59 protein-coding genes (1 of these 59 running past the window's edge) are annotated in these 57,113 nt (G+C 46.0%); 24 read left to right on the top strand and 35 right to left on the bottom strand.

What is annotated here, in order from left to right:
- The first annotated feature begins 328 nt into the window (after positions 1-328).
- Positions 329-874, top strand: a complete 546-nt coding sequence (locus AB4249_RS14775) for a gamma carbonic anhydrase family protein (protein ID WP_017058763.1) — start codon at positions 329-331, stop codon at positions 872-874.
- On the opposite strand, the gene AB4249_RS14780 is transcribed toward AB4249_RS14775, so the two are convergent.
- From AB4249_RS14780 to AB4249_RS14795, 4 genes are all read right to left on the bottom strand, one after another.
- Positions 871-1,140, bottom strand: coding sequence for a DUF1488 domain-containing protein (locus tag AB4249_RS14780; RefSeq protein ID WP_017058764.1), 270 nt, complete (start codon positions 1,138-1,140; stop codon positions 871-873). The genes AB4249_RS14775 and AB4249_RS14780 overlap by 4 nt on opposite strands.
- Positions 1,141-1,157: 17 nt before the next feature.
- A complete protein-coding gene (gene aroE / locus AB4249_RS14785) occupies positions 1,158-1,988 on the bottom strand; it encodes a shikimate dehydrogenase (RefSeq protein WP_102429018.1) in 831 nt (276 codons plus the stop codon).
- Positions 1,989-2,063: 75 nt separating this feature from the next.
- Positions 2,064-2,981: an oxygen-dependent coproporphyrinogen oxidase gene (gene hemF, locus AB4249_RS14790; RefSeq protein ID WP_372103761.1), complete on the bottom strand. Its 918-nt coding sequence runs from the start codon at positions 2,979-2,981 to the stop codon at positions 2,064-2,066.
- A gap of 19 nt (positions 2,982-3,000) precedes the next feature.
- Complete coding sequence (locus AB4249_RS14795; RefSeq protein ID WP_065584144.1) at positions 3,001-3,558, bottom strand: L-threonylcarbamoyladenylate synthase; 558 nt, start codon at positions 3,556-3,558, stop codon at positions 3,001-3,003.
- 195 nt (positions 3,559-3,753) lie between these two features.
- On the opposite strand from AB4249_RS14795, the gene purE reads away from it, so the two are divergent.
- Positions 3,754-4,239, top strand: a complete 486-nt coding sequence (purE, locus tag AB4249_RS14800) for a 5-(carboxyamino)imidazole ribonucleotide mutase (protein WP_004735777.1) — start codon at positions 3,754-3,756, stop codon at positions 4,237-4,239.
- Positions 4,240-4,244: 5 nt separating this feature from the next.
- Entirely contained in the window at positions 4,245-5,375 is a 1,131-nt protein-coding gene (locus tag AB4249_RS14805; protein WP_065584145.1) for a 5-(carboxyamino)imidazole ribonucleotide synthase, read from the top strand.
- A gap of 88 nt (positions 5,376-5,463) precedes the next feature.
- Here the strand turns inward: AB4249_RS14805 and AB4249_RS14810 are convergent, their stop codons facing one another.
- The 4 genes from AB4249_RS14810 to AB4249_RS14825 are packed head-to-tail and all read right to left on the bottom strand — an operon-like array spanning position 5,464 to position 8,726.
- Positions 5,464-6,033 carry a type I DNA topoisomerase gene (locus AB4249_RS14810; protein WP_017069578.1) on the bottom strand — a complete coding sequence of 190 codons (570 nt, stop codon included), beginning with the start codon at positions 6,031-6,033 and terminating at the stop codon, positions 5,464-5,466.
- A 12-nt stretch (positions 6,034-6,045) separates the two neighbouring features.
- Positions 6,046-6,522, bottom strand: a complete 477-nt coding sequence (locus AB4249_RS14815) for a DUF494 family protein (protein ID WP_029235095.1) — start codon at positions 6,520-6,522, stop codon at positions 6,046-6,048.
- 3 nt (positions 6,523-6,525) lie between these two features.
- The gene (gene dprA / locus AB4249_RS14820; RefSeq protein ID WP_065584147.1) at positions 6,526-7,638 is read right to left on the bottom strand and encodes a DNA-processing protein DprA; all 1,113 of its coding nucleotides are present in this window, start codon (positions 7,636-7,638) and stop codon (positions 6,526-6,528) included.
- Positions 7,635-8,726 (bottom strand): LysM peptidoglycan-binding domain-containing protein, encoded by a 1,092-nt coding sequence (locus tag AB4249_RS14825; RefSeq protein ID WP_065584148.1) that lies wholly within the window; start codon positions 8,724-8,726, stop codon positions 7,635-7,637. Before AB4249_RS14825 ends, dprA begins: the two co-directional genes overlap by 4 nt.
- Positions 8,727-8,866: 140 nt before the next feature.
- Between AB4249_RS14825 and def the strand changes: the two genes are divergently transcribed.
- The 6 genes from def (at position 8,867) to AB4249_RS14855 (ending at position 15,396) form a co-directional block, all read left to right on the top strand.
- Positions 8,867-9,379 (top strand): peptide deformylase, encoded by a 513-nt coding sequence (def, locus tag AB4249_RS14830; RefSeq protein ID WP_017058772.1) that lies wholly within the window; start codon positions 8,867-8,869, stop codon positions 9,377-9,379.
- Positions 9,380-9,416: 37 nt separating this feature from the next.
- On the top strand, positions 9,417-10,364 hold the full coding sequence (fmt, locus tag AB4249_RS14835; RefSeq protein WP_372103765.1) for a methionyl-tRNA formyltransferase: 948 nt from the start codon (positions 9,417-9,419) through the stop codon (positions 10,362-10,364).
- Between the two features lie 92 nt (positions 10,365-10,456).
- Positions 10,457-11,737 (top strand): 16S rRNA (cytosine(967)-C(5))-methyltransferase RsmB, encoded by a 1,281-nt coding sequence (gene rsmB / locus AB4249_RS14840; protein ID WP_017058774.1) that lies wholly within the window; start codon positions 10,457-10,459, stop codon positions 11,735-11,737.
- Between the two features lie 109 nt (positions 11,738-11,846).
- Positions 11,847-13,223, top strand: coding sequence for a Trk system potassium transporter TrkA (trkA, locus tag AB4249_RS14845; protein WP_004735766.1), 1,377 nt, complete (start codon positions 11,847-11,849; stop codon positions 13,221-13,223).
- Between the two features lie 95 nt (positions 13,224-13,318).
- Positions 13,319-14,764: a TrkH family potassium uptake protein gene (locus AB4249_RS14850; RefSeq protein WP_372100678.1), complete on the top strand. Its 1,446-nt coding sequence runs from the start codon at positions 13,319-13,321 to the stop codon at positions 14,762-14,764.
- A gap of 26 nt (positions 14,765-14,790) precedes the next feature.
- Positions 14,791-15,396, top strand: a complete 606-nt coding sequence (locus AB4249_RS14855; RefSeq protein WP_371721171.1) for a DUF3157 family protein — start codon at positions 14,791-14,793, stop codon at positions 15,394-15,396.
- On the opposite strand, the gene AB4249_RS14860 is transcribed toward AB4249_RS14855, so the two are convergent.
- Both AB4249_RS14860 and AB4249_RS14865 read right to left on the bottom strand, forming a co-directional pair.
- Positions 15,393-16,046, bottom strand: coding sequence for a hemolysin III family protein (locus tag AB4249_RS14860; RefSeq protein WP_372100677.1), 654 nt, complete (start codon positions 16,044-16,046; stop codon positions 15,393-15,395). The two genes, AB4249_RS14855 and AB4249_RS14860, sit on opposite strands and share 4 nt — an antisense overlap.
- 156 nt (positions 16,047-16,202) lie before the next feature.
- Positions 16,203-16,994 carry a sporulation protein gene (locus AB4249_RS14865; RefSeq protein ID WP_017058778.1) on the bottom strand — a complete coding sequence of 264 codons (792 nt, stop codon included), beginning with the start codon at positions 16,992-16,994 and terminating at the stop codon, positions 16,203-16,205.
- 283 nt (positions 16,995-17,277) lie between these two features.
- On the opposite strand from AB4249_RS14865, the gene AB4249_RS14870 reads away from it, so the two are divergent.
- The 6 genes from AB4249_RS14870 (at position 17,278) to AB4249_RS14895 (ending at position 22,397) form a co-directional block, all read left to right on the top strand.
- Positions 17,278-17,445 (top strand): hypothetical protein, encoded by a 168-nt coding sequence (locus AB4249_RS14870; protein ID WP_004739323.1) that lies wholly within the window; start codon positions 17,278-17,280, stop codon positions 17,443-17,445.
- A 131-nt stretch (positions 17,446-17,576) separates the two neighbouring features.
- A complete protein-coding gene (locus AB4249_RS14875; RefSeq protein ID WP_009848104.1) occupies positions 17,577-17,840 on the top strand; it encodes a YihD family protein in 264 nt (87 codons plus the stop codon).
- A gap of 326 nt (positions 17,841-18,166) precedes the next feature.
- Positions 18,167-19,585 (top strand): cytochrome c oxidase accessory protein CcoG, encoded by a 1,419-nt coding sequence (gene ccoG / locus AB4249_RS14880; RefSeq protein ID WP_372103768.1) that lies wholly within the window; start codon positions 18,167-18,169, stop codon positions 19,583-19,585.
- Between the two features lie 73 nt (positions 19,586-19,658).
- Positions 19,659-20,645, top strand: a complete 987-nt coding sequence (locus AB4249_RS14885) for a serine/threonine protein kinase (RefSeq protein ID WP_017058781.1) — start codon at positions 19,659-19,661, stop codon at positions 20,643-20,645.
- A gap of 55 nt (positions 20,646-20,700) precedes the next feature.
- Positions 20,701-21,300, top strand: coding sequence for a thiol:disulfide interchange protein DsbA/DsbL (locus tag AB4249_RS14890; protein ID WP_017063015.1), 600 nt, complete (start codon positions 20,701-20,703; stop codon positions 21,298-21,300).
- A gap of 140 nt (positions 21,301-21,440) precedes the next feature.
- On the top strand, positions 21,441-22,397 hold the full coding sequence (locus AB4249_RS14895) for a DUF2860 domain-containing protein (protein ID WP_017066751.1): 957 nt from the start codon (positions 21,441-21,443) through the stop codon (positions 22,395-22,397).
- Positions 22,398-22,459: 62 nt separating this feature from the next.
- Here the strand turns inward: AB4249_RS14895 and AB4249_RS14900 are convergent, their stop codons facing one another.
- Entirely contained in the window at positions 22,460-23,983 is a 1,524-nt protein-coding gene (locus tag AB4249_RS14900) for a YifB family Mg chelatase-like AAA ATPase (protein ID WP_017058783.1), read from the bottom strand.
- Between the two features lie 472 nt (positions 23,984-24,455).
- Here AB4249_RS14900 and ilvG point away from each other — a divergent pair, with 472 nt between their 5' ends.
- Genes ilvG through ilvA form a run of 5 tightly spaced genes read left to right on the top strand, consistent with a single transcriptional unit; the run spans position 24,456 to position 30,792 of the window.
- Positions 24,456-26,102, top strand: a complete 1,647-nt coding sequence (gene ilvG, locus AB4249_RS14905; RefSeq protein ID WP_102321080.1) for an acetolactate synthase 2 catalytic subunit — start codon at positions 24,456-24,458, stop codon at positions 26,100-26,102.
- A 1-nt stretch (position 26,103) separates the two neighbouring features.
- Positions 26,104-26,388 carry an acetolactate synthase 2 small subunit gene (gene ilvM / locus AB4249_RS14910; RefSeq protein WP_017055442.1) on the top strand — a complete coding sequence of 95 codons (285 nt, stop codon included), beginning with the start codon at positions 26,104-26,106 and terminating at the stop codon, positions 26,386-26,388.
- 12 nt (positions 26,389-26,400) lie between these two features.
- Positions 26,401-27,369: a branched-chain amino acid transaminase gene (locus tag AB4249_RS14915; protein ID WP_017063017.1), complete on the top strand. Its 969-nt coding sequence runs from the start codon at positions 26,401-26,403 to the stop codon at positions 27,367-27,369.
- 33 nt (positions 27,370-27,402) lie between these two features.
- Positions 27,403-29,244 carry a dihydroxy-acid dehydratase gene (ilvD, locus tag AB4249_RS14920; protein ID WP_065584155.1) on the top strand — a complete coding sequence of 614 codons (1,842 nt, stop codon included), beginning with the start codon at positions 27,403-27,405 and terminating at the stop codon, positions 29,242-29,244.
- Positions 29,245-29,247: 3 nt separating this feature from the next.
- Positions 29,248-30,792 (top strand): threonine ammonia-lyase, biosynthetic, encoded by a 1,545-nt coding sequence (gene ilvA / locus AB4249_RS14925; protein ID WP_102429012.1) that lies wholly within the window; start codon positions 29,248-29,250, stop codon positions 30,790-30,792.
- Positions 30,793-30,892: 100 nt separating this feature from the next.
- On the opposite strand, the gene punR is transcribed toward ilvA, so the two are convergent.
- Positions 30,893-31,807 (bottom strand): DNA-binding transcriptional activator PunR, encoded by a 915-nt coding sequence (punR, locus tag AB4249_RS14930; RefSeq protein WP_372103771.1) that lies wholly within the window; start codon positions 31,805-31,807, stop codon positions 30,893-30,895.
- A gap of 163 nt (positions 31,808-31,970) precedes the next feature.
- Between punR and punC the strand changes: the two genes are divergently transcribed.
- A complete protein-coding gene (punC, locus tag AB4249_RS14935) occupies positions 31,971-33,182 on the top strand; it encodes a purine nucleoside transporter PunC (RefSeq protein ID WP_017063021.1) in 1,212 nt (403 codons plus the stop codon).
- Between the two features lie 124 nt (positions 33,183-33,306).
- On the opposite strand, the gene glmU is transcribed toward punC, so the two are convergent.
- From glmU to AB4249_RS15050, 23 genes are all read right to left on the bottom strand, one after another.
- Entirely contained in the window at positions 33,307-34,668 is a 1,362-nt protein-coding gene (gene glmU / locus AB4249_RS14940; RefSeq protein WP_017063022.1) for a bifunctional UDP-N-acetylglucosamine diphosphorylase/glucosamine-1-phosphate N-acetyltransferase GlmU, read from the bottom strand.
- Positions 34,669-34,850: 182 nt separating this feature from the next.
- Complete coding sequence (locus AB4249_RS14945) at positions 34,851-35,273, bottom strand: F0F1 ATP synthase subunit epsilon (protein ID WP_017058791.1); 423 nt, start codon at positions 35,271-35,273, stop codon at positions 34,851-34,853.
- Between the two features lie 18 nt (positions 35,274-35,291).
- The gene (gene atpD / locus AB4249_RS14950; protein WP_017058792.1) at positions 35,292-36,695 is read right to left on the bottom strand and encodes a F0F1 ATP synthase subunit beta; all 1,404 of its coding nucleotides are present in this window, start codon (positions 36,693-36,695) and stop codon (positions 35,292-35,294) included.
- A 34-nt stretch (positions 36,696-36,729) separates the two neighbouring features.
- Entirely contained in the window at positions 36,730-37,596 is an 867-nt protein-coding gene (atpG, locus tag AB4249_RS14955) for a F0F1 ATP synthase subunit gamma (RefSeq protein WP_017058793.1), read from the bottom strand.
- A gap of 48 nt (positions 37,597-37,644) precedes the next feature.
- Positions 37,645-39,186 carry a F0F1 ATP synthase subunit alpha gene (atpA, locus tag AB4249_RS14960; protein ID WP_017063023.1) on the bottom strand — a complete coding sequence of 514 codons (1,542 nt, stop codon included), beginning with the start codon at positions 39,184-39,186 and terminating at the stop codon, positions 37,645-37,647.
- Positions 39,187-39,199: 13 nt separating this feature from the next.
- Positions 39,200-39,733, bottom strand: coding sequence for a F0F1 ATP synthase subunit delta (atpH, locus tag AB4249_RS14965; RefSeq protein WP_010433233.1), 534 nt, complete (start codon positions 39,731-39,733; stop codon positions 39,200-39,202).
- 15 nt (positions 39,734-39,748) lie between these two features.
- Positions 39,749-40,219 (bottom strand): F0F1 ATP synthase subunit B, encoded by a 471-nt coding sequence (gene atpF / locus AB4249_RS14970; RefSeq protein WP_372058960.1) that lies wholly within the window; start codon positions 40,217-40,219, stop codon positions 39,749-39,751.
- 59 nt (positions 40,220-40,278) lie between these two features.
- Positions 40,279-40,536 (bottom strand): F0F1 ATP synthase subunit C, encoded by a 258-nt coding sequence (gene atpE / locus AB4249_RS14975; RefSeq protein WP_004411110.1) that lies wholly within the window; start codon positions 40,534-40,536, stop codon positions 40,279-40,281.
- A 49-nt stretch (positions 40,537-40,585) separates the two neighbouring features.
- Positions 40,586-41,383, bottom strand: a complete 798-nt coding sequence (gene atpB, locus AB4249_RS14980; RefSeq protein ID WP_009848124.1) for a F0F1 ATP synthase subunit A — start codon at positions 41,381-41,383, stop codon at positions 40,586-40,588.
- A gap of 8 nt (positions 41,384-41,391) precedes the next feature.
- Positions 41,392-41,781 (bottom strand): F0F1 ATP synthase subunit I, encoded by a 390-nt coding sequence (locus AB4249_RS14985; RefSeq protein ID WP_010433210.1) that lies wholly within the window; start codon positions 41,779-41,781, stop codon positions 41,392-41,394.
- A gap of 191 nt (positions 41,782-41,972) precedes the next feature.
- Complete coding sequence (locus AB4249_RS14990) at positions 41,973-42,854, bottom strand: ParB/RepB/Spo0J family partition protein (RefSeq protein ID WP_017063024.1); 882 nt, start codon at positions 42,852-42,854, stop codon at positions 41,973-41,975.
- 23 nt (positions 42,855-42,877) lie between these two features.
- On the bottom strand, positions 42,878-43,651 hold the full coding sequence (locus tag AB4249_RS14995) for a ParA family protein (RefSeq protein WP_029235097.1): 774 nt from the start codon (positions 43,649-43,651) through the stop codon (positions 42,878-42,880).
- A 14-nt stretch (positions 43,652-43,665) separates the two neighbouring features.
- The gene (gene rsmG, locus AB4249_RS15000) at positions 43,666-44,298 is read right to left on the bottom strand and encodes a 16S rRNA (guanine(527)-N(7))-methyltransferase RsmG (protein WP_017058801.1); all 633 of its coding nucleotides are present in this window, start codon (positions 44,296-44,298) and stop codon (positions 43,666-43,668) included.
- Positions 44,298-46,193: a tRNA uridine-5-carboxymethylaminomethyl(34) synthesis enzyme MnmG gene (gene mnmG, locus AB4249_RS15005; RefSeq protein ID WP_017058802.1), complete on the bottom strand. Its 1,896-nt coding sequence runs from the start codon at positions 46,191-46,193 to the stop codon at positions 44,298-44,300. Before mnmG ends, rsmG begins: the two co-directional genes overlap by 1 nt.
- Positions 46,194-46,675: 482 nt before the next feature.
- Positions 46,676-47,110, bottom strand: coding sequence for an FMN-binding protein MioC (gene mioC, locus AB4249_RS15010; RefSeq protein WP_017058804.1), 435 nt, complete (start codon positions 47,108-47,110; stop codon positions 46,676-46,678).
- Positions 47,111-47,160: 50 nt separating this feature from the next.
- Positions 47,161-48,522 (bottom strand): tRNA uridine-5-carboxymethylaminomethyl(34) synthesis GTPase MnmE, encoded by a 1,362-nt coding sequence (mnmE, locus tag AB4249_RS15015; protein WP_029235098.1) that lies wholly within the window; start codon positions 48,520-48,522, stop codon positions 47,161-47,163.
- 130 nt (positions 48,523-48,652) lie between these two features.
- Positions 48,653-50,275, bottom strand: a complete 1,623-nt coding sequence (gene yidC, locus AB4249_RS15020) for a membrane protein insertase YidC (RefSeq protein ID WP_017058806.1) — start codon at positions 50,273-50,275, stop codon at positions 48,653-48,655.
- A gap of 2 nt (positions 50,276-50,277) precedes the next feature.
- Positions 50,278-50,535, bottom strand: coding sequence for a membrane protein insertion efficiency factor YidD (yidD, locus tag AB4249_RS15025; protein ID WP_004735802.1), 258 nt, complete (start codon positions 50,533-50,535; stop codon positions 50,278-50,280).
- Positions 50,502-50,825 (bottom strand): ribonuclease P protein component, encoded by a 324-nt coding sequence (rnpA, locus tag AB4249_RS15030; protein WP_017055478.1) that lies wholly within the window; start codon positions 50,823-50,825, stop codon positions 50,502-50,504. The genes yidD and rnpA overlap by 34 nt, the downstream gene beginning before the upstream one ends.
- Before the next feature lie 45 nt (positions 50,826-50,870).
- Entirely contained in the window at positions 50,871-51,005 is a 135-nt protein-coding gene (gene rpmH / locus AB4249_RS15035) for a 50S ribosomal protein L34 (protein WP_004735800.1), read from the bottom strand.
- A gap of 206 nt (positions 51,006-51,211) precedes the next feature.
- The gene (locus AB4249_RS15040; protein WP_017058807.1) at positions 51,212-51,949 is read right to left on the bottom strand and encodes an amino acid ABC transporter ATP-binding protein; all 738 of its coding nucleotides are present in this window, start codon (positions 51,947-51,949) and stop codon (positions 51,212-51,214) included.
- Complete coding sequence (locus tag AB4249_RS15045) at positions 51,946-52,617, bottom strand: amino acid ABC transporter permease (protein ID WP_009848134.1); 672 nt, start codon at positions 52,615-52,617, stop codon at positions 51,946-51,948. The genes AB4249_RS15040 and AB4249_RS15045 overlap by 4 nt, the downstream gene beginning before the upstream one ends.
- 135 nt (positions 52,618-52,752) lie before the next feature.
- A complete protein-coding gene (locus AB4249_RS15050; protein WP_009848135.1) occupies positions 52,753-53,502 on the bottom strand; it encodes an amino acid ABC transporter substrate-binding protein in 750 nt (249 codons plus the stop codon).
- A 311-nt stretch (positions 53,503-53,813) separates the two neighbouring features.
- Between AB4249_RS15050 and dnaA the strand changes: the two genes are divergently transcribed.
- From dnaA to recF, 3 genes are all read left to right on the top strand, one after another.
- On the top strand, positions 53,814-55,235 hold the full coding sequence (gene dnaA / locus AB4249_RS15055; protein ID WP_017058808.1) for a chromosomal replication initiator protein DnaA: 1,422 nt from the start codon (positions 53,814-53,816) through the stop codon (positions 55,233-55,235).
- Positions 55,236-55,316: 81 nt separating this feature from the next.
- Positions 55,317-56,417, top strand: a complete 1,101-nt coding sequence (dnaN, locus tag AB4249_RS15060; protein ID WP_017058809.1) for a DNA polymerase III subunit beta — start codon at positions 55,317-55,319, stop codon at positions 56,415-56,417.
- Between the two features lie 53 nt (positions 56,418-56,470).
- Positions 56,471-57,113, top strand: the 5' portion of a protein-coding gene (gene recF, locus AB4249_RS15065) for a DNA replication/repair protein RecF (RefSeq protein WP_017058810.1). The gene runs 437 nt beyond the window's last position; 643 of the gene's 1,080 nt are visible here — the first part of the coding sequence; the start codon lies at positions 56,471-56,473; the stop codon falls past the right edge of the window.

The raw sequence follows: 57,113 nt of genomic DNA on the forward strand, positions 1-57,113 counted from the left end.
TTAAATTGTTAAAGAGCTTTTCCTTTTTGAGCTTCGCTCAAATCGGACGGCCATTTTAGCGATTTAAGTTTTAGTGTCAACCACTATTTTCAAAACTTTTTTCAAGCGCTTAGCTTGGCTAATTTGACCTGCTGATTCGTTTTGGTTTCTTACGAAGCCATCCCGTGTCAGCGAGGTGGCATTATAGAGATTTCGATCACACTGGCAAGCCCTTTTTGAAGTTTTTCTTACTTTTTTGATTGTTCGAGCGTTTTTTGTTCAAAACACCCCATTTTCACTAGTATTCCTCTTAATTAAGGGCTTAAGGTGCCTATATAAAGGAGGATTTATGAGTTCAATACGCAGTTATAAAGGAATATCCCCTCAGATTGGGCAAGGTGTCTATATAGATACCAGTTCAGTACTGGTTGGTGATATCAAAATCGGTAACGACTCTAGCGTGTGGCCTTTGGTTGCAGCTCGAGGGGATGTGAACCACATTCATATTGGAGAGAGAACGAATATCCAAGATGGTAGTGTCTTGCACGTCACCCATAAGAATGCTGAAAACCCTGACGGTTATCCTCTCTTAATAGGTAATGATGTCACTATCGGGCATAAAGTAATGCTGCATGGCTGCACTATTGAGGATCGTGTACTTGTTGGTATGGGAGCGATCGTGTTGGATGGCGTGATTATCCAAAAAGAAGTGATGATTGGTGCTGGTAGCTTAGTGCCACCAAACAAGGTACTTGAAAGCGGTTACCTCTATGTAGGAAGCCCAGTAAAACAAGCTCGTCCATTAAATGATAAAGAGCGTGCCTTTCTACAGAAGTCTGCAGACAACTACGTTCAGAATAAAAATGACTATCTAGACTCTGTAATTTCAGTCTAAAGCGCTTTGATCTGAATCCGATTAGAGGAGTCATACTCCTCTTCTTCTATTAACTCTTCCGCTAGCTCTTCAATATCGAAACGTAACTCTGAAAAGATAACTAAAGCTTGATCGCCTTCTTCTATATCTTTACCTGCCAATCGTGATAATTCCTCAATAGACATGACACATTCAATCAATGCGCCCGACTGTTGTGCTGGGAACGTGATTGTTCGGCTCTCTTCATCCCAATCTTGGATATCAGGAAATAGAATTGATTGATTCATTTTTTATAAACACCCCATTACATCTCTAGATTTTTACGTAATTCTCTTAAAATCTGTTTTGTTCCCGGACGAAGACCACGCCAAAGCATAAAGCTTTCTGCTGCCTGCCCCACTAGCATACCCAAACCATCATAAGCAGCATGAACACCATTATCTAATGCCCATTGATTGAATACCGTCGTTCCAGATCCATAAACCATGTCATAAACGGCGCTAGTAGAATTGAAAATCACCTCAGACACTTCAGGAAGCTGCCCGCTTAGACCAGATGAGGTAGAGTTAATAATGACATCAAAGCCTTCATTAACATCACTTAGCCCCATCCCCTTGATGTTGCCATGCGACGAAAACATCTCAGCCAGAAGTTCAGCCTTGGAGCTGGTTCGATTAGCGACCACCAGCTGTTGTGGCTTTTGGTCGAGAAGAGGTTGAATCACTCCTCTCGCAGCACCACCAGCGCCAAGAAGAAGAACACGTGCTCCTTTTAGCGTGACTTGATGTTGAAGCAGGTCTTGAACTAAGCCCTCACCATCGGTGTTATCACCAATGATCTCTCCATCATCTAACTTCTTAAGGGTATTTACGGCACCAGCTAGTTCAGCTCTCTCAGTTAGGCGATTGGCAAACTGATACGCATCTTCTTTAAAAGGTGCTGTGACGTTACATCCTCGACCACCTTCACTGAAAAATGTTTTGGCCGCAGTGATAAATTCACCATGCTCTGGCTGTAATGCTGTATAGGTAAGTTGTTGTCTGGTTTGGCGAGCAAATAATGTGTGAATGAATGGCGATTTGCTTTGCCCAATAGGGTTACCGAAAACGGCATAACGATCTACTTGCTGTGTCATATCCTTACCTAACAGAAATAAAAAAGGGTCATCTATATAGATGACCCTATCACTATCCCTATAAGGAAGGAAGAACTACCAAACTCGAGGCTTTAGGTAGTCGCTATAAAGCAGAGCTTCCGGTGAACCCGCTTGTGGTTCGTAGCGGTATTCCCAACGAGCCAACGGCGGCATCGACATCAATATAGACTCTGTGCGCCCACCGCTTTGCAGGCCAAATAAGGTACCACGGTCGTAAACTAGGTTGAATTCAACATAGCGGCCACGACGGTATAGTTGGAAGTCACGCTCACGTTCGCCATAAGGTGTATCTTTGCGACGCTCGACAATAGGTAAGTACGCCGCAACAAAACCTTCACCGACAGCCTGCATATAAGCAAAGCTCTTATCGAAACCCCACTCATTTAAGTCATCAAAGAACAGACCACCAACACCGCGTGTTTCGTCTCGGTGAGGCAGGTAGAAGTATTTATCACACCACTCTTTATGTTCTTGATAAACATCATCACCAAACGGCGCACAAAGATCTTTAGCGGTTTGATGCCAAGATTGGCAATCTTCATCGAAAGGATAAAATGGCGTTAAGTCAAAACCACCACCAAACCACCAAATTGGGTCTTCCCCTTCTTTTTCCGCAATAAAGAATCGAACGTTCGCGTGTGAGGTTGGGATGTATGGGTTTTTAGGGTGGATAACTAATGAGACACCCATCGCCTCAAACTTACGTCCAGCTAATTCAGGGCGGTGAGCTGTGGCTGAGGCAGGCATCGCCTTACCCGCTACGTGAGAGAAGTTAACCCCACCTTGCTCAAATACCGCACCGTTGGTCATCACACGAGTTCGACCACCGCCACCAAGGCGTTCGCCAGGTTCACGCTCCCATGCATCTTCTTCAAACAGTGCTGTGCCATCAGCTTGCTCAAGCTGCTGGCAAATCGAATCTTGTAGGCTCAGTAAAAACTGTTTTACTGCTTCTTTATCAATTGCTGACATCTTTCTTCCTTTGCAGGGTTTAACCCTGTCTTAATATTTTCGACGTTTTTGCATCTCTAATTTCGCTTGGCTTCTCACGACCACCCGTTTGACCTTCTAAAATAGCCACCAAATGTTGGCCAAGTTGCTGCTTAACTTCTTCAGTCGTCATACAAGGCGGCTCGCCGGTCAGGTTAGCACTGGTAGAGGTTAACGGCTTACCAAACTCATTACACATTCTTTGAACCAAAGGGTGATCAGTCACTCGTACCGCGATGGAATCAAATTGACCACTTACCCAGTCAGTAACTTTGCTGCTGGTTGGCATAATCCAAGTGACCGGACCTGGCCATGTCGCTTTCACTGTTACCAACTGTTCTTCCGTCAACTGGCTTTCATCAATGTAAGGTAACAGTTGCTCGTAACTTGCAGCAATTAAGATCAACCCTTTCTCGATCGGTCGTTGTTTTAAGTCGAGTAATTTCTTGATGGCTTGTGGATTATCGGGATCACAACCGACCCCAAAAACGCCTTCAGTCGGGTAAGCAATGACTTCACCTTGTTGTAATGCCTGCAAAGTATGTTGAAAGTTATCCACGGGTTGCCTCATTAATTCAGTTATCTAACTCACTAAGTGTACAAATTATCATTCACTGTGACTAAAGCTATTTGTTTATAAAATGTATCAATTAACAACTCAGACTGACGCAAACGTTTTCCTTAAGCAATTTTACCCGTATAATGCGCGCAAAATATCTAATCACTAATTAAATCGTACCTGAAGGAGTTTGAGATGACTGTCGGTATTATCATGGGTTCTAAATCTGATTGGCCAACAATGAAGCTAGCTGCAGAAATGTTGGATCAGTTTGGCGTGGCGTACGAAACAAAAGTGGTTTCTGCTCACCGCACACCTCAGTTGCTTGCAGACTACGCAACCAGTGCGAAAGAGCGCGGTATTAAAGTAATTATTGCTGGTGCTGGCGGTGCAGCGCACCTTCCGGGCATGGCTGCTGCTTTCACAAGCGTACCAGTTCTGGGTGTTCCAGTTCAGTCTAAAGCACTGAAAGGCATGGACTCTCTGCTTTCTATCGTGCAGATGCCAAAAGGTATCGCGGTAGGTACTTTGGCTATCGGTGAAGCTGGCGCTGCCAATGCAGGCATCCTAGCGGCTCAAATCATTGGTACACACAATGAAGAAGTAATGGCAAAAGTAGAAGCATTCCGTTCTGAGCAAACAGAAACGGTTTTGGCTAATCCAAACCCTGCAGAGGACTAATTTCCATGCATGTTCTTGTGTTAGGCGCGGGCCAACTTGCTCGCATGATGTCCCTAGCTGGGGCACCGCTGAATATTGAAATTTCTGCTTTTGATGTTGGCAGCAAAAATATTGTTCACCCATTAACGCAAGCGATTCTAGGTAACGGCTTAGAAAATGCGATTGAGCGTGCGGACGTCATTACTGCTGAATTCGAACATATTCCTCACGATGTACTTGAGGTGTGTGAGCGCAGCGGTAAGTTCTTACCGACAACAGAAGCAATCAAAGCTGGCGGTGACCGTCGTCTTGAAAAAGCCCTGTTAGACGAAGCGAACGTGAAGAATGCTAAGTACTACGTGGTTAACTCTCGCGAAGACTTTGACGCTGCAATTGCTCACGTTGGCTTACCAATGGTGTTGAAGAGCACACTTGGCGGCTACGACGGCAAGGGCCAATGGCGCTTAAAGACATTAGACAATGTTGACGCGACTTGGGCAGAAATGGCTGAGTGCATTACCGCGACCGACAACCAAGCGATTGTGGCTGAAGAGTTTGTTCCGTTTGACCGCGAAGTATCACTGGTTGGTGCTCGTGATACCAATGGCGAGGTTCAAGTGTATCCACTGGCTGAGAATGTTCACACCGATGGCGTGTTGAGCTTATCAACAGCCATTGATGACATTGAACTGCAAGAACAAGCGAAAACCATGTTCACCGCAGTTGCAGAGCGTTTAGATTACGTTGGCGTACTCGCGCTAGAGTTCTTTGATGTTCAAGGTTCACTGCTGGTGAATGAGATTGCACCACGTGTTCATAACTCTGGCCACTGGACACAACAAGGCGCTGAAACTTGTCAGTTTGAGAACCATCTACGTGCCGTATGTGGCATGCCATTAGGCAGCACTAAGCTGATTCGTCCAACCGCAATGATCAACATCCTTGGTGAAGATACCCTACCTGAAGCAATTCTTGCTCAAGGTGGTTGTCATGTTCATTGGTATGGTAAAGAGAAGCGTGCAGGTCGTAAGATGGGCCACATTAACGTGAGCGCTGATTACAACGCAGAATTACAAAGAGCGTTGTGCTCATTGGCTGAGATTCTTGATAAACAAGCCTACCCTGCTGTGCATGAGTTTGCTGAGCAGATGAAGTAAGCCTACATTGGCTTATTGATATAAAAAGTTTATTGGACACAAAAACGGCGCTCAGTGAGCGCCGTTTTTTTGTGTCTATAATATCGAGTTATTGAGATTGAATGTGGTGACACTTGCGATCTGCGCATTGCTTCTTGGTACCACTGGCCGTTTTCTTCTCCAGTAACAGTGGGAACTGGCACTCTTCACAGCGACCTATAACTGGTGGCTGATTAACGGCAAACTTACACTTAGGGTAGTTATCACACGCATAGAAGGTTTTGCCATAGCGAGATTTACGCTCAACCAAATGGCCTCTGCCACACTCAGGGCAGGCAACAAGTGGCTGTTCTTCAGGTTGTTCTTTCGGTTGATCCAAAGATTCGATGTGATTACACTCTGGATAACTGCTACAGCCAATGAACATCCCAAAGCGACCTTGCCTTAATACCAATTCGTTTTGGCATTTAGGACACGGAACGCCCAGCTCTTTCACCACATGACCATCATTTTGATGAAGAGGCTTGATGTAATCACAGCTCGGATACTGCTTACAGCCTAAAAATGGGCCGTGCTTACCATGGCGAAGCTGAAGCTCCCCACCACACTGTGGACATGGTTCATGCTCTAACGCATGTTCATGTGCTGAAAAAAGCTGATTATCAATCTTACTACTCATGATAAGCCTGTATTAATGCAAGATACCTTGCTCTTTGGTGTACAACAGCTCTTCCATTTGCGTGTAAGCACTTTCATTACCCGGTACATTGAACAGTACCATTAAGATAATCCACTTCAGATCATCCAACTCAAATTCATTGGTCTCTAACCCCATGACACGATCAATCACCATTTCACGAATCTCTGTCGTGAGGACGTTGATCTGCTCAAGGAACAACAAGAAACCACGACACTCCATATTAATACGTGATATCTCTTTACTTGTGTAAACACGCATCGAGGTATTAGAGCACATAGTAATCGCCGCTTGGTTATCGGTATCTTGCAGTGCAGCAAGGTCTTCTAACCAATGGAGAGCCTTATAAATATCATCTTGGTGAAACCCCGCTCGAAGAAGTTCATCTTCAAGTTCGTCTTGATCCACCTGCAATTCAGAATCGCTATGGATGTAGGTTTCAAACAAGTACATCAGTATGTCCATCATCATAGCTTAGCCTCTCCCCTTTCGAATATAGCCACCGGAAACTGCAACAACATGCCCTGAGAGCTCAAGCTCTAAAAGCTGCATCATGACTTCATGCACAGGTATATGGGTTCTCTGTGCCAAAATATCAACGGGTGTCGCCTCTAATCCTACGTTAGCTAACAGCTGTGGAAATGGCAATTGTTCATTTTCACCCTCATTCGGCGTAGGCTCGAACAAACTGGGCTGCTGATCTATAGACCAGTCTAACAGACTCTTTATTTCAATCAGAACATCTTGAGCATTTTGTACTAAACATGCTCCAGCTTTAATTAAGCTATTACCTCCGCGACTGGTTGGGCTATGAATTGAACCGGGCAGCGCAAACACCTCTCGGCCTTGCTCCATGGCATAGCGAGCCGTAATCAAAGAACCACTCTTTTCAGCTGCCTCAACCACCAAAGTTCCGAGCGACAACCCACTTATAATACGGTTACGGCGAGGGAAATGTTCAGGTCGTGGTTTGGCGCTTGGACGAAACTCTGAAATCAGCGCCCCATTTTCACAGATCCTATCGGCTAAATTTCTGTGCCGCGCAGGGTAAATTGAATCCAAGCCAGAGCCCAATACAGCAAAGGTTTCGCCTCCTTTATCTAGTGCGCCATCATGGGCATAACCATCAATACCAAGCGCTAAGCCGCTAGTGACAATCAAACCATTTTGTACAAACTCTTTAGCGAATGATTTCGCCGTCTGTAGACCTTCGATACTGGCATTACGGCTGCCAACCATCGCGATTTGAGGTTCAATCAGCTTTTCAACGTTACCTCTAACGAAAAGCACAGTAGGCGCCGAAGCAATCTCACTCAGCAATTTAGGATAATGTGGGCAACTCGGAGTCAGGATGTGATGGTTGGATTGTTTAGCTCGCCAAGCGAGACAAGCCTCTACCTCTCTTGGGGCCTGTTCTCTTAGATAGGAGATTTGTTTGGTTGATAAACCCAATGCTTGCAGCTGTTGCCCTGAGTAACCAACAATATTTAAAGGAGAATCAACACTGAGTAGGCGAGCAAGACGCTTTCCACCCAATTGCGGAACAAAACTTAGAGTTAACCAAGCACTCAGTTGTTGCTCATTCACTCGGTACCCTTAATCTCTTCCGTCAAAGCAAGGTCCAAAGGCGATACCGCCAGAATATCATTACTAACAGGCTTAGAGCTCTGAGTGATCAACGCGAGGCTAAAATACTCATAAGGACGAATGACCATCAAGCTACCCAGCGAGGTACTTGGCAATTGCACCTTATCGCTCGCCGCAGACTCTTTATAACTGTATTCACCTTGCTTACCAAACACCACCGCACCGCTTTCGCTGAGGGTAAACATAGAACCTTGGCGAAGGTTATCCTGTGAACCTTTGTTGATCACTACCACCTGATTCTTCGCGCTGTATTGGCTGCCATCTAATGAGCCCAAGATATTAGCAAATTGACCCGCCGCACTAGGTGCAGGATAAAACGTGGTAGAGAGCTTCACCTGATCAACACCAAGTTCCGGTAACACGAGGTCGTTGAGCAGTACTTCTTGTAATTGAGTCTCTATCTGTAAACTACTGAACTCAGCATCCACCTCTCTCAAGCGCGCCGTGGCGACCAGTCGCAAAGAGGTAATACTCGCTTGGGGTTGCTGCCGTTGGTAGGTTTCAACTGCGCGGTAGATACCCCACTTTTGATGTTGTTGGTTACCTGAGATAAACAACCGGTCTGCACCCGATAAGAAACGTTTACCATCACTGGTTCCTAATACTCGTTGTGCCGATTCGATATCTTGCTGCTCTACCAAGCGATCAGACTGTAAATAAGGTAGAACCAGTCCCTCGTTGACGGTAGGTACTGCTTTCTTCTCAGAAACACGAATCTTAGGGCTAAGCTTGATAACAGGCTTGAGGCTCAATACAGGCTCGCCATTAATCCAAACCAAAGACAGTTTATCTCCGGGATAAATGAGATGAGGGTTTTCTATCTCTGGATTGACCTGCCATAACCTTGGCCACAACCATGGACTATCGAGATACATCGCAGAGATATCCCACAAAGTATCGCCCTTAACCACCACATACGCCTCAGGTGCGCCCTGTTTAATGGTTAAAGGTTGCTCACTATTTTCAGCCGTAGCGGCGAACGAAATCGAGGCACAAATAAGAGATAAAGCAGGCAATAAATGACGCATGACCTAGGTTCCTTGGTCTGAATATATGACATCTGATTGGAGAATTACCTTCAGGATGCTGTCATTTGACCTCTAAAATGTCTAGAATTGAGCCAACAAGGTTTAAGCTGTTTCGGCACAGTTCAATATTTCGAGTGTATATGTCTGTATTACAAGTATTAACATTACCAGATGATCGTCTACGTACCGTGGCGAAACCGGTAAAAGAAGTTACCCCAGAGATTCAAAAGTTCGTTGATGACATGATTGAAACCATGTACGACGAAGAAGGTATCGGCCTTGCGGCAACGCAAGTAGATTTCCACCAACGCATCGTTGTTATCGATATTTCAGAAACACGTGATGAGCCAATGGTGCTTATCAACCCTGAAATTACTGAGAAGCGCGGCGAAGATGGAATCGAAGAAGGCTGCCTATCTGTACCAGGCGCTCGAGCTCTAGTACCTCGCGCTGCAGAAGTAACGGTTAAAGCACTAGACCGTGACGGCAACGAATTCACATTCGACGCTGACGACCTTCTGGCTATCTGTGTTCAGCACGAACTTGACCACCTAGAAGGCAAGTTGTTTGTTGATTACCTATCGCCACTAAAGCGTAAACGTATCCAAGATAAGCTAGCGAAGATTAAACGTTTCAACGAGAAACAAGGTTAATAACCGCTGCTATTACTAAATTAGAAGGAAGCCTACCTTGAGTCAGTCTTTAAGAATTGTCTTTGCAGGTACTCCGGATTTCGCCGCCCGTCACTTGGCGGCGTTGTTGTCTTCGGAGCATGAAGTTGTTGCTGTTTACACACAGCCAGATCGCCCAGCAGGCCGCGGTAAAAAACTCACTGCGAGCCCAGTAAAAAACATCGCACTTGAAAACAATATTCCGGTTTACCAACCAGAAAACTTCAAGTCAGATGAGGCTAAGCAAGAGCTAGCTGAATTGAACGCTGACATCATGGTTGTTGTCGCTTACGGCTTATTGCTTCCGCAAGTTGTATTAGATACACCTCGCTTAGGTTGTATCAACGTACATGGCTCTATCCTACCGCGCTGGCGTGGTGCTGCTCCGATTCAACGCTCTATTTGGGCAGGTGATAAAGAGACAGGCGTGACGATCATGCAGATGGATATCGGCCTAGATACTGGCGACATGCTAAGTATCGCGACGCTGCCTATCGAAGCGACAGATACCAGCGCATCAATGTACGAGAAGTTAGCGTGCCTTGGCCCTGACGCGCTTGTTGAATGTCTAGCGGACATCGCTTCTGGCAAAGCGGTTGCAGAGAAGCAAGACGATGAGCTTGCTAACTACGCGAAGAAGCTAAGTAAAGAAGAAGCGCGTATCAACTGGAGTGATGAAGCAGCTCATATTGAGCGCTGCGTTCGTGCCTTCAACCCATGGCCAATGAGCCACTTTGAAGCCGCTGAGAACAGCATTAAAGTATGGCAAAGCCGTGTGGCAGAGCAAACTTCTGATAAGCCTGCAGGTACCATTCTGCAAGCGGATAAAACTGGTATCTATGTTGCGACAGGGCAAGGCGTATTTGTTCTTGAACAGCTGCAAGTTCCAGGTAAAAAAGCCATGTCAGTTCAGGATATCTTGAACTCACGTGCAAGCTGGTTTGAAGTTGGTACACAGCTTTCTTAATCCGCTTTTAAAGCTGCTAATTACGCAGCTAAGAAAACCTTTACGAGGGCAGAGATGCCCTCATGTATTCAAATAAATATTCGGTACCCCTCATGAATGTTCGCGCTGCTGCTGCAAATGTCCTATTCCAAGTTGTCGATAAAGGCCACTCTCTTTCACACGCTCTCCCTGCGGCTCAAAAAACGATCCGTCCGCGAGACCATGCTCTACTGCAAGAGATTTGCTACGGCGCACTTCGTTATCTGCCTCGTTTAGAGTCAATCGCTAACGAACTGATGGAAAACCCGCTTAAAGGTAAAAAGCGTGTATTCCACCACCTAATCTTGGTGGGCATTTACCAACTAAGCTTCATGCGTATCCCTTCGCATGCCGCGGTTGCTGAAACGGTTGAGGGTACTAAGACACTGCGCGGTCCAAGCCTGAGTGGTTTGATCAACGCTGTGTTACGTAGCTACCTACGTGACCAAGAAGAACTAGACGAGAAAGCCGTTAGCCACAATGCAGGCAAATACGGCCACCCAAGCTGGATTCTAAAAATGCTTCAAGAGAGCTACCCAGATCAATGGGAGCAACTGGTTGAAGCAAACAACAGCAAGGCACCAATGTGGCTGCGCGTTAACCGCCAACACCACACTCGTGACGAGTATGTAGAACTGCTTAAAAACGAAAACATTGAATACACATTGCACCCAGAAGCAGCTGATGCCATAAAATTAGCTGCACCTTGTGATGTTACTTTGCTTCCTGGCTTCGACAGGGGTTGGGTATCAGTGCAAGATGCTGCCGCTCAGCTTTCGGTTGATTACCTAACACCAAAAGATGGTGAGCTGATCTTAGATTGTTGTGCTGCACCAGGTGGTAAAACGGCACACATTCTTGAGCACACTCAAGATACTGAAGTGGTTGCGATTGACTGCGACATCAAACGTCTAGACCGTGTTTACGATAACCTTGAGCGCCTACAACTGCGTGCCGACGTAATTTGTGGTGATGCTCGCTACCCTGAAGAGTGGTGGATGGGCGATAAGTTCGACCGTATCCTACTTGATGCACCTTGTTCAGCGACTGGCGTAATTCGCCGTCACCCTGACATCAAGTGGCTACGTCGTGCATCTGACATTGATGCGCTGGCTGAACTGCAAAGCGAAATTATGGATGCAATGTGGCGTCAGCTGAAAGAAGGCGGCACCATGGTTTATGCGACATGTTCTATCACGCCGCAAGAAAACGTGCTGCAAGTGAAAGCATTCCTAGCACGTACTGAAAACGCAACGCTGGTTGGGTCTGATATCGAAAATCCGGGTCGTCAAATACTACCTGGAGAAGAAGATATGGATGGCTTCTACTACGCAGTTCTAGTAAAACAGGCATAACAACTAACAGCGGCTAAGAATTTATTTCTTAGCCGCTGTTTCTTTCTAGTGCATTATCAAAACAAAGTTAGATAACTAGAATTACCACGGTAAAGAAAAGAGAAAGGCTATGAAGATCATTATCCTAGGTGCTGGACAAGTTGGCGGTACCCTTGCTGAAAACCTGGTTGGTGAAAACAACGACATCACCATTGTCGACCGTAATGCTGACCGACTTCGTGAACTTCAGGATAAGTACGACCTTAGGGTTGTAAACGGTTATGCCAGCCACCCAAACACACTACGTGAAGCGGGTGCGCAAGATGCCGACATGTTAGTTGCCGTAACTAACATGGATGAAACCAACATGGCTGCGTGTCAGGTTGCTTTCTCTCTTTTCAATACGCCGAACCGAATTGCTCGTATTCGTTCTCCTCAATACCTAGAAGAGAAAGAAGCGCTATTCAAATCAGGTGCCATCCCAGTCGATCACCTGATCGCACCCGAAGAACTAGTGACCAGCTACATCGAGCGCCTGATTCAATACCCAGGCGCACTGCAGGTTGTGAGCTTTGCTGAACAGAAGGTTAGCCTAGTAGCAGTAAAAGCCTACTACGGTGGTCCACTGGTGGGTAACGCACTGTCTGCTTTGCGTGAGCACATGCCGCACATTGATACCCGTGTTGCCGCTATTTTCCGTCAAGGTCGCCCTATTCGCCCACAAGGCACCACCATCATTGAAGCCGATGATGAGGTTTTCTTTGTGGCAGCGAGTAACCATATCCGCTCAGTAATGAGTGAGCTACAACGCCTAGAGAAACCGTACCGCCGCATCATGATTGTCGGTGGTGGTAACATTGGTGCAAGCTTGGCAAAACGCCTTGAGCAGAGCTACAGCATCAAGCTTATCGAGCGCAGCTACACTCGTGCCGAAAAGCTGTCTGAAGAATTAGAAAACACCATCGTCTTCTGTGGCGATGCGGCAGACCAAGAGCTGCTAACCGAAGAGAACATCGATCAAGTGGACGTGTTCATTGCCCTAACCAATGAAGATGAAACCAACATCATGTCAGCAATGCTGGCGAAGCGAATGGGTGCCAAGAAGGTAATGGTACTGATTCAGCGTGGTGCTTACGTAGACCTTGTTCAGGGTGGCGTGATTGATATTGCTATCTCTCCACAGCAAGCGACCATTTCTGCGCTGCTTACTCACGTTCGTCGTGCTGATATTGTTAACGTATCATCTCTACGTCGCGGCGCTGCAGAGGCGATCGAAGCCATTGCTCACGGTGACGAAACCACATCGAAAGTGGTTGGCCGAGCGATTGGCGACATCAAGCTACCACCGGGCACCACTATTGGTGCGATTGTTCGCGGAGAAGAAGTACTTATCGCGCACGATAGAACCGTAATCGAACAAGATGACCACGTAGTGATGTTCCTAGTGGACAAGAAATACGTACCTGATGTTGAGTCTCTATTCCAACCGAGCCCGTTCTTCTTATAGCCTTGTTCTCGTGAGCTTCTTCTCGCAACTTTCTTTTGTGAGAACGGCGCTCCGGCACAAAGCTGTAATCAATTAAAGCTATGGTCTATTAAGCTATGGTCAACTTTCGTCCGATATTATTAGTGATAGGGTTAGTGTTATCAAAACTCGCCCTTTTCATGTACATCCCCACATTGGTTGCCTTTTTCACAGGCACCGGTGGCTTCCTCGAGTTTGGTCAATCGGTAGTGATCACGCACATTGTGGCGTTCATCTGCTTGAGCTTAGGGCGCTCCGCTAAGTTCCGACTTGGGGTGCGGGACATGTTCCTGATCACCTCTCTGGTATGGACGATAGCCAGTGCCTTTGCTGCACTGCCGTTTGTCTTCATCAACCACATCAGCTTCACTGACGCCTATTTTGAAACCATGTCAGGTATCACCACGACAGGCTCAACCGTATTAAGCGGCTTAGACAGCATGGCACCAAGCATTCTGTTGTGGCGTTCTATACTGCAATGGTTAGGCGGCATCGGCTTTATCGTTATGGCGGTAGCAGTTCTACCAATGCTCAACGTTGGTGGTATGCGCCTGTTCCAAACCGAATCATCCGATTGGTCAGATAAAAGCAGCCCACGAGCAAAAACCGTCGCGAAGAACATCGTAGCAGTTTATCTGGTTCTGACTGGTTTATGCATCATTAGCTATTTGCTTGCAGGCATGGGCATCTTTGACGCGATCAATCATGCGTTCACAACACTGTCGACGGGGGGTTACTCAACCTCAGACGGTTCTATGAACCACTTCTCGAACAGCGCTCACTGGGTGGGTACTGTATTCATGTTCTTAGGTGGCTTGCCGTTTTTACTCTTTGTCAGTGCGCTGCGCGGTAGAAAGCTCTCTATCCTCTACAAAGATGCCCAAGTGAGAGGCTTCGCTTACCTATTCTTAGTCACCAGTGCTGTGATATCGACATGGTTGGTGGTCAGAGATGGCTACACGGTATTGGATGCGATGCGTGTTTCGATGTTTAACATTGTGTCAGTCGTCACCACAACCGGTTTTGGCTTAGAAGACTTCACCGCGTGGGGCGCTTTGCCTACCACGCTGTTTGCCTTTTTAATGATGGCGGGCGCGTGCTCAGGTTCAACCTCTGGCGGTATCAAAATCTTCCGCTTCCAGATCGCGATGACCATGCTTCATAAGCAGATGATGAAACTGATTCATCCATCGGGCGTGTTTGTTCAACGCTATAATCAACGACCAGTCAGTGACGACATCGTACGTTCACTCGTTGCATTTGGTCTGATGTTCTTTATCACGATTATCTTAATTGCCGGTGGGCTGAGTGCGATGGGACTTGATCCTGTAACCAGTATATCCGGTGCTATCACAGCCGTTGCCAATGTTGGTCCAGGAATGGGCAGCGTGATAGGTCCAACCGGAAACTTTGCTCCACTGCCCGACGCTGCTAAATGGTTGCTAAGCTTAGGAATGCTGATGGGGCGACTCGAGATACTGACGCTCATTGTTCTATTTTTCCCAGCCTTTTGGCGACGCTAACCAAGCACAAAATCAAGGAAACACAGATGAAATCATACGTACTTCTCGCTGGCGCATTGCTCGCAAACTCAGTATTCGTAAGTTCTGCCTTTGCTGATCAAATGGTCACATTGCCTGATGGCAAACAAGTGTTACTCAAAGATGATTTTACTTGGCAATACGTGGCACCGAAGCAAACGGAAGCAGCAGTGACAACATCAGAGATCGCAGTGCCTGTTTCAGCAGCGCCTATTGCAGCAGCCCCTGTCGTAGCCGTACCTGTCGCAACGAACACGCGTGGCACTACAATTGTGGTTGATAGTAAGAAGCCAAGCTTACAGCTGTCTCAGTCAGGAGTGGATGTTGTACTGGGTGCAAGTCGCTATGAAGATGGTGAGCTTATCATTCCGACAGCCATCACTAACCAAGGCACTCAAGCGGTCATTTTGGTATCACTTAACATCAGCGTATTTACTGCAGAAGGTGAGTTGTTGGCAGAAGAAGAAGTTGCTGTGTGGAAATCAATCAAACGAATGGCCGACACATACCTACGACCAAAGACGGGTGAAGAAGGCAAGCTCATCAAGCTCGACCTAGAACAACACCCTGAATATCAGATTAAAGCTGAGATTACTGAGGTACTGGCTCGCTAAACCGGAGTCACGTACAAATAAATAGCGAAGAAATGGCAAGCGCAGCCCGCCAACACAAACAAATGCCAGATGGCATGATTGTAAGGGATGCGTTTTACCACATAGAAAATCACACCCAACGAGTAAATCACGCCACCGAGTGCTAGTAGCACCAAACCACCCATCTCGATATTCATCGCCAGTTGATAAACCACAATCAGCGATAACCAACCCATCGCCAAGTAAGTCACCAATGACAAACGCTTAAATCGGTAGACGAAGGCAATCTTCATAATGATTCCGACTAGCGCGATACCCCAAATCACTGCCATCAAACCCATCGCCAATGGTGTTCTTAAACTCACCAATAAAAATGGCGTGTAACTGCCCGCGATCAATAAGTAGATCGCACAGTGATCGAGAGTTTTCAGTAATCGCTTGGTCTTTTCTGTGGTGATCGAGTGATAAAGCGTGGAAGCGAGAAAGAGTAGGATAATACTGCTGCCATATACCGCCATACTCGCAATAGTCAGTATGTCGGCTTGATGGTCAAACGCACGAATCAGCAGCAGGACTAAACCAACCACGCCAAGCACAACACCCAAGCCATGGGTTATCGCATTGGCGCGTTCTTCGATGTCACTGTATTCGCTCGCCGATGATGCAGACATGATTATCCTACTAGAGTAAATGTTCGATTTGCCTAGTATTGCACATTAAGCTTACACGTGTAAGCTTAAATTTTTATGACATCTTTTATGACATTAATAACGCCTAAACGGTGTGATGAAGCTAAGGTCTCTAAAGCTACAGAACCAAAGAGCTAACTAAGATGCGTTGTCTAGATACTCAAGTACCATCTTGCCCGCATCTTGTGGTGACGTATCCAATGGCACACTCAATTGACGCTGCAGTTGGCCAATGCCTAACAAGCTCGCCAACATGCCTTTTGCACCATCGCGATTACGGTCTATCTCAAACCACAACTTAAGCTCAGTTTCATCACGATGAGCTACAACCTCAAGCTCACGCCAACGGCCATGATATGGACCAGTGGTAGGAACAAACTCGAACTCTTGTACAAATGGCAGTTCAAAGCCTTCTACCGCTTCACACTCCACTTGGCGAATACGCAGCCCTTGAGCTTCAAGCTCGTTAAAAATACCATCGAGGAGTGCGTCAGGGCGCACCGTTAAGATGTCTTTATCCGATGGATCAATCGCCATCGCAATATCGAGCCCGGTTTCTAGCCACACCTTTGAATCACCAATCGTGACAGGTGTGTTCAGCGGGACATCAAACTCACATTCAAAATCACGGGTTTCACCCGGCTGAATAACAAAGGCATACGGCAGGCTCCATTTGGCCAACGAGTATGTCTGGTGCATTCGACGTGTTTGACCGCCCTCTTGCCTTTGCGAATTCATAGTAATTTCTTTGACGTAACGACAGCACAAGTTGAGATCGATATTGTCGATCTCTTGTGGCTGAGCGCCACCATAGACATGCACAATAATGCTCGCCTTCTTGCCTGGATAAAGCACTTCCTGTTGCAATACAGAATCCACCTTGGCAGATCCAATTCCAAAACTTGCTAACGTTTTCTTTAAGAACGACATATGCACCTCCTTTAAAGCATCATCTTAAGCCTGAAAGAGGTTCAAACTCAAATATACTGCTCACACTATTTTAGCTCTAATATCGTCTATTTATCACTCAGGCGTCGATCGATAACTTAGATAGTGATAATCTAAGCCTTGATATGCATGCATATCATTATCCTGATTTATTCTTCGGATTGGCGAAAGCCAGACGAGTGACGCTTCAAGCAATTGAGGTGGAGCTCATGGTAAATCAGGCCATTAGATTGGCAATGGATATGCCTGACCGTTAGGTAAATTAATGCGCCCAACAGCTGTCAGGTTCTCGCACACCAACCGTAGTGCGATGCGTCGTCGTAGTGGCTTTGTTGCTGCTCCAACGGCTAAGAAATTGGCTCCTACAATGACTCTAGTTGAGAAGACTGCTTTATTAGCACCGACTACAACGAAAGTGATTAAAGCCGCTTAACAAAAAGCGCAGTTTTTACTGCGCTTTTTTCTTGCCCGCTCCCATCTTGAAATGTGTTTACACATTGGTATTCCCTACCCGATTTGATACCTTAGCCACAAATCATTATAAAATTTGTGGAGAAATAAAGTATGAAGTGTCACCGCATTGAAGAACTGCTTGAACTGATGGAGCCTGAGTGGCAGAAAGATCAAGAGCTTAACCTATTAGAGTTCATCATTAAGCTATCAAAAGAAGCGGGCTACCAAGGCAAGCTTGAAGAACTGACTGACGATGTTCTTATCTATCACCTAAAAATGCGCAACAGCGAAAAAGATGAGATGATCCCGGGCCTGAAAAAAGACCAAGAAGATGATTTCAAAACCGCAATTCTAAAAGCACGTGGCCTTCTTTAGTCGCCCGTTAGTTTAGAGCTCAATTGCCGTATAGATAAAACACTCAATTTTAAAAAGCGACCACCAGGTCGCTTTTTTGTTTCTGTTCGCTATTTTTTCGTCACAACTGTTATGACTTTTGTTGTTAAAGGTTGATAGCGTTAAAGAAATGAGAACAAGATTGTCGCTATAATCGCCATCCATAAGAATCTTCTAAAATAATAAGAGTGAGTGCGATAACAACAAATGCACCAAGCTCAATTTCAACAGGTTCTCTAAACCATACTTTCAAGTAATGTCGTCATGCCCGACTTAACCGGGCAAACAAGCCACAAAAAGGATAGTCCATGAGTCAGGATAAAATCGATATCAAAGATGTGACTCCTAAAACCTTTAACCCGAAAACACATAAAGGTAATGGAGATCGATTTAACCCAAGTAACCGAATCTATGTTCGAGAAAGCAAAGGTAAATTCCAACAACTGCGTCGCTATGGCGGTTGGTTCTTACTTTTACTTTTTGCGCTTATCCCATGGATTCCCTTTGGTGAACGTCAAGCGATCTTGCTCGATATCGGCAGCCAACAGTTCAACTTCTTTGGCACCACCTTATACCCGCAAGATCTGACCCTACTCGCGATCCTATTTATGATTGCCGCGTTTGGCCTGTTTTTCATAACCACCTTCTTAGGCCGTGTCTGGTGTGGCTATTTATGCCCACAAACCGTCTGGACCTTCATGTATATCTGGTTCGAAGAGAAGCTAGAAGGCGCTGCCAATAAGCGAAGAAAACAAGACTCGGGCAAACTGACGAGCAATTTAATCCTCAGAAAAACCCTCAAACACATTGCGTGGTGGGCGATTGCCATTGCGACGGGCTTAACCTTTGTTGGTTACTTCATCCCAATCAAAGAGTTAGTGGTTGGCTTCTTTACCTTTAACTCGTCTTTCTGGCCGGTGTTTTGGGTACTGTTCTTTGCTGGATGTACTTATGCCAATGCGGGTTGGATGCGTTCAATTGTTTGTCTGCACATGTGTCCTTACGCGCGTTTCCAGTCGGCAATGTTCGATAAAGACACCTTCATCGTGGGTTACAACACAGAACGTGGTGAAAGCCGTGGCCCTCGCTCTCGTAAAGCCGATCCAAAAGAGCTTGGTCTAGGCGACTGTATTGACTGTAATCTGTGTGTACAAGTGTGCCCTACGGGTATCGATATCCGTGACGGCCTGCAATACGAGTGTATTAACTGCGGCGCGTGTATTGATGCCTGTGACAACACGATGGAGCGTATGGGCTATGAGAAAGGCCTGATCAATTACACCACCGAGCACAGACTTGAAGGTCACTCGACCAAGGTAATGCGTCCCAAGCTGTTGGGCTATGGCGCTATCTTGATCGTGATGCTGGGCTTGTTCTTCGCCCAAATCGCGAGCGTTGATCCTGCCGGCCTAAGTGTTCTGCGTGACCGAAACCAACTGTTTAGAGTCAATAACCAAGGGTTGGTTGAAAACACCTACACCTTGAAAGTGATCAACAAGACTCAACAAGAGCAAGAGTACAAACTCGATGTTAGCGGACTGCCCGATTCTATCTGGTATGGTAAACAGACGATTACTGTCGATCCAGGCGAGGTTTTGAACCTACCTATCAGTTTGGGCGCCGCCCCAGAAAAACTGAGCTCACCAGTTTCGACAATTCAGTTTATACTCTCGGATAATGAAGAGTTTACGATGGAAGTCGAAAGCCGCTTTATCAAGAAGCTCTGATACCCGCACCGTAGTGCTTGGTATAACAACCCAATAAATGGAAAAAGGCTCAGTAATGAGCCTTTTTTATTCTATGACGATGCAAGCCTTTAACTTTGATAACCTGACTCCTGACTTCATGTGGTACGCACTGGAGAGCATCGGAGTTCGCGCTGAATCCGGGCTTCTCGCTCTCAACAGTTACGAAAACCGTGTCTATCAGTTCACCGATGAAGACCGTAAGCGCTACGTCGTTAAGTTTTACCGTCCACAACGCTGGAACAAGGCACAGATCCAAGAAGAGCATGACTTCGCACTCGAGCTTATCGAACAAGAGATGCCGGTTGCGCCTCCAATGCGAATCAACGGTGCAACCTTACATGAATACCAAGGCTACCTATTTGCACTATTTGAAAGTGTTGGCGGCAGACAGTATGAAGTTGACAATCTAGATCAATTGGAAGGCGTAGGACGCTTTCTTGGTCGTATTCATAAAGCCAGCGCGGGAAGAACATTCCAGCATCGCCCGACCATCAGCTTAGATGAATACCTTTATCAGCCACGTAAGATTCTAGAGAACTCTCAGTTTATCCCGACGCACCTAGAAAATGCCTTCTTCAATGACGTTGACCTTCTGATCAAAGAGCTAGAGAGCCAGTGGCCGAGCAACATTGAGAATATCCGCCTGCACGGTGACTGCCACCCTGGCAATATTTTGTGGCGCGATGGGCCAATGTTCGTCGATCTTGATGACGCACGTAACGGCCCTGCGATACAAGATCTGTGGATGCTGCTCAATGGCGAGCGCCAAGATAAGCTGATGCAACTGGATATTTTGCTAGAGAGTTACCAAGAGTTTTGCGATTTTAATACCGCACAACTGAAACTAATCGAACCACTACGCGGTCTACGTATGGTGCATTACATGGCATGGTTGGCGAAACGATGGCACGATCCTGCGTTTCCTCTGGCCTTCCCGTGGTTTAATGATCCGAAATATTGGGAGCAACAAGTACTTGCTTGTAAAGAGCAAATTGCTACCCTGCAAGAGCCACCACTTTCGTTAATGCCTCAGTGGTAACAGCAATCGCAACATACAACTAGATAAAAATTCAAACATAATGGAGATTGGATAAATGAAAAAGCTATTCGCATTTTTCTCATTGATCATGTTGAGCCTTACCGCTCACGCTGCGAAATTTAACGAAGGTGAACACTACAAAGTTCTCGACCTAGAAGCATCAAAAAAACCAATGGTGACAGAGTTCTTCTCTTTTTACTGCCCACACTGTAATAGCTTTGAGCCAATCATCCAGCAGCTAAAACAACAGCTACCTAAAGACGCTAAGCTACAGAAGAACCATGTTTCATTCATGGGTGGCAACATGGGTCTGCCAATGAGCAAAGCTTACGCGACAATGATTGCACTGAAAGTTGAAGATAAAATGGTGCCAGTGATGTTTAACCGCATCCACACAATGAACAAGCCACCACGTGATGAAGAAGAACTGCGTCAAATCTTCCTAGACGAAGGCGTTGATGCGAAGAAATTCGATGCTGCGTATAACGGCTTTGCTGTAGATTCTATGGTTCGTCGCTTCGACAAAGCATTCAAAGACAGCGGCCTTTCAGGTGTACCCGCTGTTGTGGTTAACAACCGCTACCTAGTAGAAGCTCAAGGTATCAACTCTCTTGATGAGTACTTCGAGCTCGTGAACTTCTTATTAAAGAAGTAAGCCATTGATGAAAGGAAGCTTCGGCTTCCTTTTTTTTTGCTAGTTCAAAAATCATTATTGATAAATAATTAACCTGGAAGTTTAAAGCTTTACTGCTATTAATAACCCGTCCTAAGAACCGGTGGGCAAGGAGCCCTTGAATGAAAATAAAAATAACTCTCTTGGCATTGAGCGTTGCGGCTTCTCCCGCTTTTGCCAAGCTTGCAGACCAACAAGGTTTCAGTGGTGAAATCTCTCTCAATACCGGGGTTACCTCTTCCACCTCGAACTTTAATACCGATGCTGATAGCAATCTTTCATCCACAGATCAGAAGGCTTCTTCGGAAAGCTCTTTTCTGGTTGCTCCTTTAGGTAGTGTTGCTTATACCTTTGGTGAAAAGCTAAACCATCAGGTATACACAGGTACCGCGCGAGATGATGTAGCAACAGGTACTGTAGTTCTCGAAGTCGGTTACAAATACCAACTTGAGTCAGGCATGGTGATCGACGCTTCACTGCTGCCAACCATTATGTCTGGTGAAACTTGGGCTGATCCATACAACACCACATCAGCTCGCACCAAGACCGATGAAACTGGCAATGCGTTTCGTTTGAAGCTAAGCAACATTGCGGGCTCAGCTTTCTCGCTAGACATGGCCTATGCGACCAAAGATGTCGACAAGGATGATATTCAAGATCAAGAGCTCAAACGAGATGCCAATACTCTCTACTTGAAAGGTCAATATCGCCTGCCACTTAGTCGTACCATGATGCTTATTCCATCCGTCATCTATCAAACACGTGATGCTGATGGTAAAGCTGAATCTTACGACCAATTCGGTGGTGAGGTAAGCTTGTTTGGTGGCATGGGGCGTCACAAGTACGCACTAACAGCGGGTTACAACCAACGCTCTTACGATGCGAGCAACCCGATCTACGACAAGAAACGCAGCGACGACAATATCAACCTATTCGCCGCCTATGAGTATGATCAATTCATGGATTGGGAAAACTGGTCGTTTATTTCACTGGCAGGCTACGGCACCAGCGACTCGAACATTACCTTCTACGACGAGTCTCAATATATAGTTTCAGTTGGCTTGAACTACAAGTTCTAACCTTAGCGAGTATGAACTGCAATCCAACGAAAGCCTGCATCTAAGCAGGCTTTTTCTGCTTGCTAGACAGCTTGAGCCGTGAGTTGTTTCAGCAAGCGATCCATCGCGCGATAGCCTAGCGCTTCTGATAGATGTTTCTTTTCGATCTGCTCGTTACCGTCAAGGTCGGCAATGGTTCGTGCCACCTTAATAATTCGATGATAAGCACGAATCGATAAACCCAAGCGATGTAGTGCTGTCTCAAGAAACTCTGCATCTTCGCGTCGCAGTGGGCAATACTTCTCAATTTCTCGGCTACCTAACAGTGCATTCGATTTATGGTTGCGAGATAGCATTAACTCTCGCGCCTGCCTAACCCTTTGCTTAACTACTTGAGTGGTTTCACCGCGATCACCGCCTTCGGCCAACATTCCTTTTGGCAACAGAGGTATCTCCAATGACATATCGAACCTATCCAGCAAGGGCCCAGATAAGCGATTGAGGTAACGCAGGATGATCTGTGGGTTGGCGCGCGCCTGGTTACCTTCGTAATAACCCGTTGGACTTGGGTTAAGTGCACCGACCAATTGAAAACGCGCAGGAAAACGAGTCTTGCCCGCAGCACGGGAGATAATGATCTCGCCCGACTCTAGTGGCTCTCGTAATGAATCAAGCACCTTGCGCTCAAACTCCGGCATCTCATCTAAGAACAATAAGCCGTTATGCGCTAAAGAGATCTCTCCGGGGCGAGGCACCGAACCACCACCCACTAATGCCGCCATTGAACTGGAATGGTGAGGAGAGCGAAAAGGTCGTTGCTTCCAGTTGTATTGATTGATTTCTTGTTGCGTTAACGAGGCCACCGACGCGGTTTCCATCGCTTCGTCATCACTCATTTCAGGTAATAGGTCACGCAGTCGAGAAGCGAGCATAGTTTTTCCGGTTCCGGGTGGGCCAAGAAACAATAAGTTATGATTCCCAGCAGCGGCTATCTCTAGAGCTCGCTTTCCTTGTTGTTGGCCGATAATATCTTGTAGGTCGCGAAGCACTGAAACATCAGCCTGATGATGTTCCGTTCTATATAGCCCAAGCTGAGCCTGTCCACACATGTCAGCACAAACCTCCAACAAGGTTTGTGCAGATTTATGCGCTCCCTTGCCCACCAGCGCAGCCTGATCACCGTTATGATGTGGGACAACTAAGCATCGCTCTACACTGTCGGCGGCTAACGTCGCAGGCAAAACGCCCTTTACCGAGCGAAGTTCTCCTGACAATGCCAACTCACCGATAAATTCATGTTGAGCTATTTTTGATGTCGGAAGCTGATCTGACGCCACCAAAATCCCAAGCGCGATGGGCAGGTCAAAACGGCCACCTTCTTTGGGCAAATCGGCTGGGGCGAGATTGACCGTGATTCTTTTCGATGGAAACTCAAAGCGAGAATTGATGATCGCGCTTCTCACTCGGTCTTTAGATTCCTTGACCGTTGTTTCAGGTAGACCCACCAGCGTGAAGCCAGGCATTCCGTTGCTTATATGCACCTCAACGGTCACTTCTGGCGCCTCTACACCCACACTAGCTCGGCTATGAATTATCGCGAGTCCCATAACTTTCCTTTGTCTTTGATTTAAAAGTATTCGCTCTGGATATTCGTTGCTCACCAAAGCGATAAGGTTGTTATATAGCTTGGTGGAATGGTATTTTAATGTGAAAAAAGAATGACATTTCCCTTGTCATGCAGCAGATTTGTGTGATAACACTAGAGATGTAGACATTTACTGAAGACAATAAACGAGAAAACTCGAATATTATGATTTTTAACGCTCGCATTTACGCACTGATTAACCTGATTATCGTAGTCATTATTAAGACTGCGCGGGGGCGAGTGGGAAGAAAGTAACCACGAATTAGAAAAAACCCCCGCACTGACAAGTCCGGGGGTTTTTTCTAATTTAAACATTCGATTTTTATATTTTTGAGCATTTTCGGCTTTGCCGATTTACAGGAAGAATGGGAGCACAAGATGTGCAGAGACAAAGGAAACAGTTACCAAAATAAAGGTAATACGGGAGAATTCCGATGAAAGGCGCAGAACTAGTCGTATCCGCACTCAAGCAACAAGGAATTGAGACCGTATTTGGTTACCCCGGTGGTGCCATCATGCCAATCTACGATGCACTCTATGACGGCGGGGTTGAACATATCCTATGTCGCCATGAGCAAGGCGCCGCTATGGCCGCGATCGGCATGGCTAGAGCAACACAAGATGTCGCTGTTTGTATGGCAACCTCGGGACCAGGTGCAACCAACCTAGTCACTGGCCTTGCTGATGCCTTTATGGATTCAATCCCATTGGTTGCTATCACAGGTCAGGTTGCAAGTTCCCACATTGGTACCGATGCATTCCAAGAAATGGATGTGATTGGTATGTCTCTGTCATGTACTAAACACAGCTACCTAGTAACTGATATTGAAGAGCTAGCTCCAACCCTCGCTGAAGCGTTTGTGGTAGCAAAGTCTGGCCGCCCTGGCCCGGTTATCGTCGATATCGCTAAAGACGTTCAACTAGCAGAAGCACCTGTTAACGCTCTTCCTGAATTTACTCCACCCGCAATTCCTGTTGCGACAACTGATGCCATTGAACAGGCACAGTACTTTTTGTCTCAAGCGACCCGTCCTGTTTTATACGTAGGTGGTGGTGTTCAACTTGCTAAAGCAACCGATGCGGTTCGTGAGTTTTTACGCCTAAACCCAATGCCAGCAGTAAGCACACTGAAAGGCTTGGGCACTATCGAACGTGACGACCCACACTACCTTGGCATGCTGGGTATGCACGGCACTAAAGCCGCTAACCTTGTGGTTCAAGAGAGTGACCTGTTGATTGTTGTCGGTGCTCGTTTTGATGACCGAGTAACTGGCAAACTCGATACCTTTGCGCCGCATGCTAAGGTTATCCATATCGATATCGATGCCGCTGAGTTCAGCAAACTGCGTCTTGCCAATGCGCCAATTCGCGGTGACATCAACAAGATCATGCCTCAACTAGAGCTAAGCCAAGACATCTCCTCTTGGGTTCATCACTCTGAAGGTCTTCGTAGCTCATTCAAATGGCGTTACGACCACCCTGGTGATCTGATTTTTGCTCCACTGCTGTTGAAGCAACTGTCAGACATGATGCCAGCAAGCTCTATCGTATCGACTGATGTGGGCCAACACCAAATGTGGGCAGCTCAGCACATTCAGCCTCGCGATCCACAGAACTTCATTACCTCTGCCGGTTTAGGCACCATGGGCTTTGGCTTGCCAGCTGCAATGGGTGCATCGGTTGGGCGTCCTGACGACCAATCTATACTTATCTCTGGTGACGGCTCGTTCATGATGAACATTCAAGAGCTTGGCACATTGAAGCGTCGTCAGATCCCAGTGAAGATGGTACTGCTTAATAACTCTCGTTTGGGCATGGTTCGCCAATGGCAATCGCTGTTCTTTGATGGCCGCCACAGTGAAACTATCTTAGATGACAACCCTGATTTCGTGATGCTCGCGAAAGCGTTCGATATCCCGGGCAAAACCATCACTCGTAAAGAAGAAGTAGAACCAGCATTGAAAGAGATGCTAGAGAGCAAAACCGCTTACCTACTTCATGTTCTTATCGATGAAGAAGAAAACGTATGGCCACTAGTACCGCCAGGTGCTTCAAACAGTGAGATGTTGGAGAACACATAACATGAAAAGATACCTATTAGACATCAAAGCCGATGATAAGCCTGTACTACTAGAGCGTGTTCTTCGTGTTATCCGCCACCGTGGCTTCATTGTTAAGCAAGTTGCGGGCACTCAAAACCACGAAAGCAAAGTGGCGAGTGTTGAGATCATCGTAGACAGTGACCGTCCGATCTCGTTCTTGGTAAACCAAATAGAAAAGCTGTGGGATGTACGTACCGTTGACGTTATCTCGATCAGCCGTAATGAACTGCCAAACAACAACTTACAACAAAAGATAAACGCATAAGGAACCGCAAACATGACAGCTAAAACAGCAGACTATATTTGGTTTAACGGTGAGATGGTTCCTTGGGCAGAGGCGAACGTTCACGTCCTGACTCACGCAATGCACTACGGTACTTCTGTGTTTGAAGGTGTTCGTTGTTACAACACACCAAAAGGGCCGGTTATCTTCCGTCACCCTGAACATGCTAAGCGCCTAAAAGACTCAGCAAAAATCTATCGCTTCCCTATTCCTTACACTGAGGAAGAAATTATGGAAGCGACTCGCGAAACGCTACGCCAAAATAAGCTAGAGTCAGCGTACATCCGCCCTCTAGGTTTCGTAGGTAACGTTGGTTTGGGTGTCTGCCCGCCAGAAAATACTGAGATGGAACTGATCATCGCTGCTTTCCCTTGGGGGTCTTACCTAGGCGAAGAAGCACTAGAAAACGGCGTTGATGCAATGATTTCTAGCTGGAACCGTGCCGCTCCAAACACGATCCCAACCGCAGCAAAAGCCGGTGGTAACTACCTATCTTCACTATTAGTTGGTGGCGAAGCTCGCCGTCATGGTTACGATGAAGGCATCGCACTGAGTGTTGATGGTTACCTTTCTGAAGGGGCTGGTGAGAACATCTTTGTGGTACGTAACGGCGTGCTATCCACACCACCAGCGACCAGTGCGATTCTGCCGGGTATCACGCGTGATTCGATCATGACACTAGCAAAAGACATGGGTTATGAGATCCGTGAAGAGAACATTGCTCGTGAAGCGCTATACCTTGCTGATGAAGTATTCATGACAGGCACAGCGGCGGAAATCGTTCCGGTTCGTAGCGTAGACAAAATTACAGTAGGTGAAGGCAAACGCGGTCCTATCACTGAAAAAGTTCAAGCGGCTTACTTTGGTCTATTCAATGGAACCACTGAAGATAAGTGGGGCTGGTTAGACTACGTTTACCCAGCAGACCAAACTTCAGAAAACCAAACGCAAACAACTAAGTAAGCAACAGCCAAATATTTTATAAGGATTTAAGCAATGCCAATCTATCGTTCAGCAACGACTACCCACGGACGCAACATGGCTGGTGCGCGCGCTTTATGGCGTGCAACTGGCGTTAAAGATGATGACTTCGGTAAGCCAATCATCGCAGTTGTAAACTCTTTCACTCAATTCGTACCAGGCCACGTTCACCTTAAAGATATGGGTCAATTGGTAGCAGGTGAAATCGAGAAAGCGGGCGGTATCGCTAAAGAATTCAACACCATCGCAGTTGATGATGGTATCGCAATGGGTCACGGTGGCATGCTGTACTCACTGCCATCACGTGAGCTTATCGCGGATTCAGTAGAATACATGGTCAATGCACACTGTGCGGATGCGATGGTGTGTATCTCTAACTGTGACAAAATCACTCCGGGAATGATGATGGCAGCAATGCGCCTTAACATCCCAGTGATCTTTGTATCAGGCGGCCCAATGGAAGCGGGTAAAACTAAGCTTTCAGATCAAATCATCAAGCTAGACCTTGTTGACGCAATGATCCAAGGTGCCGATCCAACCATTTCTGATGAGCAAAGTGAGCAAGTAGAGCGTTCTGCATGTCCGACATGTGGTTCATGTTCAGGTATGTTCACGGCTAACTCAATGAACTGTCTAACTGAAGCGCTAGGCCTATCTCAGCCTGGTAACGGTTCTATGCTAGCAACGCACGCTGACCGTGAAGAGCTATTCATCAATGCTGGTAAGCGTATCGTTGACCTGACTAAGCGTTACTACGAGCAAGATGACGCATCAGCACTGCCTCGTAACATCGCGAACCGCGCAGCCTTTGAAAATGCAATGGCTCTAGATATCGCAATGGGTGGCTCGAGTAACACCGTTCTTCACCTATTGGCAGCAGCTCAAGAAGGTGAAGTCGACTTTGATATGGGTGATATCGACGAGATGTCTCGCCGCGTTCCACACCTATGTAAGGTTGCGCCTTCAACACCTAAATACCACATGGAAGACGTTCACCGCGCTGGTGGTGTTATGGCTATCCTAGGTGAACTAGACCGCGCAGGCCTACTGAACAACCAAACTCGCACTGTACTTGGCCTAAGCATGCAAGAGCAGCTAGCTCAATACGACATCATGCAGACAGAAGACGAAGCGGTACTTAAGTTCTTCCGCGCGGGCCCAGCAGGTATTCGTACCACCAAAGCCTTCTCACAAGATTGCCGTTGGGATCGTCTTGATGACGACCGTAAAGAAGGTTGTATCCGTACTAAAGAGAATGCATTCAGCCAAGAAGGTGGCCTAGCCGTACTTTCAGGCAACATCGCCGTTGACGGTTGTATCGTTAAGACAGCAGGTGTTGATGAAGAGAACCTGAAATTCCAAGGTCCTGCTATCGTATTTGAAAGCCAAGATAGTGCTGTTGATGGCATCTTAGGTGGCAAAGTGAAAGCGGGCGAAGTGGTTGTTATTCGTTACGAAGGTCCTAAAGGTGGTCCGGGCATGCAAGAAATGCTTTACCCAACCACTTACCTAAAATCTATGGGTCTAGGCAAGTCTTGTGCTCTATTAACAGATGGTCGTTTCTCGGGTGGTACATCGGGTCTGTCTATCGGTCACGCTTCTCCAGAAGCAGCAAGTGGCGGTGTGATTGGTCTAGTAAACACTGGCGATATCATCACTATCGACATCCCTAGCCGTTCGATCACACTTGATGTGCCTGAAGCTGAACTAGAAGCGCGTCGTGTTAAGCAAGACGCACTAGGCTGGAAACCAGAAAACCGTCAGCGTGAAGTGTCTTTCGCACTGAAAGCTTACGCAAGCATGGCGACCAGTGCCGACAAAGGCGCAGTGCGTGATAAGTCTAAGCTAGAGGGCTAGTCTATGAGTGATGACACGGTCAGTCCCCAAAAACAAACTGGCGCAGATTATTTGCGTCAGATCCTGAGAGCGCCAGTTTACGAAGCCGCAATCGTGACACCTCTGCAAGAGATGCCTCGCTTAAGTGCTCGCATTGGTAATCAGGTTCAGCTAAAGCGTGAAGACCGTCAGCCGGTCCACTCGTTCAAGCTACGTGGTGCCTACAACATGGTATCAAGCCTTTCAGAGCAACAGAAAGCCGCAGGTGTGATTGCAGCATCGGCAGGTAACCATGCTCAAGGTATGGCGCTGTCCGGTTCTAAGCTTGGTATTCAAACCACGATTGTGATGCCAAAAACCACACCAGACATCAAGGTTGATGCGGTACGTGGCTTTGGCGGTAACGTAGTTCTACACGGCAGCAACTTTGATGAAGCTAAAGCTGAAGCAGAACGCCTTTCCGCTGAACATGGCTACACCTTTGTGCCTCCATTCGATCACCCATTGGTGATCGCCGGACAGGGCACCATGGGTATGGAAATGCTTCAGCAAAATGGTCACATGGATTACATCTTTGTGCCTGTCGGTGGTGGTGGTTTGGCTGCGGGTGTTGCCGTGCTAGTTAAGCAATTGATGCCGGAAATAAAAGTCATCGCGGTTGAACCTGAAGATTCATCTTGCTTGAAAGCAGCACTGGATGCCGGTGAGCCAGTAGTACTGGATCAAGTCAGCATGTTTGCCGATGGCGTTGCGGTTAAGCGCATTGGTGAAGAGACATTCCGTCTGTGTCAGCAGTACATCGATGGTCACATTGCCGTGTCTAGCGATGAGATCTGCTCTGCGGTCAAAGACATCTTTGAAGACACTCGTGCGATTGCCGAGCCTTCTGGTGCGCTTGCTCTGGCTGGTTTAAAGAAGTTTGCAGAGCAGAACCAACTGCAAGGCAAACAACTGGCAACTGTACTTTCTGGTGCTAATACCAACTTCCATGGTCTGCGTTATGTCTCTGAACGTTGTGAACTAGGTGAGAAGCGAGAAGGTCTACTTGCGGTTACGATTCCAGAGCGACAAGGTGCCTTCCTAGAGTTCTGTAATATTATTGGTGGTCGAGCGGTAACTGAGTTTAACTACCGCCACAACGACGAAAGCCTAGCGAATATCTTCGTTGGTGTACGCCTACAAGGTGGTCAAGAAGAACTCGAACACATCATCAATGACTTACGTGAGGGCGGCTACCCGGTTGTCGATCTCTCTGATGATGAGATGGCAAAACTGCACATTCGTTACATGATTGGTGGCAAACCATCAAAACCATTGAAAGAGCGCCTATACAGCTTCGAGTTTCCTGAATACCCAGGAGCATTGATTAAGTTCCTTGATACCTTAGGTACCCATTGGAATATCAGCCTGTTCAACTACCGTAACCACGGCGCTGATTACGGCCGTGTATTGTGTGGATTCGAACTGGATGATGATGATTTAGCTCAGTTCTCAACACATCTACGAGAGCTTGGCTATCAGTGTAAAGATGAAACCGATAACCCTTCCTACAAGTTCTTCTTGTCATAAGAGTTAACGACCGAATCAAAAAAGAGCGAGTATTTACTCGCTCTTTTTATTGGTGCTGATTCAGCTCAAGCTTGAAAAGGATCTTCTTGTAAACAGATCATTAGATCGCCTTGCGATGATCCAACCAATCTTGGTGAAGTTGCTCACTCGATCCTAGGTACTTCACCATCCATTCGATCAGTTTATGGTTATCGTCTTTTCGCCATACCAAACAACAATGACTCTGCGGACTCGGTTCAGGCAGTATTTTCTCCACCAGCAAGCCTTGTTCGATAATTGGCGCGGCAATGTGCCTCGGCATATAACCCACCCCTACTCCATTTTTAAGGCATTCAATTGCGCTATACCAATTGGGTAACAACAGGCGTCTTTGATTCGAAAAGTGTCCTGTGTGTCGCTTAGGCAGTACACTAGAAGTATCATCCAAACATATTGCTGGGTATTGGCTAACAAACACTTCATTAAGGTTTTGCTCACGGACGCATGGGTGACTTGGCGACATCACAAATGCCCAATCTAAACGCCCCATATCCTTTACTTCGAAGTCGCCACCGACCGGAATCGCCGAAGTGGCTCCAATGACGACATCAGCCCTGCCCTGTGCAATGGCTTCCCAAGAACCATTAAACACTTCCATGTTGATCTGCAGCTCAGCGAACTCAAAGGTTTGATAAAACTCTTCAATCATCGGCTTCATCTTATCGAGCTTAACCACGTTATCGAGCGTTAGGCGCAAGGTTTTCTTCCAACCACGTGCCGCTCGGCGAGTCTGGGCACTGACCTCCTCCATCTGTCTCAGTAACGCACGTGCCTCTTCAATGAACAATTCACCTGCCGGTGTCAGCTCTACTTTTCTTGGTAAACGTCTGAAAAGTAGAACATCCAGTTCTTGCTCAACCTGCCTAACACCGTAGCTGATCGCCGATGGTACTTTGTGCAATTGTTCTGCCGCCGCAGTAAAACTGCCTAAGCGAGCAACCGTATCGAGCATTTCTAAAGAAGATTTAGAGAACATAAGCCTTCAAATTTTTTGATTGATAACCACATATTTTAGCGTTTTATTTTATCAGGTCTGAAAAATAGAATGTCAGCATAAATAAACAGGGGCTTTCACTTCTGTATATCAAACAATTTTTTTGATGATAAAAACATCATTACCTTTAGCTTAATGGCATCTTATGAATATTTCTAAATTTCAATTGGTCTACCTTGCAGTTCTTTCAATGCTTGGCTTTATTGCGACCGATATGTACCTTCCTGCATTTAAGGCAATGGAAGTTGATTTCGCAACCGGCCCAGAGCAGATTGCCCTGTCTTTAACGGTATTCCTTGGCGGTATGGCAATGGGTCAGCTTCTTTGGGGTCTGGCGAGTGACAAGTATGGTCACCGTAATACGCTGGCGGTTGGTCTTGTTATCTTTACTGCAGCTTCATTCGGCTTAGCATTCAGCACCGAGGTATGGCATCTACTGACACTGCGCTTCATTCAAGCGATCGGCGTATGTGCTCCTGCGGTAATCTGGCAAGCAATGGTTATCAAGCGTTACTCACAAAGCAGTAGCCAACAAATTTTTGCAACCATCATGCCTTTGGTTGCGCTATCTCCTGCATTAGCACCTCAGCTAGGTGTGTTACTGGCGGATAGCTTTGGCTGGCACAGCATCTTCATCACATTAACCTTGATGGGTGCACTGCTAGTGGCGACAACAATGGCTCAACCAAAAGAAGCGCCTGAAGTAAAACAGACATCGATTAAGACAGACATCAAGATGTTGCTTAAATCAAAGCCTTACATGGGTAATGTCTTAATGTTTGCTTCAGCATCTGCAGCGTTCTTCGCTTACCTAACGGGTATGCCAGAGATCATGGCTCAACTAGGTTATGAAGCAAAAGACATCGGTTTGAGCTTTATCCCACAAACAATCGCGTTCATGGCGGGTGGTTACTTCGGTAAGCAAGCAGTGAAGAAATATGGCGATGGCGTTGTACTAAGAAACCTTATCGGTTTGTTCAGTGTAGCGGCGATGCTTATCTTTATCGCATCACAGTGGGAACTGACGTCAATCTGGCCTCTACTTGCGCCTTTCTGTTTGATTGCTGTCGCAAACGGCGCACTTTACCCAATCGTAGTAAACCGTGCTCTATCAAGCGCTAAACAAAGCCCAGCAACAGCTGCTGGTCTACAAAACAGCCTACAAATCAGTATCAGTGGCCTATCAAGTGCATTGGTCGCGGCAATGGCTAGCCAAGCACTAAGCGCGACGGGTATTGCCGTTGTGATCTGTTTGGGTGCGTTGTGGGTTGGCTATATTGTTTCGAACAAAGAGCTTTCTGAACACTTCGCGACACCTGACAACTCTCGAGTAGTCGCTGACGAGAAACAAGACTAGTTTCTAAGTTAACGAAAACAAAAAAGAGCGAGATTACTCGCTCTTTTTTTATATCTAGATAAATAAGAAAAAGCCAGTAGCAGTACTACTGACTTTCATTTAAATCATCTTATTTATTAAGAGACTACTTTTTCTTAGTCGGACGCTGCCAGTCAGCAATCTTACGTTCTTTCGCACGGCTGATAACCAGCTCATTTTCAGAAACATCGCGTGTTACGGTAGAGCCAGCTCCAACGGTAGCACCATTACCAATCGTAACAGGCGCGATTAATTGGCTGTCTGAACCAACGAATACGTCATCACCAATAATGGTCTTAAACTTATTCGCCCCATCGTAGTTACAAGTAATTGCACCCGCACCCACGTTTACGCGCTGACCAATTTCAGCATCCCCAAGATAAGTCAGGTGGTTGGCTTTAGAGCCTTCGCCAAGGCGAGTGTTCTTCACTTCAACAAAGTTACCGACGTGCGAATCGTTACGCATGTCTGCACCAGGGCGTAGGCGAGTAAATGGACCAACCGTACAGTCTTCACCAACAGTCGCTCCTTCGATTACGCTGTATGGACGAATAACTGTGTTGTCATCGATCTCACAGTCTTTCAGCACGCAGCCAGTGCCGATAACCACGTTATCGCCAATGCTTACGCTGCCTTCGATGATAACGTTAGTATCAATCTCAACGTCCATACCGCACTGCAGTTCACCACGCAGATCAAAGCGGCTTGGGTCGCGTAGCATCACGCCTTGCTTCAATAGCTTATCGGCTTGCGTAGCTTGGTAAGCGCGCTCTAGGCGAGCCAGTTGCGAACGATCGTTAACGCCTTCCACTTCAATTGGGCTTACTGGGTGTACCGCTTCAACTGCACGACCTTCGTCGTGAGCCGCAGCGATAACGTCAGTCAGGTAATATTCACCCTGTGCGTTGTCGTTGCTTAGACCTGACAACCAGCGCTTCAGATCGCCACCAGTCGCCACCATAACGCCGGTATTGATCTCTTTGATAAGCTTCTGCTCATCCGTTGCATCTTTCTGTTCAACGATAGCCACAACAGGGCCATTACGACGAATAATACGTCCGTAGCCCATCGGGTTGTCTAACACGACAGTAAGTAGCGCGATGCCACCGTTTGGTTGAGCGTCTAATAGGTTTTCAATGGTTTCAGGTGAGATTAGTGGAACATCACCGTAGAGCACCAATACTTTTTCATCATCAGCGAAATGTGCAGATGCTTGATCCACAGCGTGACCTGTGCCGAGCTGTTCAGCTTGCAGTGCCCAGTTTACAGATTCTTCAGCTAAGGTAGCCTTCATCTGATCACCACCGTGGCCGTAAACCAGGTTGATGTTTTGAGCGCCTAGACCATTACATGTATCGATAACATGTTTCACCATTGGCTTACCCGCAAGTGTGTGCAGAACCTTTGGTGTGTTTGAATACATGCGAGTGCCTTTGCCCGCCGCGAGAATTACCGCGCTAAACTTCATTGTAAACCTATCCAACGTTATTTTTATTAAGCCGATATTGTAACCGTTTTTGGGCAAAAAATTAAATCGCAATAACCATTTAACCAGTAGTGATACGTAAAAGAAGCATTTTTGAGAATCTAAAAATGCAAAAAGGCGACCCTTAGGTCGCCTTTATCTCAGAGTCTGTAATCTTAAAAAGATTAACGACGCTGTTTTGTCAGTTCGATAACTCGTAACTGAGCAATGGCTTTAGCCAGTTCACCGGCCGCTTGTGCGAAGTCTATGTCGCCATGCTGATTTTGGATATTCTCCACAGCCTTGCGCTTAGCTTCTTCCGCCTTTGCTGCGTCTAGCTCTTCACCACGGATAGCTGTATCAGCCAGTACAGTTGCTGTACCAGGCTGAACTTCTACCATACCACCAGAAACATAAATGATTTCTTCGTGGCCGTGCTGCTTAACAATACGCACCATGCCAGGCTTGATAGCGGTCAGCAGTGGACAGTGACCATGGAAAATACCAAGTTCACCCTCACTACCGGTCACCTGAAACGTCTCAACAAGGCCTGAGAAAATTTGTTTCTCTGCACTTACAACGTCTAGGTGAAAGGTTATTGCTGCCATATCGCCTCCTAGTTAGCCTTATAGCTTCTTAGCATTCTCGATAGCTTCGTCAATTGCACCACAGTACATGAACGCTTGCTCTGGAATGTCATCGTATTCACCAGATAGAAGACCTTGGAAGCCACGTAGAGTCTCTTTAAGAGGTACGTAAATGCCTGGGTCACCTGTAAATACTTCCGCTACGTGGTAAGGCTGAGTTAGGAACTTCTCAATCTTACGAGCACGAGATACAACTTGCTTATCTTCTTCAGATAGCTCGTCCATACCTAGGATAGCAATGATATCTTTCAGCTCTTTATAGCGCTGAAGAGTAGACTGAACGCCACGAGCGATGTCGTAGTGCTCTTGTCCAACTACCAATGGATCCAGTTGACGTGAAGTAGAATCTAGCGGGTCGATCGCAGGGTATAGACCCATAGATGCGATGTTACGGTTAAGTACAACCGTTGCATCCAAGTGAGCGAACGTTGTTGCTGGAGACGGGTCAGTCAAGTCATCCGCAGGTACGTATACCGCCTGTACAGACGTGATAGAACCAGCTTTAGTTGACGTGATACGCTCTTGTAGAACACCCATTTCTTCAGCCAGTGTAGGTTGGTAACCTACCGCAGAAGGCATACGACCTAGAAGTGCTGATACTTCAGTACCTGCTAGTGTGTAACGGTAGATGTTATCAACGAACAGTAGAACGTCACGACCTTCGTCACGGAAGCGCTCTGCCATTGTTAGGCCAGTCAGGGCAACACGTAGACGGTTACCTGGTGGCTCGTTCATCTGACCGTAAACCATCGCTACTTTTGATTCTTCAGGTTTTTCGATGTTTACAACACCTGCTTCCTGCATCTCAAAGTAGAAATCGTTACCTTCACGAGTACGCTCACCTACACCTGCAAATACAGATAGGCCTGAGTGTTGAAGTGCGATGTTGTTGATAAGTTCCATCATGTTAACGGTCTTACCTACACCAGCACCACCGAATAGACCGATTTTACCACCCTTAGCGAATGGACAAATCAAGTCGATTACTTTAACACCAGTTTCTAGAAGAGCTGTCTCGTTAGACTGCTCTTCGTAGCTTGGAGCTTCACGGTGAATGGCGTAATGCTCTTCAGCACCAATCTCGCCACACTCATCAATCGCGTCACCTAGGACATTCATGATACGACCCAATGTCTTAGTACCTACTGGTACTGAGATTGGAGCGCCAGTATTTTCAACTGTCAAACCACGACGTAAACCATCAGAGCTACCCATTACGATTGCGCGAACTACGCCACCGCCAAGTTGTTGCTGAACTTCAAGAACTAGACGTTCTTGTACTTCATTAACATTCAGAGCGTCGTATACACGAGGTACTTCACCCTGTGGGAACTCTACGTCGACTACCGCACCGATGATCTGTACGATCTTACCTGTAGCCATCGTTAATCCTCTAACTATTTAGTTTTACCTAAGCTTAAACCGCAGCTGCGCCTGAAACGATCTCAGAAAGTTCTTGTGTAATTGCCGCTTGACGCGCTTTGTTGTACACAAGTTCTAAGTCATCAATAATGTCACCAGCGTTATCTGTTGCTGATTTCATAGCAATCATTCGAGCCGCTTGCTCACAAGCAAGGTTCTCGACCACACCTTGATATACTTGAGATTCGACGTAGCGAACCAGTAGTGCATCTAGTAGTGGTTTTGGCTCAGGCTCATAAATGTAGTCCCAAGCATGATCGCGTTTCATGTCTTCGCTGTCTGATTTAGGCAAAGGAAGTAATTGATCGATCGTTGGTTCTTGTACCATAGTGTTTTCAAACTTGTTGAACACTACGAACAGGCGATCCAATTCGCCTTCATCATATTTCTTCAGCATAACGCTTACAGAGCCAATCAAGTCTTCAAGGCTTGGGCGATCGCCCAGACCAGAAACTTGAGCTGCTACTTTCGCGCCGCTGTTGTTGAAAAATGCTGTCGCTTTTGAACCTACAATTGCAAGTTCAACGTCAGCACCTTTCTCAGACCAATCTTTCATGTCGTTCATGGCTTTTTTGAACAAGTTAATGTTCAAACCACCACAAAGACCACGGTCTGTAGAAACGATGATGTAACCAACACGTTTGGCTTCACGTTCCTCAAGATAAGGATGCTTATACTCGAGGCTACCATTAGCCAAATGACCGATCACTTTACGCATTGTTTCTGCATATGGACGAGTAGCTTCCATTGCGTCTTGAGAACGACGCATTTTTGAAGCTGCTACCATTTCCATTGCTTTCGTAATCTTCTGTGTGCTTTTAACACTACCGATTTTATTACGTATCTCTTTTGCGCCGGCCATCGTTACTCTCCGTTAATGGTATGAGGTGGCCCTAAGACCACCTACCAATTACCAGGTCTGGGTTGCCTTGAAATCGTCAACAAGCTTCTTCAGCTCAGCTTCGATTTCTTTATTGAAAGCACCCGTTGTGTCGATCTGTGTTGCTAGATCGGCATATTGACCACGAGCAAACGACAGTAAAGCAGCTTCAAAGTCTAGAACTTTAGAAAGTTCAACGTCTTGAAGGTATCCACGCTCTGCAGCGAAGATTACTAGAGCTTGGTCAAATACAGACATAGGAGCGTATTGCTTCTGCTTCATCAGTTCTGTAACTTTTTGACCGTGGTCTAGCTGCTTCTTAGTCGCTTCATCAAGATCCGAAGAGAACTGAGCAAATGCTGCAAGTTCACGGTATTGAGCTAGAGCAGTACGGATACCGCCAGATAGCTTCTTGATGATTTTAGTCTGCGCCGAACCACCTACACGAGAAACTGAGATACCAGGGTCAACAGCTGGACGTACGCCCGCGTTGAATAGCTCAGTTTGTAGGAAGATCTGACCATCGGTAATCGAGATTACGTTCGTCGGTACGAATGCAGATACGTCACCAGCTTGCGTTTCGATGATAGGAAGAGCAGTTAAAGAACCCGTCTTGCCTTTCACTTCGCCTTTAGTGAATTCTTCTACGTAGTGTTCGCTTACACGAGCAGCACGCTCTAGTAGACGAGAGTGAAGGTAGAAAACATCACCTGGGAACGCTTCACGACCTGGTGGACGCTTAAGTAGTAGCGAGATTTGACGGTAAGCTACAGCTTGCTTAGATAGGTCATCATAAACAATCAGTGCATCTTCACCGCGATCACGGAAGTATTCGCCCATCGCACAACCAGCATACGGTGCAAGGTATTGCAGCGCTGCAGATTCAGAAGCCGATGCAACAACAACAACAGTGTTTGCTAGTGCGCCGTGCTCTTCTAGTTTGCGAACTACGTTAGCAATAGTCGACGCTTTTTGGCCGATAGCTACGTAGATAGAGAAAATACCAGAATCTTTTTGGTTAATAATCGCATCGATCGCCATTGCTGTTTTACCAGTCTGACGGTCACCGATTACTAGTTCACGTTGACCACGACCGATAGGGATCATTGAGTCAACAGACTTGTAACCAGTTTGAACAGGTTGATCTACCGATTTACGGTCGATTACACCTGGTGCGATAATTTCTACAGGCGAAGTCAATTTAGCTTCGATTGGACCTTTACCATCAATTGGCTCACCTAGCGTGTTTACAACACGACCAAGCATTTCAGGACCTACTGGTACTTCTAGAATACGACCAGTACCTGTAACTTTCATGCCTTCCTGTAGGTCAGCATACGGGCCCATTACAACAGCACCAACCGAATCACGGTTCAAGTTCAGTGCTAGAGCGTAACGGCCACCCGGTAGTTCGATCATTTCACCTTGCATCACGTCCGCTAGGCCGTGGATGCTAAGGATGCCATCGCTTACAGAAACGATAGTACCTTCATTGCGAGCTTCACTAACAACGTCGAAAGATTCAATACGTTGTTTAATTAGATCGCTAATTTCAGTGGAATTAAGTTGCATGCTCCAATCCCCATTAAGACTGCAATGCATCGCTCAGGCGGTCTAAACGACTGCGCGCTGAGTTATCGATGACTAGGTCTCCGGCTCGAATAATAACTCCACTAAGTAGAGTCTCATCTATACTGCAATTCAGCTGAACTTTGCGCGCAAGGCGCAGTTCCAATTTGCTGATAATGCTTGTGCGTTGTTCTTCAGAAAGTTCAACAGCTGAAGTAACTTCAACGTCGATCTCTTTCTCATACTCTTTTTTGAGTATAAAGAACTCTTTACAAACATCAGGAAAAGCCATTAAGCGGCCATTCTCTGCCATCACTTTAATTAAGTTCTGGCCGAATTCATCAAATTGTTCGCCACAAATTACAATGAATACTTCAGCTAATTTTTCAGCAGTCATAGAACCGCTTAATAAATTGTGAACATCATCATTTTGTGCCACTTCGGCAGCAAAAGTAAGCATTTGACCCCATTGGTCTAGCTCACCTTTATCTACCGCAAAGTCAAACGCTGCTTTAGCATAGGGGCGTGCGATTGTAGTCAAATCAGACATATACAGCCCCTTGCTTTAAAGTTTTGCAGTAATGTTGTTAAGAAGATCATCGTGTACATCTTTATCGATTGTACGCTCAAGGATTTTCTCAGCACCAGCTATAGCCAGAGTTGCGACTTGTTTGCGCAGGTCATCACGGGCACGTGTACGCTCTGCTTCAATTTCTGCTTCAGCTTGCGCTAAGATTTTCTGGCGTTCTGCCTGAGCTTCTTCGCGTGCTTCATCAATAATTTGAGCTTTACGTTTGTTTGCCTGATCAATAACCTCAGTTGCAGTGCGCTTTGCTTCTTTCATTTGCTCAGAAGCGTTGGCTTGTGCCAGGTTCAAGTCTTTAGTAGCGCGTTCAGCGGCTACAAGACCGTCAGCAATTTTTTTCTGACGTTCTTCAATTGCTTGCATGATTGGTGGCCATACATATTTCATGCAGAACCAAACAAACAGTGAAAAAGCAATTGCTTGACCTAGCAGAGTTGCGTTCATATTCACAACAGCTACCCCTCGTTAAGAATCAACTACAAAAATTTAATTAACTATTAAAGAGTTAATTAGCCTGCTAGTTGACCAACAAATGGGTTAGCAAACGTGAATAGTAGTGCGATTACGATACCGATCATTGGAACAGCATCCAGTAGACCAGCGATGATGAACATCTTAACTTGTAGCATTGGAGCCATTTCAGGTTGACGCGCAGCGCCTTCTAGGAATTTACCACCAAGAATAGCAAAACCAATTGCAGTACCTACGGCACAAAGACCAACAATAATAGCAACAGCGATTGCTGAAAAACTTAGTACAGTTTCCATTTACGTTCTCCGATTAACATTAATAGTTAGAATAAAGCTTAAAAATTTTTTAGTGATCACTATCTTCATGAGCCATTGATAAGTAAACGATTGTCAACATCATGAAAACAAACGCTTGAATCAATATAACTAAGATATGGAAGATAGCCCAAGGTAGTGCACCTACCCATTGTAAGTACCACGGTAGCATTGCCGCGATAAGAATAAACACCACCTCACCCGCAAACATATTACCAAATAAACGCATACCTAGAGATAGTGGCTTCGCTAATAACGAAATTACCTCAAGTACCAAGTTAAATGGGATCATGATTGGGTGATTAAATGGATGCAGTGCCAATTCTTTAGCGAATCCGCCTAGGCCTTTCACTTTGATGCTGTAGTAGATCATCAGAGCAAAAACACCCAAAGCCATTGCCATGGTTATATTTACATCAGCTGTAGGAACCACTTTCAAGTAAGGGATACCTAGCCAATGCTCTGCAGGATATGGTAAGAAATCGATAGGCACTAAGTCCATCAAGTTCATAATGATAATCCAGCAGAATATAGTCAGTGCTAGTGGGGCAATCAGAGGGTTGCGACCATGGAAAGTTTCTTTAACGTTGTCGCCAACGAATTCCACTACCATTTCAACAAAACACTGAAGCTTACCAGGTACACCTACTGTTGCTTTCTTAGCGACTGAGCGAAAAACCCAAAGGAATAACATCCCTGTCAACACCGAAAAAAACAGACTGTCTATATGTACGTTCCAGAAACTTGTCTCCTCTACAAGACCAAACTTAGCTAAAGAAAGGTTTTGTAAATGGTGTTCAATGTATCCGGATGCTGTTGGCGCAGCCATAACTCATCCTATTTTTTATTGTTAATGAAAAGCACTGGCGCAAAGATATTAATACCTAGAACCAGTAAATAGGTCAGTTTGAGGGGAATTAATTCCACCTGCATATACATGTAGACAATAGAGAATAGTAGAACTGTGATAAGGATCTTTAGTGCTTCACCTGCATAGAACGACGCCGCAACTAACTTAGTTGCGCGCGCTCCACAAAATAGGAAAGCACACACACAAAAAACCACATTCGCGATGACAAAAATACCGCCACCAACCAATGCAGCAAAACCCCAATCAGGATTAACAGCTAAACCTAACCCTATCGCCACTAATATAACCGCGCTAAGCTCGATCAATAACATTTGCTTTGCAAGCACTCGTCCTGGTCTTGCTAACGCCGCTACCATGTATTCGTTCCTCTTTAAGCCCACTTTACCACTCGCTTAAAAGCGTGCTGAGAAATTGGCGAAAATTATACGTTCAGCCAAATTGATTGCAATAAGAATGCAGCAATCATTTACATTTCTGTATACAAACCGACAACTTTTGTAAGAAATTACTTGTTTATTACATAATTGACCTAAATCAATTATCTCATTTAGTACTCTAGTTTAGCAATAAGTTGCTCTAATTTGTGAGGCTCATCAAGAGTAATTGTCACTTTTGACTTACCGCTAACAGAACGAGTAACTGAAACGTTTGCTTGCAATTTTTCCGTGAGTCTTCGTGAAAGTTCGATGGCCTCAGTGTCTTCGGGCTTCGATTCAGCTTCAACGTCTGGTTTTAAGCACTTTTTGACAAGTTGCTCAGTTTGACGCACGGTCATTTTTTTGGTTGCTGCGGTATTCGCTGCCTCAACCTGGGTAACACCTTCAAGCGCAAGCAGTGCTCTAGCATGCCCCATTTCTAGTTGTTTACTGGAAACTAAACCTTTTACTTCATTTTCGAGCTGATTTAGACGTAATAAGTTACTAACGGTAGCTCTGGATTTACCAATCACATCGGCGACCTGCTGATGTGTCAGTGAAAACTCGTTCTGCAAGCGCTCTAGCGCTTGTGATTCTTCGATAACATTCAGATCTTCACGTTGAATGTTCTCGATCAATGCCATCGCAATCGCGGCCTTGTCTTCTACTCTCTTGATCAAGCATGGAACTTGTTTAAGACCAGCTTGACGAGCCGCTCTCCAACGACGTTCACCAGCAATAATCTCAAATTGGTCGTGCGCTAAAGGGCGTACAACGATCGGTTGGATAATGCCTTGAGATTGTATAGATGCCGCTAACTCTTCTAGCGCTTCCGGCGCAATATCCTTACGCGGTTGATATACACCAGGCTTCAAGCAACCAACAGCCAGTTCAATAAGCTCACCATCAGCCGACAACGCCTGACTATGAGAAGCAACTTGCTGTTTTTCACGAGCCAATGAGCTAGTTGCAAGCAATGCATCTAGCCCTTTTCCTAAACCACGCTTAGACATTGAGCGAATTCCTTTGGTTGGACCTATACTGGGACTTCTTCACGACGCAACATTTCGCCAGCAAGAGCAAGGTAAGCCTTAGCTCCTGCGGAATATTTGTCGTAGTACATTGCTGGCTTGCCGTGACTCGGGGCTTCTGCCAGACGCACATTTCTAGGGATCACAGTTCGGTAGACTTTGCTACCAAAGTGTTTTTTGAGTTGATCAGATACTTCGTTCGATAAGCGGTTGCGAGGATCGTACATAGTACGCAGAAGACCTTCGATCTTCAGGTTCTCGTTTACAACAGCCGCTAGCTTACTGATGGTATCCATCAATGCAGTCAAACCTTCCAAAGCAAAGTATTCACATTGCATAGGAACCAATACGGAGTCGGCCGCAGCCATCGCGTTGATTGTAAGAAGGTTTAATGAGGGCGGGCAATCAATAAAGATGAAATCATAGTTATTACGAATGGGTTCGAGTGCATTTTTTAAACGAACTTCACGAGCAAACACTTCCATCAGCTTGATTTCTGCCGCAGTAACATCACCGTTCGCGGCGATGAGGTCATAATTGCCAGATGTACTCCGGCAAACCACCTCATCAAATGGGGTGTCTTCAACCAACAAATCGTAAGCTGTTGCTTCAACTTGATACTTGTCGACACCGCTCGCCATAGTGGCATTACCTTGAGGATCGAGGTCAACAACCAATATCTTGCGTTTTGTTGCCGCCATTGATGCTGCTAAATTAATGCAAGTTGTTGTTTTTCCTACGCCACCCTTCTGGTTGGCAATTGCTACGATTCTACCCACTATGGCCTCGCTGATTATCCCTGACGCGATAAAGTAACTAGATGACGCTCTCCATCAAGCTCTGGCACTTGCAAAGCTTTAATGTCTGTCACTGAACACCATTCAGGTAACAGGTCGATTTCGTCTCTAGGATGTTGTCCCTTAAGAGCCAAAAATACACCGGATTGCTCTTTAGGTAAATGGTGACACCACTCTACCATGTCTGTCATTGACGCAAATGCACGACTGAGCACTGCATCAAACTTTTCTTCTGGTTGAAATTCTTCAACGCGACTTTGAACCGGTACCACGTTGTCGATACCCAGCTCATGAATCACCTGTTTGATAAAACGAATACGCTTACCTAGGCTGTCTAGCAAGTAAAACTCGCAGTCTGGATTCATGATTGAGAGCGGAATCCCAGGAAGACCAGGTCCCGTACCCACATCGATAAAGCGCTTACCTTGTAAGTGAGTGCTAACAATGATGCTATCTAAGATATGTTTCACCATCATTTCTTGTGGGTCACGAACTGATGTTAGGTTATAAGCTTTGTTCCACTTGTTCAGTAACTCAACGTAGCCAACCAACTGGCCACGTTGTTTTTCAGATACTTCAAGTTCAGTCTGGCCAATAAGGTGATCCAGTTTTTCGCGTAATGCGCTCATTATGCTTCCTCACCTTTTTTCAACAGGCCGTGTTTTTTCAAGTAAACCAACAGAATTGAGATTGCTGCAGGTGTGATACCTGAAATTCGCGAAGCAATACCAATTGAGTCAGGCTTAGCTGTCGTTAGTTTAAGAACCACTTCGTTAGAAAGTCCTTTTACCTTGCTGTAATCGATATCAGCAGGCAGTTTGGTGTTTTCATGACGCAGTGATTTTTCAATTTCGTCTTGTTGACGCTGAATGTAACCATCGTACTTCACTTGGATCTCAACTTGCTCAGACGCTTGTTGATCTTCCAGTGCAGGACCAAAACGATCCAATGCGGTTAACTGTGAATAAGTCATTTCAGGGCGACGAAGAAGATCTTCACCGCTCGCTTCACGAGACATTGGTGTTTTCAGAATTTGGTTCAGTTGATCAATATCTTCAGATTTTGGATTAATCCAAGTCTCTTTCAGACGTTGACGCTCCTTCTCCATGTTTTCCATCTTCTCGTTGAAACGAGCCCAACGAGCGTCATCAACAAGGCCAAGTTCACGCGACTTTTCAGTCAAGCGGATATCGGCGTTGTCTTCACGAAGCAGCAGACGGTATTCCGCGCGAGACGTAAACATGCGGTAAGGTTCTTTGGTACCCATGGTAGATAGGTCGTCGATAAGCACGCCCATGTAAGCTTGGTCACGACGTGGACTCCAGCCTTCTTTGCCTTGAGTAAACAAACTTGCATTCAGACCGGCCATCAAGCCTTGTGCAGCCGCTTCTTCATAGCCAGTGGTACCGTTGATTTGACCCGCAAAGAATAGACCTTTGATAAACTTAGTTTCGTAAGTCAGCTTAAGGTCGCGAGGATCAAAGAAATCGTACTCAATCGCATAGCCAGGGCGAACGATATGAGCATTTTCAAAGCCCTTCATCGAACGAACAATTTGAACCTGTACATCAAACGGCAGACTGGTAGAGATACCATTCGGGTATAGCTCGTGAGTCGTTAGACCTTCTGGCTCAATAAAAATTTGGTGACTGTTCTTGTCAGCAAAACGCATTACTTTGTCTTCAATCGAAGGGCAGTAACGAGGGCCAATGCCTTCAATCACACCCGCGTACATAGGGCTGCGATCAAGGTTGGCACGAATTACGTCATGCGTATTTTCATTGGTATGCGTGATGTAACATGGAATTTGACGAGGTTGTTGAGCTCGGCTGCCCATGAACGAGAAAACAGGCGTCGGGTTATCACCGTGCTGAACCTCAAGCTCAGAAAAATCAACGCTACGCGCATCGATACGAGGAGGAGTACCTGTTTTCAGGCGATCAACTCGGAATGGAAGATCACGAAGACGGTCAGCCAGTGCGATCGATGGTGGATCACCAGCACGGCCACCTGAAGAACTTTCCATACCAATATGGATCTTGCCGCCTAGGAATGTGCCCACAGTCAGAACCACAGCGCTTGCGCGGAACTTAAGGCCCATCTGCGTTACCACACCTACCACTTGATCCTGTTCAACGATCAAGTCATCAACCGACTGTTGGAACAAAGTCAGGTTTGGCGTGTTTTCAAGAACGTTACGAACAAAGGCTTTGTACAGTGCGCGGTCAGCTTGTGCACGAGTAGCACGAACCGCAGGGCCTTTTGATGCGTTCAATGTTCTGAACTGAATACCTGCATGATCAATAGCTTGCGCCATTAATCCACCCATTGCATCGACCTCTTTTACCAAGTGGCCCTTACCGATCCCGCCAATGGCTGGGTTACAAGACATTTGTCCTAGTGTATCGATATTATGAGTAAGTAATAACGTACTTTGACCAGTACGTGCAGATGCGAGTGCGGCTTCCGTTCCTGCATGGCCACCACCAACAACGATGACGTCAAATTTTTCGTGATAAAGCATGAACCGACCTCAGGTATTCAAACGTTTTCTAGATTGATAAAAAGGAGCGATATTCTACCTGTTTTCATAGCCTGAGAAAACGTTTTTGGGATTTTTCGAAAAAGCTGTTTTTAATTAATATAGATAAGATCTTTAAGGAGATCTTTTATTAGATCTATTATTAGGATCGAGGGTATCTGTGGATAAGTCGGAAATGATCAACGAGATCATGGATCTTTTTTGGATCAAATGATGTGATCTAACTTTGATCAGGATGAGGATTAGCTGGGATCAAAATGGCTACTTATTCACAGGAGGAAATTAGCCTAAAACTTGTTATTTGGATAACTATAGGTTAATCACCGTATATGTATGATCTTATCCACAGCAGAAATTGAAAATAGATCGCTAATTTTCGATGTTTTTGAAAAAAAGTTATTCACAATCACGATATTCAGAGACAAAAAAAGCGGCATAAGCCGCTTTTTGAGAGAGGAGAGAGGTTAAAACTGGTCGCTATGATCGTTGAACCAAGCTTCTGCTGCGTCTTCTGGTACCGGAGTTTCCAATACATCGATGGTAAAACAGTCAGAAATAGGCTGAGCACCGAGCTCTTTCATCTGGCTGTGGACTGATTTTCCCGCCAAACAGAAGGTATCGTAACTCGAATCACCAAGCGCCACGACAGCAAAGCGAACCGGGCTTAAATCTGGAGATTGCTGGGTCAATGCGTCGATAAACGGCTTAATATTATCTGGAAATTCACCCGCACCATGAGTTGAAGTCACCAGCAACCAAAAGCCTTGTTGGGGAATATCATCGAATTCAGGCTGATTATGAAGGGTGATCTCGTGGCCTTGCTCTTCAAGAAGATCATTAAGGTGATCGCCAACGTACTCTGCACCACCTAAGGTGCTGCCTGTAATAATGTGGATCATTAAGCTGTCCTTACTAAAGAAAAAGGCCAGCATGAGCCGGCCTTTAAAGGTTATTTACCAATACAGAAAGAGGTGAAGATACGGCCGAGTAGGTCATCGGAACTGAATTCACCAGTAATCTCGTTAAGGTGTTGCTGCGTTATACGCAGTTCTTCTGCCAAGATTTCCCCTGCCATATAGCCTTCGAGCTGTTGCTGGCCAATATCTAGATGCTCAGATGCGCGTTCTAGGGCATCTAAGTGGCGACGACGTGCCATGAAGCCACCTTCATTGCCACCAGCAAAGCCCATGCAATCTTTTAAGTGATTACGTAGTGCATCAACGCCTTGTCCCGTCTTTGCTGATAGTCGAATCAGAGTTGGATCATTAACATGGCAAATCCCGAGATCTTCACCGGTTTGATCGGCTTTGTTACGAATCACGGTCATTCCGATGTTATTCGGCAGACGATCAACGAAATCTGGCCAGATATCTTTCGGGTCGGTTGCATCGGTAGTGGTGCCATCGACCATAAATAAAACGCGATCGGCTTGAGCAATTTCTTCCCAAGCGCGTTCAATACCGATTTTTTCGACTTCATCCGAGGCTTCACGCAGGCCTGCGGTATCAATAATGTGCAGTGGCATACCATCAATATGGATATGTTCACGAAGTACATCACGGGTTGTACCTGCAATATCAGTCACAATCGCGGAGTCTTTACCCGATAATGCATTCAGTAAGCTCGACTTACCGGCATTAGGACGACCTGCAATCACCACCTTCATACCTTCACGCATGATGGCACCTTGATTGGCTTCTTGGCGAACCGCTTCGAGGTTGTCGATGATAGCTTGTAAGTCAGCACTTACTTTACCGTCAGCAAGGAAATCAATCTCTTCTTCTGGGAAGTCGATAGCGGCTTCAACATAGATGCGTAAGTGAATCAGAGAGTCCACCAGCGTATTAATGCGTTTCGAGAACTCACCTTGCAACGATTGCAGAGCTGATTTCGCCGCTTCTTCTGAACTGGCATCAATGAGGTCAGCAATCGCTTCTGCTTGGGTTAAATCCATCTTGTCGTTCAAGAAGGCACGCTCCGAGAACTCACCAGGGCGTGCTGCGCGTAGCCCTGGAATCGCGAGGATGCGCTTGATGAGCATATCCATTACCACAGGGCCACCGTGGCCTTGTAGCTCTAATACGTCTTCACCGGTAAACGAGTGCGGGTTAGGAAAGTAAAGCGCGATGCCTTGGTCTAGCTCTAAACCATCGTGAGATTTAAAAGGGGTGTACTCAGCGTAACGTGGTTTCAGTACTTTGCCGGTAACTTCAAGCGCAACTTGGGCTGCTTGTGGGCCTGAAACGCGAATAATACCGACGCCGCCACGGCCGGGTGCAGTCGCTTGAGCAACAATCGTATCTGTAGTCATAGTTGTGCCTGCTAGCATGTGAAAGCCAAAAAGGGGCGCTCACGATTAATCAATTAGCTGAATTGTAATCAGCTAAAAACAAAAAGGCGACCTTTTGGTCGCCTTTCTTTGTCTCTTTCTATTATCGAACTTACTTAGAATGTAAGCCTTTCTTTTCCAGCGCGCGGTAGATAAGCGTTTGCTGAATCAGAGTTACGATGTTCGATACTAGCCAGTATAGAACCAGACCTGAAGGGAAGAACAGGAAGAAGAATGTGAACATAACCGGCATAAAGGTCATGATCTTCTGCTGCATTGGATCCGTTACAGTTGTCGGGCTCATCTTCTGGATTAGGAACATTGAAGCACCCATCAGAAGTGGCAAGATGTAGTATGGGTCTTGTGCTGAAAGGTCAGTAATCCAACCGAAGAACGGTGAGTGACGCAGTTCAACAGACTCCATTAGTGCCCAGTATAGCGAAATGAAGATAGGCATTTGCAGAAGGATAGGTAAACAGCCACCTAGTGGGTTTACTTTCTCTTTCTTGTAAAGCTCCATCATTTCTTGGCTCATGCGTTGACGGTCGTCGCCGATACGCTCACGCATTGCAGTCAGCTTAGGCTGAAGCATACGCATTTTCGCCATAGACGTGTACTGAGCTTTCGTTAGTGGGTACATAGCACCACGAACGATGAAAGTTAGACAGATGATTGCCAGACCCCAGTTCACAACGATGCCTTGAATGAACGAAAGCAGAGTATGAAGTGGTTTAGCAATGAACCATAACCAACCGTAGTCAACTACTAGGTCTAGGTTAGGTGCAACAGCAGCCATTTGGTCTTGAAGTTTAGGACCAACCCAAAGCGTTGCTTTGAAGTTTGCTTCGTCGCCAGTAGCGATGGTTTTGTTCGGCATGCGAACACCGATGTCGCCAAGGTTACCAATTACACGAGTGTAAAGGTTGCTGCCTGCTTCGTCGCGTGGGATCCATGCACTTGCAAAGTAGTGCTGAATCATCGCTGCCCAACCTTGACCGTTTGCTAGGTTAAGAGACAGGTTGCGATCTTGCATGTCGTCGAAGCTGTATTTTTTGTAACGCGTATCTTCCGTAGAGTAAGCACCACCACGGTAAGTTGGCATTGTTAGGCTACCGCCGTCATCCATTACGTTCTGACGCAGGTGAGCGTACATGCCGAATGTCGCGTTGTTACCAGAGTTGTTGACTACATCGTATTCAACATCCATTGCGTAGCTGCCACGCTTAAGGATGAATGTTTTCGTGTAATCAAGGCCGTTCGCTTGGTAAGTCATCGGGATGCGTAGTTCATCCTGACCATCAGCAAGCGTGAAGCTGTCTGCTGAAACTGTGTAGCTTGGGCGGTTTGTGCTGCTTAAATCGATACCTTGAGGACCCACTAGACCGCTTTGTGCGATAAATTGGTGACCGGGTTCGTTTTTAAGAAGAACAAACGTATCTTCAGAATCGAACTCAGCAGAGTAATCGTTTAGGTTTGCTTTAACGACATCACCACCAACCGTATCAATTGACAGAGTCAGTACATCAGTTGTTACTGTGATAGTTTTAGCAGAAGAAGCAACTTGACCAGGAGCCGGGTCTAGATCATCTGCATAAGATGGCGCTGGTAGGGTGCTGCCAGATTGTGCCTGCTCAACCGCTTGTGGTGCTGGATTCTGAGCTACGTTCCATTGTTGGAACAGTAGGAAAGAAACCAAAGCCAATGCGATTAACAGGATATTACGTTGAGAATCCATCGTTATTTATCTCTGTCTTGTTTTTGGACTGGTGGAACGGGGTCAAAGCCCCCTTCGTTCAAAGGATGGCATTTTAATAGACGTTTGCCTGATAACCAACACCCTTTTACAAAACCGTGAGCTTTCAACGCTTCTATCGCATATAAAGAGCAGGTTGGAGTAAATCGGCAGCGTGGGCCGATGAGTGGACTAATAAACCATCTATAAAAATAGATGGGTATTAGCGCTATCCACGCGAAGGGCGAGACAGGCGAAGCCATAATTTGTCGAGTAGCTTGAACATTTCTTCATTGCTTAAATCTTGCGCGCTCTTCTTAGCGATTACAACAAAATCTTTGTTAGGAAGTTTGTGTTGAGTGTTACGAAAGCTTTCACGAGTAAGACGCTTGAATCGGTTACGACCCACGGCGGTTTTAATCTGCTTTTTCGGAACGGCTAATCCAAGACGAGGATTTGAAAGAGAGTTATTTCGGGCAATGATGGTGAAATGAGGGGAGCCAGCTCGATGAGCTTGCTTGAAGACATTTTGATAATGTTCGGGAGTTAACAAGCGTAACTCCCGACCGAAGGCTAGCTTATTCAAAATAATCAAAGATTACTTAGAAAGACGCTTACGGCCTTTTGCACGACGTGCATTGATTGTTGCGCGACCGTTCTTAGTAGCCATGCGAGCACGGAAACCGTGAGTACGCTTACGCTTTAGAACTGTAGGTTGAAAAGTGCGTTTCATTGTAATTACCTTACTGATCAGTAGTTTTAGGTTTTTGTTAAACCCGGCGTGGGCATTTTTTCTCTTCTTTATATAAGAAAGGAAAACCGACGCCTCTCAACAAAGAGGCGGAATTGTAATCACTGTCACAAAAAGTGTCAATGATTGGGTTAACTAAAATTCCGGTCGGGGGATTATACGTAGAATAACTAAAATCACAAGGATCCTTAGTCGATCCCAACCTTATTTAAGAATTTTTTTAATTTAGGATCCTGTGGATTACCAAAAATATCCTGTGGAGATCCCTGCTCGATAATATGACCGTCAGCCATGAAGATCACTCGGTCTGCGACCTCTCTCGCGAACTGCATTTCATGGGTAACCACCAGCATGGTTTGATGCTGATTTGCCAGTTTTTTCATTAGGTTAAGCACTTCGCCAACCCACTCAGGATCGAGCGCTGAAGTCGGCTCATCAAACAGTAAAAGCTCGGGTTGTAGTGCCATTGCACGGCCAATACCCACCCGTTGTTGCTGGCCACCAGAGAGCGCGGCTGGGTAGCTATCACCTTTGTCACCTAAGCCAATATCATCAAGTATTTGTTGTGCTTTTTCATGGGCTTGCTGTTTTTTCCAACCACGAACTGTAATTAAACCTTCAGCAATATTCTGTCTCGCGGTTTGGTGAGCGAACAGTGCATAGTTTTGGAACACAAAACCGGTCTTACGACGCAGTGCAAGCACCTCTGCCTTAGTGTGTTTCTGAGTATCAACCTTGATATCATCAATCGAAATCGTGCCTTGATCGGCTTGCTCTAGAAAATTCACACAACGCAGTAGGGTAGATTTACCCGTACCACTTGAACCTATGATGACAATTATCTCACCTTGTTTGATTTCTAGGTCGATCCCTTTCAAAACTTCGGTGTCACCAAACTGCTTGTGGATATTTTGTAATTTGATCATCGTACATACGCCTTATTCAGTTTCACTTCGGCCCAAATTTGAATACGAGTGAGGATAACCACCACGCCCCAGTAAATCAGTGCGACTGCTAAGAAAGCCTCGAAGAAGCGGAAACTTGAAGAAGCCTCCATCTGAGCTTTAGCCATGATTTCGGCGACACCTAGGGTGAAGGCAAGTGAAGTCGACTTGATCATATCGATGAAGTAGTTCATCAACGACGGCAGTGCCACGCGAGTTGCTTGCGGTAAGATCACTCGGCGCATCGCTTGGCTGGTTGTCATACCGACCGAAAGGCTGGCTTCCATCTGGCTGCGATCAATACCGATAATCGCGGCACGAATACTTTCTGCCATATACGCGGCAAAGTGCAGGGTTAAGCCAATCACAGCGGCGCTGAAGGCATCCAACCCAACCATCCACGGGAAGACTTGTGGTAAGCCGTAATAAAGGAGGAACAGCTGCACCAACAGTGGTGTGCCTCGGAAGAAGCTAATGTACAGCTGGCTCAGTTGGTCGAGCACTGGGATTTTGAATACACGAATATTCGCCAGTATCAGAGACAGGATCAGAGCAAAGAACAAGCCCCAGGTCGCCATCTCCATCGTGGTGCCTAAATACTTCAGTAGTATTGGCAACAGCTCTAGCATGTAATTAAAGTCAAATCCCATAATCTATCTCGTATTTTTATTGGCAGTGTTGTTCTATATGTAAGTACTGTTGTATCAGGTTTTTTAATCAGTGCACAAAAGCAAAAAGCCCACCGCTGTATAAAGCAGTGGGCCTTGAATGGAGAAAGTGAGTAATTACTTCTGAGTAATGTCCGCACCAAACCATTTCTGAGAGATACTTTCTAACGTACCATCTGCGCGCATTGCTGCTAATGCTTCATTTACTTCTGCTTGCAGTTTTTTGCCGTTATCGTTGTCGACGAAAGGCCAAGCGTTTTCAATTGTTTCGAATGGCTGACCTGCTAGTTGTAATGGTAGACCAGTCTTCTTGATAAGCTCTAGTGCTGATAGGCGATCCATTACGAATGCATCGGCACGACCCAGTGCCACGTCATGTTCAATACCTGTATCGTAGGTTTTTACATTGATCTTGCCATCTTTGTCGTAGCTGCGAAGCAGTTGTTCAAAGTTTGAGCCTAGGTTTACCGCAACCGTCTTGCCATCAAGGTCTTCGATGCCTTTAATGCTGTCATTACCTTTACGAACGGTAATTTGTGCGCCGTCTACTACGTATGGGTCTGCGAATAGGTATTTCGCTTTACGTGCATCCGTCATTGTAATTTGGTTTGAAATGGTATCGATGCGACCCGTTTCAAGAAGACCAAACAGACCAGAGAAGTTTGCCGTTACGTATTCAACCTTGTAATCGTTACGCTTACCGATCTCATCCCATAAATCCACTTCAAAACCCTGTAGCTGGTCTTGTTTAACGAACGTAAACGGGAAATAGCGACCAGACATGCCGACTTTAACTTCAGTCGCAGCTTGAACAGTAGCAGCAGAGAGTGCGATAGCCGCAATTGCAGCCTTAATCCAGTTATTCATTTGGTAACTCCTTATATTTATGGGTTTGGATGTTACTGGGAAAATGCTCACTAGAATAAATAACCAGATGTTATTAACCATAACCAGATTGAATTCCCGATTTGGGGATAACTAGCAAGGATCTGGGCATAAGTGGATCATTGTGTGAGTAAATTAGGGGCAAGATGTGTGGATCCACCGATAAATTACAAATTTATTGTGAATAACTTGGATCTTATTCACTGGATCTGTGATCAATTGCTGGTGATCTGACTTATCAACAGGTAAAATTAGCGGTCATTTCATATTACTTTAAATAGAGTGAGGGCACCGTGTCATCTTCGCTTTGGTTGCAGTGTTTGCAACAGCTTCAAGAAGAGTTACCAGCTACAGAATTCAGTATGTGGGTTCGTCCGTTACAAGCGGAACTCAATGACAATACTCTAACTCTATTTGCACCGAACCGTTTCGTACTCGATTGGGTTCGTGATAAGTATCTAAATAGCATTAACCGTCTGCTGCAAGAATATTGCGGTAACGATATCCCACATCTTCATTTTGAAGTGGGAAGCAAGCGTGTGATTGCACCAAAGCCTGCGACACCGACACCAACTCAGACTCGCACTGCAGCTGATGTGGCCGCTGAGTCATCAGCACCTGCGCAATTACAAGCTCGCAAACCTGTCCATAATATCTGGCGTGATGAAGAGCCTGTCGCGGTTGACTTGAATCACCGCTCAAACGTGAACCCAAAACATAAGTTCAATAACTTTGTTGAAGGTAAGTCGAACCAACTCGGTTTGGCTGCGGCACGTCAGGTTTCTGATAACCCAGGTACAGCCTACAACCCGTTGTTCCTATACGGCGGCACTGGTTTAGGTAAAACGCACTTGTTGCATGCGGTGGGTAACGCCATTGTTGATAATAAGCCGAATGCGAAAGTGGTTTACATGCACTCAGAGCGTTTTGTTCAGGATATGGTAAAGGCTCTGCAAAACAACGCGATCGAAGAATTTAAGCGCTACTACCGTAGTGTTGATGCATTGCTTATCGATGACATCCAATTCTTTGCTAATAAAGAGCGTTCTCAAGAAGAGTTCTTCCATACCTTTAACGCGCTGCTTGAAGGCAATCAACAGATCATCCTAACGTCTGACCGTTATCCAAAAGAGATCAACGGGGTAGAAGATCGTCTTAAATCTCGTTTCGGCTGGGGTTTGACGGTAGCGATTGAGCCACCAGAGCTTGAGACACGTGTTGCGATCTTGATGAAGAAAGCCGAAGACCACCAAATTCACCTTGCGGATGAAGTGGCGTTCTTTATTGCCAAGCGTCTACGCTCTAACGTTCGTGAACTGGAAGGCGCATTGAACCGTGTTATTGCGAATGCAAACTTCACTGGCCGCCCGATCACGATCGACTTCGTGCGTGAAGCACTGCGTGACCTACTTGCACTGCAAGAAAAACTGGTCACTATTGATAACATTCAAAAGACAGTAGCCGAGTACTACAAAATCAAAGTCGCTGATCTATTGTCTAAGCGTCGTTCTCGTTCTGTTGCTCGTCCACGTCAATTGGCGATGGCACTGGCGAAAGAGCTAACAAACCACAGCTTGCCTGAGATTGGCGATGCATTCGGTGGTCGTGACCACACGACGGTACTGCATGCTTGTCGTAAGATTGCTCAGCTGCGTGAAGAGAGCCACGACATTAAAGAAGATTATTCGAACTTGATTCGTACCCTTTCTTCTTAATACACAGTATTCTTAACCTTAATAAGCAGAATCTTGGCCACGTACTATTACGCAGTGCCATTTAGACCGTAAGAGCAAGATATGAAATTTACCATTGAACGTAGTCACCTGATTAAGCCATTACAACAAGTATCTGGCGCACTCGGTGGCAGGCCAACGCTTCCAATTCTAGGAAACCTACTGATTAAAGTAGAAGATAACGTGTTGTCGATGACAGCGACGGATCTAGAAGTTGAACTGATCAGCCGTGTAACGCTTGAAGGTGATTTCGAAGCGGGTAGCATTACCGTACCTTCACGTAAATTCCTAGATATCTGCCGTGGATTGCCAGATAACTCAGTGATCACGGTGGTATTGGATGGTGACCGTATTCAGGTTCGCTCTGGTCGTAGCCGCTTCTCTTTAGCAACATTACCTGCGGCAGATTTTCCAAATATTGAAGACTGGAGCAGTGAAGTTGAAGTGTCAGTGACACAAGCTGAACTTCGCGGTCTTATCGAGAAAACACAATTCTCAATGGCGAACCAAGATGTTCGTTACTACCTCAACGGTATGTTGTTTGAGATTGAAGGCTCTATCCTGCGCAGCGTAGCGACCGATGGTCACCGTATGGCAGTATCTCAAGCACAACTGGGTGCGGATTTTGCTCAGAAGCAGATCATTGTTCCTCGTAAAGGTGTTCAAGAGTTAGTGAAGCTATTGGATGCACCTGAACAGCCAGTAACACTGCAAATTGGTAACTCTAACGTGCGAGCTGAAGTGAACAACTATGTCTTCACTTCTAAGCTGGTTGATGGTCGTTTCCCTGATTATCGCCGCGTAATGCCGCAAAATACCACCAAGACACTTGAAGCTGGCTGTGATGAATTACGTTCAGCATTTTCTCGTGCTGCGATTCTATCGAATGAAAAATTCCGTGGTGTTCGCGTTAACCTTGCGGATAGCGAGATGCGCATTACCGCGAACAACCCAGAGCAAGAAGAAGCAGAAGAAGTACTCGATGTTAACTTCGACGGTGACGCGCTAGAGATTGGCTTCAACGTAAGCTACGTATTGGATGTTCTGAACACACTGCGTTGTGAACAGGTTCGCATCTCAATGTCAGACGCCAATGCGAGTGCTCTTATCGAGAACGCACAAGATGACAGCGCGATGTACGTTGTTATGCCAATTCGCTTATAAGCAGCCCTATGTTGACCTACCGAGTCGTGATTGAAGATTAATATGAAGACGTTATGCCTTTATCGCGCTTAATCGTTAAGCAGTTTAGAAATATTGAAGCCTGTGACATTCAACCGTCATCAGGCTTTAACTTTCTTATAGGGGCTAACGGAAGCGGCAAAACCAGTGTCCTTGAAGCTGTGTATCTGCTCGGACATGGTCGCTCATTCAAGAGTTCACTTACCGGTCGTATCATACAAAACGAGTGTAGTGAGCTGTTTGTACATGGCCGTTTTATGACCTCGGATCAATTTGAGCTGCCAATTGGCATTAATAAGCAGCGCGATGGCACGACAGAGGTTAAAATAAGCGGTCAAACTGGGCAAAAGTTGGCTCAGTTAGCTCAAGTCTTACCTTTGCAGTTGATTCACCCTGAAGGGTTTGATTTACTAACCGATGGACCTAAGCATCGCCGAGCATTCATTGATTGGGGAGTCTTCCACAGTGAGTCGGGCTTTTATGATGCGTGGGGCAGGGTAAAGCGCCTCAATAAGCAGCGAAACGCCTTATTGAAAACGGCAACGCACTATCGAGAGCTGAGCTATTGGGACCAAGAATTGGCCCGTTTAGCAGAAAGCATCAGTCAGTGGCGTGCCACCTACGTTGATCAGCTCAAAGAAGTCGCCGAAGAAATCTGTGCGACCTTCCTTCCTGAGT

This window comes from Vibrio sp. 10N.261.55.F4, assembly GCF_041470465.1.
GTDB lineage: Bacteria > Pseudomonadota > Gammaproteobacteria > Enterobacterales > Vibrionaceae > Vibrio > Vibrio crassostreae_C.

Bases quoted from the DNA above. Each gene is read 5' to 3' on its own strand.
- AB4249_RS14780 (WP_017058764.1), bottom strand. From the start codon at position 1,140: ATGAATCAATCAATTCTATTTCCTGATATCCAAGATTGGGATGAAGAG.
- AB4249_RS14865 (WP_017058778.1), bottom strand. From the start codon at position 16,994: ATGTCGTTCTTAAAGAAAACGTTAGCAAGTTTTGGAATTGGATCTGCC.
- mioC (WP_017058804.1), bottom strand. From the start codon at position 47,110: ATGATCCACATTATTACAGGCAGCACCTTAGGTGGTGCAGAGTACGTT.
- AB4249_RS14875 (WP_009848104.1), top strand. From the start codon at position 17,577: ATGAAGTGTCACCGCATTGAAGAACTGCTTGAACTGATGGAGCCTGAG.
- atpG (WP_017058793.1), bottom strand. From the start codon at position 37,596: ATGGCCGGCGCAAAAGAGATACGTAATAAAATCGGTAGTGTTAAAAGC.
- ilvA (WP_102429012.1), top strand. From the start codon at position 29,248: ATGAGTGATGACACGGTCAGTCCCCAAAAACAAACTGGCGCAGATTAT.
- ccoG (WP_372103768.1), top strand. From the start codon at position 18,167: ATGAGTCAGGATAAAATCGATATCAAAGATGTGACTCCTAAAACCTTT.
- AB4249_RS14895 (WP_017066751.1), top strand. From the start codon at position 21,441: ATGAAAATAAAAATAACTCTCTTGGCATTGAGCGTTGCGGCTTCTCCC.
- rsmB (WP_017058774.1), top strand. From the start codon at position 10,457: ATGAATGTTCGCGCTGCTGCTGCAAATGTCCTATTCCAAGTTGTCGAT.
- hemF (WP_372103761.1), bottom strand. From the start codon at position 2,981: ATGTCAGCAATTGATAAAGAAGCAGTAAAACAGTTTTTACTGAGCCTA.
- AB4249_RS14990 (WP_017063024.1), bottom strand. From the start codon at position 42,854: ATGTCTAAGCGTGGTTTAGGAAAAGGGCTAGATGCATTGCTTGCAACT.
- rpmH (WP_004735800.1), bottom strand. From the start codon at position 51,005: ATGAAACGCACTTTTCAACCTACAGTTCTAAAGCGTAAGCGTACTCAC.
- mnmE (WP_029235098.1), bottom strand. From the start codon at position 48,522: ATGACTACAGATACGATTGTTGCTCAAGCGACTGCACCCGGCCGTGGC.
- glmU (WP_017063022.1), bottom strand. From the start codon at position 34,668: ATGAAGTTTAGCGCGGTAATTCTCGCGGCGGGCAAAGGCACTCGCATG.
- atpE (WP_004411110.1), bottom strand. From the start codon at position 40,536: ATGGAAACTGTACTAAGTTTTTCAGCAATCGCTGTTGCTATTATTGTT.
- ilvM (WP_017055442.1), top strand. From the start codon at position 26,104: ATGAAAAGATACCTATTAGACATCAAAGCCGATGATAAGCCTGTACTA.
- punC (WP_017063021.1), top strand. From the start codon at position 31,971: ATGAATATTTCTAAATTTCAATTGGTCTACCTTGCAGTTCTTTCAATG.
- purE (WP_004735777.1), top strand. From the start codon at position 3,754: ATGACTGTCGGTATTATCATGGGTTCTAAATCTGATTGGCCAACAATG.
- yidD (WP_004735802.1), bottom strand. From the start codon at position 50,535: ATGGCTTCGCCTGTCTCGCCCTTCGCGTGGATAGCGCTAATACCCATC.
- atpB (WP_009848124.1), bottom strand. From the start codon at position 41,383: ATGGCTGCGCCAACAGCATCCGGATACATTGAACACCATTTACAAAAC.
- def (WP_017058772.1), top strand. From the start codon at position 8,867: ATGTCTGTATTACAAGTATTAACATTACCAGATGATCGTCTACGTACC.
- trkA (WP_004735766.1), top strand. From the start codon at position 11,847: ATGAAGATCATTATCCTAGGTGCTGGACAAGTTGGCGGTACCCTTGCT.
- atpA (WP_017063023.1), bottom strand. From the start codon at position 39,186: ATGCAACTTAATTCCACTGAAATTAGCGATCTAATTAAACAACGTATT.
- ilvG (WP_102321080.1), top strand. From the start codon at position 24,456: ATGAAAGGCGCAGAACTAGTCGTATCCGCACTCAAGCAACAAGGAATT.
- mnmG (WP_017058802.1), bottom strand. From the start codon at position 46,193: ATGCTTTATCACGAAAAATTTGACGTCATCGTTGTTGGTGGTGGCCAT.
- AB4249_RS14850 (WP_372100678.1), top strand. From the start codon at position 13,319: ATGGTCAACTTTCGTCCGATATTATTAGTGATAGGGTTAGTGTTATCA.
- AB4249_RS14900 (WP_017058783.1), bottom strand. From the start codon at position 23,983: ATGGGACTCGCGATAATTCATAGCCGAGCTAGTGTGGGTGTAGAGGCG.
- AB4249_RS14885 (WP_017058781.1), top strand. From the start codon at position 19,659: ATGACGATGCAAGCCTTTAACTTTGATAACCTGACTCCTGACTTCATG.
- AB4249_RS14870 (WP_004739323.1), top strand. From the start codon at position 17,278: ATGCGCCCAACAGCTGTCAGGTTCTCGCACACCAACCGTAGTGCGATG.
- dnaN (WP_017058809.1), top strand. From the start codon at position 55,317: ATGAAATTTACCATTGAACGTAGTCACCTGATTAAGCCATTACAACAA.
- atpH (WP_010433233.1), bottom strand. From the start codon at position 39,733: ATGTCTGATTTGACTACAATCGCACGCCCCTATGCTAAAGCAGCGTTT.
- AB4249_RS14855 (WP_371721171.1), top strand. From the start codon at position 14,791: ATGAAATCATACGTACTTCTCGCTGGCGCATTGCTCGCAAACTCAGTA.
- AB4249_RS14815 (WP_029235095.1), bottom strand. From the start codon at position 6,522: ATGATGATGGACATACTGATGTACTTGTTTGAAACCTACATCCATAGC.
- punR (WP_372103771.1), bottom strand. From the start codon at position 31,807: ATGTTCTCTAAATCTTCTTTAGAAATGCTCGATACGGTTGCTCGCTTA.
- AB4249_RS15040 (WP_017058807.1), bottom strand. From the start codon at position 51,949: ATGATCAAATTACAAAATATCCACAAGCAGTTTGGTGACACCGAAGTT.
- AB4249_RS14810 (WP_017069578.1), bottom strand. From the start codon at position 6,033: ATGAGTAGTAAGATTGATAATCAGCTTTTTTCAGCACATGAACATGCG.
- aroE (WP_102429018.1), bottom strand. From the start codon at position 1,988: ATGACACAGCAAGTAGATCGTTATGCCGTTTTCGGTAACCCTATTGGG.
- rsmG (WP_017058801.1), bottom strand. From the start codon at position 44,298: ATGAGCGCATTACGCGAAAAACTGGATCACCTTATTGGCCAGACTGAA.
- AB4249_RS14860 (WP_372100677.1), bottom strand. From the start codon at position 16,046: ATGTCTGCATCATCGGCGAGCGAATACAGTGACATCGAAGAACGCGCC.
- AB4249_RS14805 (WP_065584145.1), top strand. From the start codon at position 4,245: ATGCATGTTCTTGTGTTAGGCGCGGGCCAACTTGCTCGCATGATGTCC.
- AB4249_RS14985 (WP_010433210.1), bottom strand. From the start codon at position 41,781: ATGGTAGCGGCGTTAGCAAGACCAGGACGAGTGCTTGCAAAGCAAATG.
- ilvD (WP_065584155.1), top strand. From the start codon at position 27,403: ATGCCAATCTATCGTTCAGCAACGACTACCCACGGACGCAACATGGCT.
- AB4249_RS14825 (WP_065584148.1), bottom strand. From the start codon at position 8,726: ATGCGTCATTTATTGCCTGCTTTATCTCTTATTTGTGCCTCGATTTCG.
- AB4249_RS15045 (WP_009848134.1), bottom strand. From the start codon at position 52,617: ATGGGATTTGACTTTAATTACATGCTAGAGCTGTTGCCAATACTACTG.
- AB4249_RS14915 (WP_017063017.1), top strand. From the start codon at position 26,401: ATGACAGCTAAAACAGCAGACTATATTTGGTTTAACGGTGAGATGGTT.
- AB4249_RS14945 (WP_017058791.1), bottom strand. From the start codon at position 35,273: ATGGCAGCAATAACCTTTCACCTAGACGTTGTAAGTGCAGAGAAACAA.
- atpD (WP_017058792.1), bottom strand. From the start codon at position 36,695: ATGGCTACAGGTAAGATCGTACAGATCATCGGTGCGGTAGTCGACGTA.
- AB4249_RS14775 (WP_017058763.1), top strand. From the start codon at position 329: ATGAGTTCAATACGCAGTTATAAAGGAATATCCCCTCAGATTGGGCAA.
- AB4249_RS14890 (WP_017063015.1), top strand. From the start codon at position 20,701: ATGAAAAAGCTATTCGCATTTTTCTCATTGATCATGTTGAGCCTTACC.
- yidC (WP_017058806.1), bottom strand. From the start codon at position 50,275: ATGGATTCTCAACGTAATATCCTGTTAATCGCATTGGCTTTGGTTTCT.
- AB4249_RS15050 (WP_009848135.1), bottom strand. From the start codon at position 53,502: ATGAATAACTGGATTAAGGCTGCAATTGCGGCTATCGCACTCTCTGCT.